A 57,671-nucleotide genomic window follows, 5' to 3' on the forward strand; every position below is an offset into this window, starting at 1 on the left:
ATTTGCTCCTGGTTGCGCGCGTAGGTTTCCCAGTCGATGTAGCCTGGCCAGCAATCCCGGCGCAGCACCGCCCACTGCTCCGGCGCACGGATGAAACGCCGTCCGCTGTGCGGCTTGTCGGGCACCTGGTACCTGCGCTCCATCCGACGCCGGCCGTAAACATAGGCTCCAGCATAGGCGGGATGGCGCAGCATGTCGCCGATTGTCGCCTGGTTCGGCCGGTTCCAGCGGACCTCCCCCTTGTCCGGTCCGGAGCGCACGCGGTCAGGGAGCTGGATGTCATGGTCAACCAGATACTGCAGCACCCCATGAACCGAGCGCCGGCGCTCGAACACATCGAATACCAGCTGCACCGTTGAGCGGACCTGCTCATCCGGATCCAGCGCGACCTCCCCCGAAGGGCGCAGCACGTAGCCACGTGGCAGGCCGATGATGAGTTCACCTCGCGCGGCCTTGGCACGGCGTCCCTCATGCATGCGCGCCTTGAGCTGGACATTCGCCATTTCAAGCGGCGTAGCAGGCCAAGTCTATCAAGGTGTTGAGTGTGGCTGCAGGAATTTTTGTCGGATCGAACATCTGCCGGGACCCTCGTAAATTGCCATGAGTCCATAGCTGCCGCCGCACGGCGGCAAGGGCGTCGCTGAAGGTTGGCAGTGATTTCCGGTACCAGCTCGCGAGCCGAACCGCAGGTGGGCGCGTGGCGTACAGGTTATTGGCCCACAGCGTGACCAGCGAAAACAAGCTGAGCAGGAACGGCGTGGTACGGGCGATCGCCAGGTCGGACCACTGCCGTTGGGTTTCGACGCCGAGGTGACGACGGACCTCGGAAAAAGTGACCTCGACCGACCAGCGGCGAACAAACCAACGGAGGATGTCGAGCGGATCAGCCTGGAGGTCGGTGCAGAGGAACGCTTGCGGCTCGAGTTTGCCCTTCGGGTCGCGCACCAGGACGTAGCGGATCGGAACGCGGTGGCCGGGCTTGTGCCATAGGGCGGTGCCGGAGACGATCTCGAGGGTTCTTTCGCCACGACCATACCATCCGGTCACCTGCAGAGGACACCAGCGTGTTCTCGGGTTGGCGAGGCGTTGCTTCAATGTGGGTTGGCGCTTGCCGACGAGGCGCGGGCGCCCGCGCTGGCCGGGCCTTCGCCGCGGTGGTGGGTGGTAAAGTCCGGCGTCGAGCCGCAGGCGGGTGATCATGGTGACCCAAGGGCGCACGTCGTTGAGCAGCTCGATGGCAGCGAAGCTGGCGTCGCCGACGCCGATGACGCGCCGGTCCGGGAGCCAGAGGGCCGCCTGGATCAGACCCTGCCGCGCCCAATCGGTGAGCTTTTTGTACTGGCGCTCTCCCGGCCTGTGCGTCTGCCAATACCGCAGCGAGGGGGCCAAGATGGTCAGGAATGGCAGCGCCCAGACGCGCCCGGCCCACGGGATCTCAGGCAGCACCATGAACGAAAGCCAGCGCAGGCCGCTCGCCTTGACGAAATGGCCGCGTGAGGAGCGTACCGGATCGCGGTAAATGCCACGTGCCTTGATTTTGATCCCCCATCGCCGCTCGATCGTGTCGTCGGGGCCGATCACGACCGGCTCGCCCTTCGGGACGAAGGTGTCGACGAGGAGGCGGAGCAGGCAGCCAGACAACCAGCGGTCGGACCATGTGTTGCGGCTCAGCACGCGGTGGTAGTTGCTGAAGCGTCGGACCTGGCCCAGTCCCATGACGCGCAGCACGGACGCGATCGTCCGCCGACCCGGGACGAGGATCGCGCCCGCCACCAGGACCAGCACGCGCTGCCAGGTCGGCGCGGTGAACGCCGCCTCGAATGGCTGCATCCAGGTTCCCAGCCTGCCTGCTGCGAACCCCCCGGCGTCAGTTGCCGACATCTGGTTCTCCCCGTACGACGCGCTGGCAAGCTTCGGCACAGACGGGCTGGCGGGGAATCCCGGCGTCTCTCAAAATCGGGTCACCGGCGTTGCGCCGTCCTGTCGCGCCGGTCGCGTTGCGTGAGCTTGTCGCCTCGGGAGGCAGGAATGACACGCCGGGAAATCCTCCATCGGTATCGCCGCCTGCGCGCGATCACTACCGACCATCACAGGGCCGCGCTGCGGTTCCTGGCCGCGGACACGATGCTCGACCAGGCGCGGCGCCTGGGAATGCGGGCCGGGCCATCGCTGGTTGTCGACGACGTCAAGGAGCTCTCGGTGCTCTACGAGTTTGCTCTTTACACTGCCAGGGCAGGTCGTTCGCGCGCCATCGACCGCTACGCGCGTGCCACCCCGCTGCCGGTCGGTTCCGATGAGGCACTCACGCTCGAGGCATTGCGTCTGGCCCGCTTCTCGCTTTGGCGTGTCGAGCGCCGCCACGACGTCACCGGCCTCATGGTGAGCGATCTTCGGAATGGATCCGCGCTGTGGCTGATCGACGAAGGCATGCAGGCGAGCGTTGCAAACGGCTGGGTATTCGCCGCCCGGATCTTGCAGCCAGACTGCTTCGCCATGACCAATGGCTTGATCGTGCCGGTGCAGCAGCAGACTATCGACAAGCTGGTCACCGGCGGGCAGGTCTCATGCCGGTCGGATCAGGCAGGCGCAGCCGACGAAAGCCGCTTCGCCGCCGAGGTCTACCGTGACGCTCTCGACAACCGGCTTCTGGATCGCGTCGCCTTCAAGTGACCCCATCCGTCAGCCGCAGCGAGCATCCCGAAAATGGCGAAAGTCGAGTTGAGGATGTGCAACTCCGCCTCCGACATCGTGCCCTTCAAGCCGAGCAGAAGCCGGTCATTGAAATTCGCCGCGTCGTAAGAGCGCACAGGCCGATACCCCTATTTGTCTGGTGCGTGATCAGCTGGAAAAAGTAACCGTTACAGATCCGACTCACCCGTTGTTTCGACAAGAGTTCGTTTTGGCAACCACAACGGGCTCGGCTGTGAGCGGCCACGCCCATGTCGTGTACCGCGGCGATGTGCTGCTGAAACTGCCGATCAGGGCAACCAATCTCTCTCCGGCATCACCATCCCTGCCAACCAGCAGGCTGTCATTGGAAGCCATTCGAGATTTGATTCGTCTCGCATTACAAAGAGAGACGAGTCCGCCTGCAATCATCGAAACTCCCGTTGCCAAGCAGGTCGAGAACGATGCCGAGCCGGCGTCGGAAACCTCGCTTCGTGCGACGGGAGAAAAGCCATGATGTCAGAGCTTGTAACGGTCGGGCACCTGAGTCGGAAGGCAGTGATCTACATTCGCCAGTCAACGCCCCAACAGGTGCTGAGCAACCAAGAAAGCCTGCGGCTGCAGTATGCATTGCGCCAGCGTGCGCAGGATCTTGGCTGGCACGAAGCCGACATCGAGGTGATTGACACCGATCTTGGCCGCAGTGGAGCGACCGCCACGCAACGTGAGGGGTTCAAAGATCTGATCGCACGTGTGACGCTCGGTGAGGTCGGCATTATCCTTTCCTACGAGGTCACCAGGCTTGCAAGAAACTGCTCAGATTGGTACCCGCTGCTGGACTTGTGTGGTTACCGGCGATGTTTGATCGGCGATCGCGATGGTGTGTACGACCCGGGCTCGGCGAATGGCCGGCTTCTCTTGGGATTAAAAGGGACGATCTCCGAAGTTGAGTTGCACACTCTACGCGGCCGCCTGACCGCTGGGCTTTTGAGCAAAGCCGAGCGTGGTGACTTGGCTCTGATCCTGCCCGTAGGTCTGGTGCGCGGCCCACATGGTGTAGTGACGAAGCACCCCGACCGCGAAGTCCAGGAACGGATCAGCTTGGTCTTCGCCACTTTCCTGGAATTGGGCTCAGTCGGTAAGCTGCTCCGCTCCTTTCGGCATCGCGGGCTTGCCGTGCCGCGGCTTGATCGATTCGGTGAGGTGGTCTGGCGGACACCGACAGATAGCATAATCAGCAGGATTCTGAAGAATCCTGCCTATGCAGGCGCATTTGTCTACGGCCGCACCCGGTCCTGCGGCGCCACCTACGCCAACGGCAAGACGATCACCACTCGCCGTCCCATGGAGGAGTGGAAAGTCATCGTGAAAGACCGTTATCCTGCCTACATCGGGTGGGCCGACTTTGAACGGATCCAGGCCATGCTGCGCGACAACCACGCGGAGTACGTCCGCAACAGAACCCGTGGCGTGCCGCGCGATGGTGCGGCCCTGCTGCAGGGCATTGTCTGGTGCGGCCGTTGCGGCCACAAGATGGCCGTGGAGTACAAGAACGCCAACCGCTACGTCTGTAACTTTCTCCAGCGGAGCCAGGGTGGGCCGTTGTGCCAGCACCTCCCTGCGGATCCGATCGACGCGCAGGTGGTGGCTGCGTTTTTCGCCACGGTCAGCCAGGAGGAACTTGAGGCCTGGCAACGGGCGCAGGACACCCGGCGGCAAACGGAGGACGCACTGGATCGCGCTGAGGCACAGCAAGTGGAGCGCCTGCGCTACCAAGCATTGCTCGCCGAGCGACAGTTCAACCGTGTTGATCCTGACAATCGCCTGGTCGCATCGGAACTGGAGCACCGCTGGGAGGCCGCATTGCGCGAGCTGCGAGAAGCCGAGGAGGCACTGACGCTGCACCGTGCATCGCGCACTCAGCCGGACGCGCTGACCTCCGAAGAGCGTGACAACTTCCTTGCCCTCGGCTCGCAGCTGCCTGCTATATGGCACCAAGCCGGTATGGATCGATCGCAAAAGAAGGCACTGCTACGCTGCCTGATCGAGAAAGTCATCCTGCATCGGACGTCCCCTGAACGCATTGACATCCGCATCGTCTGGCGTGGTGGTGAGGTCTCCGAAGCACAGGTCGAGCCGAAGGTGTATGCTCTGCATGCTCTCTCTCGCGCCGCTGACATGCAGGCCCGAATGCTTGAACTGGCTCGCCAAGGCCTGACTGATGCCGAAGTGGCTAACGTCCTGACCAGCGAAGGGTACCGCTCGCCTCGCTGCCATCATGTCCTGGCACGTACCGTGCAGGTCTTTCGACAGCGTCATCGGGTTTTGCGCGGCGCCAGCCGGACACATCCCCGGCACATTCCGGGATGGCTTACCATGTCTGAGCTGGCGAGGCGGCTGCAGGTGTCACGCGGTTGGATCGAGCACCATGTCCGCAACGGAACAATTGTCATTGTTCGTGATGTTGCAGCGAAGCGCTACCTATTTCCTGACACCAAAAAGACCATAGACGTCCTGAAGAAGCTGAGATTAGGCAAAATCGATCACATCAACTTCGTAACAAGCACGAGCAAATGAGGGCACCAACATGACCGATCGTACACGCCATCCGCATCCGCAATGAGCGTATCGAACAGGGCGCACATTTCCAGCAACTGATGCCAGTCACGGCAGGAACGAGCCAGACGAGAGACTTCAATGCCAAGCACCAAGCCAACATGGCCAAGTCCAACTTCGGCAACAAGGCGCTGAAAGCCAGGACGGTGCAACGTAGATGCCGCTGAGCGTCCAAGATCGTCATCAATGATGATGACTTGGTCCTGCCCCCACCCGAGTTGGCGGGCGCGGTTGGCCAGCGCGTATTGCAAGCGCGTGGACTCTTGGTGTTGCAGAACCTGACGCACCGTCGATTGCCGGACGTAGACGACCGCATGTCGCTCACGATGCCGACTCTTGATCTTGTCTGTCGGCAGTAAGGCGGGGCTCGACGTGCTCGTGCTCATGATCTGCCTCCGGATCCGCCAGACGTTGGCGAACCAACTTGCCGACCAGCACGGTCAGATGCCGCCGTCGCTCGCGCGGCAGGTCTTGCCACCGGATCCCTACCTGCTTCGGACCGCTCATTGCGGCTCGCCATCCATCTCGCTAATGCACGCAGAGCCTCGTGGCTCAGCCGCGGCGGGACTGTCTCATGATTGGGGGTCAGGCCGCGAGGGCTGCTGGCGGATGCTGACCGTTGGCGATCTGAAAGCGTTGCCCGAAGCTGGGACCGAAGGTGCCGTTGTAGACAGCGCAGCGAACCTGCAGCAGAAGATCTGCACCATGACGGGTCCAACGCATATGCTGCGACTTGTTCATCCGGCGGTTTACCAGGAAATTGGCGGTGCCTTCGGTGATGGCTGTCCCGACCCGCAGACCGGCACGATGGCGCTCGGCGTAGTTGACCATCCAGTTGGCCTGACCGACCAGATAGCCGTCCAGCGCCAACAATGCAGTCCACAGCTTACGCGATGACGGCACATGCGATGGGTGCCCTGCCACTTCCCCCTGGAACGCGTGCATGACTTTGCGGATGCGCTCGATGCTGACCTGAGCATCCTTGGCCTTGCCGTTCCACAGACGCCAGCGCAGCCGGTCGACTTCCGTCACGATCACTGCCTTCGCCTCTCGCCGCACCGGAGTGTCGGTTGACAAGGCGCCAGCGGTTTGCTCCAGGTGTTGCAGCCGCATCGCGATGTGAAACCAATCAAGAATGGGTGGCTCGGCGACGCCGCTGGCGACCAGGATCGAGCGCAGACCGGCGCAGCCGTCGGTAAAGCCGGTCAGTGTCGTGGCGTCAGTTCGACCGACGCTGTCCAGCCTTTGGCCGATCAGCGCCACGAGATCCGTCTTCACTCCAGCTACGGCTCCGAACACCTGTCGATTGCCTGCGTCGGTCTCAACGTTGCCGACCCTGACCTCCAGATGCCGCTCAGCCTCCTCGCAGCTGCGGATGAACGTCGAGTCCACGCTGATGGAAATCGCCGCCGCGGGCGTCACGGGCGTGGCCCCCGGGGGATGCCGCAACTGCTCGCCAAGCGTCATGGTATGGCGGCGCAGGGTCTCGTGAGTCTTGCCAGCCTCGAGTGGGAACAGCTGCTCCAACACGCCGGCCGCCACGCGGTAGGTCATCAGCGCCGAAAGATGGGCTTGCAGGCGATCGAGTTCAGGAGCCGATCGGCAATGCGATGGCCAGTCAACACCGCTCTCGACCCCGCCACAGCTGCCGCAGCAGAACCGCGGCAGCCGTACGATCACCTGGCCGAACAGGGTTGCAATCCGATGCTGACGGTAGTCCTTCATGTGACAGACGCCGCCGCAGGATCGGCAAGTCGGCCGCCGTACAGCATGTTCCCTGGCCTGGGCAGCGACCACCTCGCGCTGGATGGCGGCCAGCAGTTCTTTTGCCTCGGCCAGGTTCAGACCCAGATTGGCGATGTCGCGAAGATCAGCCGGCTTCGCGATCTCCATCACGTCCGTGCCCTGGCCATCGCTATCAGCACCGGTCCCCACCAGCCGTACAACCCATGCCACCCGCGCCATCCCATCGAGAGAATAGCGCCATAGATTATCACCTATTTGTTTCCACCCCCAATCATGAGACAGTCCCGCAAGGTGCGCGGCAAGGTCCGCGCCCTGTTGCGGCAACGCTGCCCCGACTTGGTGGTCCCCGACGTGATCTGGCACACCGACTGGATCGCCCACCTCACCGCCTGGGGGCAAGGCGAGCAGGCCGTGCTCGACTACCTCGCCCGCTATGTTTTCCGCGTCGCCATTACCAACGCCCGCATCACCGGCCTCGATGATGGCGGCGTCACCTTCACTTGGCGCGACCGCAAGAGCGGGCAGCGGCGCGCCTGCCGGCTTAGCAGCGAGGAGTTCATGCGCCGCTTCCTCCAACACGTGCTGCCGCGCGGTTTGCACAAGATCCGGTACTTCGGCTTGTGGCATCCCACCCACCGCGAGGATGCCGCCCGGATGCTGCAGCTGCAGGCGCCGCCGGCCGCGCCGTTGCCGGAAACCGTGATGCCGCCTGAGCCTGCCGACGCCGAGGTGACCACCACGCCGCCGATCGAGCCCAGGATCTGCCCGCACTGTCACCAGGGGCGGCTGATCTTCATCCGCACGCTGCCACGGAGACAGGCCATGGGAGCGTAACCCCCAGTCGACGCATCCGTCGTCATGCCGTCTCGCCCTTGCGCGCTCCGGTACGCCACACGCTACCTCTGTCCTCGCCGCCGCCAATGACCGTCATCGTGACCCAGACGCTGCCATCCCATTGCCCAAACCCGCCGCTCCGGACCGCTGCTCCGCGGCCGAATGCTTCAGATCGCCGCTGCCGAATGGCGATCAGCGCCCGCGCCATCCAACGGCCTGGGTGAAATCCCCATAGCCACCGGCCCGCCGCCCGTGCCCCGCGTCCGTCCAACCGAGCTTCCGCGGCGGCTTCGCGCCGCAGAAACTCTTAATTCGTTAACTCTTAATTCGTTCTCTGAGGTGGCCTGTTGCGAACACGAGCACCGGTTTCGCGGCCGCGAAGATGGAGCTGACGACGGTGCTGGCCGACCTGCCATGGGCAACACGGTTTTGGGGAGCATCCGCTACGCTGTCACCCGTTGGCCTGGGTGCGTGAGCCGAGCAGTTCGCGCTTCACGCGCGAGGTTGGTGGGTGAGGGCCAATAAACGTCGCCAGCATGACCGTGGCGAACCGCCGGTTTGCAATCCTGCCGAGAGGCCGTTGGTTCACGCTGATCTCTGCCCCACTGGGAGTGAAGAGGATGGTGAACCGGTCCCCCTTGCGCACGGCCGGCACGGCGGCGAGAAACCGCGCCACCTCGGCCGACGACAGGTCACAAGGGGAGTCGCAATTCCGGTCGAACCCCTCGCGCCATGCCGCCCGGGCCCTCTCCTGGTCCACGTCGCGGAGGAATCGTATGTCCAGCAGTTTCATGTCCGTGGAGCGAAGGATGCGCTCGGGATCGCTATCCGGGTGCACCAGATAGAGGCCGCCGACATAGATCGGGATCTGCAGGACGGAGTAGCTCCGGAGCGCTATGCCATTGAGCCGCAGCTCGGTGCGCCCAATCCATTGCTCGTCTGGCAGCGTGACGCCTTCCAGTTCGGCGGCTCGGGCAGAAGAAAGTAGGGCAAAACCAGCGACGACGGAGAGCAGCGCACGCCTCATAGGTCCTCCCACCCGGCATCTCGGGGACACGGTTGCCGTCCTGTGCCAGGAACACCGCGGCATCCACCCTGGCTTTCAGCGCCGCGAACAGCCGGTGCAGTTCAGCTTGAGATACGGATGTTATAACGCGCTCGCTTTTGCATGCGAGCCGATGCCGAACACTGAAAATTTCTGAGAATTCTTGGGCAGACATGAGAGGCGGTTCCGTTTGGAATGCCGCCAGCCTGATCCGTTTTGTGAAACCGCATGGGTCAGGTCGGCCAGTGCGGCTCCTCAAACGTAATCCCTGCCGCGTCGGCCGTCCCCTCCGCATTCCCCAATGGCCGACTTGTCCGTTTCACCCACATATGTGCATCGTGGCAGGATATTCATGGTTACCGCTGATGACACTGTCGCGATTCGGGAAGCCTACCAGCCCGTTGAAGAAGTCGACCTTCAGCTGAACGGGTATGGCTGAAGGCTGACGACGAGAACAGCAAGACCAGCGCGCCATTCGGTGTGACAACGGCGCCAAGCCAGACAGAAGCTCGGTCCCGGAGCCCCCGGGGTGTTTCTGCCCCGGTCAGGAGCCGCATGATCAATCCTAAGTTGTAGCCTGCGACGTGGATCAGGTAGCGCTTCTGGACCTTCTCCCGACCGCGTAGCCAGACCCGTCGCATCCCGCCGCGATCGAGGGTCAGGGCGAAACTTCGCTCGACCCATTCGGTCCGCAGCTTGAAGGCTTCCCGTGCCACCCCGGACAGCAGGCGGGCACGGTTGTTGTAGACCGCGCGGCGGGCCGCCTCGTCGCCATGCCAGCGCAGGCATTGCTTGCGCTTCGGCTCGGCAAATGCGGGTCTTCCACGGGCCATCGTCCAGGACCTTCAGTGTGGCGCGCGCATGATACCCTTTGTCGGCGACCAGTTCGGCCGGGTCCTCGGATGTAGGTGCCACATCCACCGCGGCCAGTTGCTTCTGAGCTGCACCCGGTTTCCCTGGACAGCGATTTGTCCGAGAGGAGGCGGGTATGGTGAAGTCCAGCATGAACGAGATCGTAGCCAGAGATGCGGATGGTGGGCCTGTGGACACCAGGGGCGGGGGCGTCCAGGAGCTATGCTGGAAATTGGGTGACGGCCCGATCAGGCGGCGGTCTGCACTGGGGCCTCGATGACCTCGAGGCCGTTGCGGAATCTGACACCTCGGACGACCTTCGGCAACTGGTTCTCACCCTTCAGGCGGCGCCATGTCTTGGCAGCCATCATCACCAGTTTGAAAACCATGAGGCGGGCAGTGTCCTGCGAGAGCGCGCCCTTGGTCCGCACCGTGCGCAGGCGAACGGTGGCGAACACGCTTTCAATCGGGTTCGATGTGCGCAGATGATCCCAGTGCTCGGCTGGGAAGTCGTAGAAGGTCAGCAGCGCGTCACGGTCCTTGAGCAGGCAGGCAACGGCCTTGGCGTATTTCGCCGCATATTTCTCGGCGAACGTATCCACGGCGTCCTCGGCCGTGGCACGGTCAGGCGCCTGCCAGATCTCGCGCAGGTCATGCTTGACCGCGGGCTGAACCGACTTGGGCAGCTTGTCGAGGATATTCGCGGTTTTATGCACCCAGCAGCGCTGATGCCGGGTGGTCGGGAACACCTCCCCCAGTGCTTTCCAGAAGCCGAGACTTCCATCTCCGGTGGCCAGCCGCGGCGCGACCGCCAGCCCGCGGGCCTTGAGGTCGACCAGCAGCTCGTGCCAGCTCTGTGCGCTCTCGCGCATCCCGACCTGAAAGCCCACGAGTTCCTTCTTGCCCTCCGGGGTGGCGCCGATCAGGACCAACATGCACTCGGCCTGCGGCTCCATGCGCGCCTGTAGATAGACGCCATCGGCCCAGAAATAGACGTAATGCCGGGCCGACAGGTCGCGGCGCTGCCAGCGGGTATAGTCGGACTGCCATTCGTCCCGCAGACGGCCAATGACCGCAGGCGACAGGTTCGGCGCCTCCGGGCCGAGCAGCGCCGTCAGCGCCTCCTGGAAATCGCCCATCGAGACCCCACGCAGGTAGAGGATCGGCAACAGCGCGTCCAGGCTGCGCGTCCGCCGCGCCCAGCGCGGCAGCAGCGCCGAGGTAAAACGGATCCGCTCCGCTTCCGACGCGGCGCCGCGATCGCGCAGCTTCACCCGCCGCACCGGAACCGGCCCAATGCCAGTCTGCACCAGGCGTTCGGGCCCATACCCGTGTCGCACCAGCCGCTCACGCCCGTCCGGCAGCCACAGACCACTCATTTCGGCCAGGAATGCCTCGGCTTCCGCTTCCACCGCCTGGGCCAGCAGACGCCGGGCGCCGCTCCTCAGCACCGCTGTCAGCGGGTCATCCACCTCATCGGGCTGACGGAGGGCAACAACCCTGGTATGGCTCGTCATGGCGTATCGCTCCTTCGGGAGGTTCTGGCAGGCTCGTCACCCGCCTCGATACGCCGCCTCACTCAGGCCGTCGTCACCCAGTTTCCCCCATAGCTCGCTCCAGCCCGAGAGGTTGACTACATCGGATACGGCCATGATTGCGTAGGCTCCTCGGACCGACCGGATTGCATCTTCATCCCATCAGATCAGAGACTTGGCCTTGGTGCTACCCCTCGACATTCACCACCCCGAAACCCGATAAGAGCCTCATCTGATCCGATTATTCGACGATGCCGGAATCTTGCGCGAGGGTTGCAGCCTGTCATGGTCAGCCGTGGCTTGCGACGGGTCAAACCGGAACGGAGGGGGGATGACCATGTCGCCGTGCAGCATGAACCGAGCCGCTCCACGGACAACCGCAGGCGTTCCGATGCCGGACGCCGCGGAACGGTCGCGCCACATGATGCCTGGCCACACCACGGCCGCAAGGAAGTTCAGGCAGCCCGGCATGGCCCGGCTGACGAAATTGACACCGCGATGTCCGGGGGCGACCTCCGTCATGTCCCAGGCGATCGGGTCCGGTTGCGGCTCCGTCCCGATTCCGGCAACTCGGATGGCGCCAGTGTCAGTAGCCGAAACCGCACGCCAGCGTGGACGCGGTGGGGCTCCCCATGGCGAAGGGCCACATCAACGTTCCCCTGACGGTGTTGGCCAAAGTTCTCCTGACGCGCGCCCGCGTTCGGGAACAGCCATCAGGCTGCTGGCCGTGATTGGCCCCGCCATCCGGTTTCTGGCCGACGCGTTCCCCGGTGGGCATCCGGTGCCTGGACGGCGACAGGAAAGCCGACTCCGTCAAACGCATTCTGACGGCCAGACGCGCCAAGGGGGTGCCGAACCCGTGAGGGGCGTTCGGCCATGCCTGGTTTCCCGCCGGAATTGTGTCCGCATGGGAACTCTGGAAACTGCAAGATCTTCTATATCCTGAGAATATCCATCTTCAGGATAATACAGATCGGCTTTCGGCTTATTGAAGAGGTCAACCGATTGAATTATTAGTGCAACAAACTTCTTTCCTGCGCCCTGGCGGCCAATGATGCCTCGATCATGTCGATGAGGTGGGCGGTGCTGACTGGCTTGCGGAGGAGGGAGAAGGCGCCGCACGGCGCTCCGTCGGCCGCAAGATTGGCAGCCTCACCCACGTAGCCGGTCAGCAGGATGGCCGGCAGGCCGGGACGCCGCAGATGCGCCTCGCGGATGAGCGTCAGCCCGCCCATGCCGGGCATGGACAAATCGGAAACCAGGACATCCACGGTTTCTCCCCTGTCCAGCATGGTTATGGCTTCCATTCCGCTCTCCGCGGCCAGCACGGCGATCCCGGCCTTGTCGAGTCCGGCGGCCAGGGCCCGGCGCACCGACGCCTCGTCGTCCACCAACAGGACCCGGTGCGCCCGCCCGGATGCGGGCGCTGGCCCGGTTTGCTCCGACGCCGCTTCCGTCCGCGCGTCGGCGGCGGGCAGCCAGAGCGTGACGATGGTGCCGCGCCCGGGCGCGCTTTCGATTTCCAGGGTGCCGCCGCTCTGTTCGGCGAAACCTTTGGCCATCGACAGGCCGAGGCCGGTGCCATGTTCCCGTGACTTCGTGGTGAAGAAGGGCTCCATGGCGCGCCCCAGTGTCTCCGGATCCATGCCAGTGCCGGTGTCGGCGATGGACAGGCGAACGTAGCGTCCGGGCCTGAGGCCCATCCCGTGAACCGCATCCGCCCGGACGTCCTCCGGCATGGCCCCCAGGGTGAGGGCGCCGCCGTCGGGCATGGCGTCGCGGGCGTTGGTGGCGAGATTGACCAGCACGGTCTCCAGTTGGCCACGGTCAGCCATGACCGCGGGCAGCCCCGGGGGAGTTTCGATGCGCACGGCGATGGGGCTGCCAAGTGTCTGGGCCAGGATATCGCGCATGCTGTCCAGCAGCCTGACAGGGTCGATTGGTTTGGCGCGCAGATCGCCGCGCCGGGAGAAAGCGAGCAGCCGACGGGTGATGGCCATGCCCCGCTGGGCCGAATCGAGTACAATCCGGTCGAACTCCTGCACGGTCTCCGGCTCCTCGCAGCACATTTCGATCATCTCCGCGCCGCTCTGCACCGCCTGGAGCACGTTGTTGAAGTCGTGCGCGATGCCGCCCGCGAGTTGGCCGAGCGCCTGCATCCGTTGGGCGTGGGCGGCGCGCGCCTGTGCCTCTTCTCGCGCCGCCACTTCCGTCCGCACCCGCTCCTCGAGCTGCCGGTTCAGCTCTCCGAGCGCGGTTTCCGCGCGGCGGCGGGCCGTCACGTCGATCAGAATGCCTGCGGCCCGGACCGGCCGCCCATCGGCGCCGCGTTCAATCCGCCCGTACGCGGCCAGCCAGCGTTCGCCATCCTCCGCAGCGGCGGCAGACCGGAACTCAATCTCGTAGGGTGCGCCATCCTCGGTGGCGCGCGCCCAGCAGGCTGCGAAGCGCGGCCGGTCTTCCAGGTGAACCACCTCCTCCAACCAGTTCCCGGACGTGAACTCCGAAGACTGCACGCCAAGCAAAGTCATCGTCTCGGGCGACCGGCGACCGCGCCCCGAGGCCAAATCCAGTTCCCAGGTGCCGACGCCCGCTCCTTCGGTCGCCAGCTTGAGGCGCGCCTCACTCCCGGCCAGAGCGCGCGTGCGTTCTTCAACGGTCTGCTCAAGCACCTGCCGTCCCCGCAACAGCAACCAGGCCGTTGTCCCAAGGAGCGCGGAGATGATGGACGTCAGCACGCCTTGGATGAGCGTCGCCTTGCGCCACGGTGCCATAACTTCCATCTCGTTCGCGCTGCTGGAAACCACGACATTCCAGTTCGGCAGGGTGTGCCAGGCGCCGATGCGCGGCCTGCCATCGACTACGGAATGGCCTCTGTTCGTGCCGTCAGGAGCGGTGAAGGCCGCGGCGACCCGGCGTTCGACCTCGGCATCCGCAAGGGGCACCAGCGGCGGCCACGACCGGGCGATCGTTGCTCCGTCTGGCCGGAACAGACTGATGCGTTGCGCAGTGGCCGGATCAAGTATTTTGTTCCAATATTCAATCAGATTGGCGAGGCTCGGCGCGGCGACAATGACGCCGTTGAATACCCCGTCTTTCCAGCGGGCCTTCGATATATTGAAGGTTGGCACCGGCGGGGTTATCGCCATGAAGGCGCGGGTTACATAATGATGACCTGGACCGGCATCCCGCGCCCCGCTGAAATATTCACGGAAGCTGCGATTGCGCTCGTCCACATATTTAGGCTCACTTACCATGCAGATGTATCCATCTGCATCGACGATCCATAGCGAGGTGCCGTCCGGAGATTCCTGGGCGGACAGACGCAACAGATCCTGAAATTGGGCATCCGAACGCAAGGCCGGGCAGTCACGGTTGCCCACCACGCGCTCAACGATGTCGATGAGCAGCCCCTGGGTGTCCAGCAGCTTCAGAACATGCTCGCTGACGACTTCGACACTGTAGCGTTGAACTGACAAGGCCGCGTGCAACTCGTTGGTCCGCGCACGAACGGCCATACACAGCCAGAGGGCCAGTGGAACCAGTGCAATGCAGATGGCCGCCGCCGCCAAGCGAACCCGACCTCGGACGCCTGTTTCGAAGAAGCCGCTCATGGCGGACACTCCCAAACTTGGTCGGCTCAATGAGTTTTTGAAAATATATTCACCATCCATTCATTTCCACCGTTATTTAATGCAATTAAAGTATGAACTAATCGCACGATTTAATTTTTCATTATTAGCCTTGTTGTTCTTATTTGGAATTTGCTGAGGCCGGCCAATTTGTCTCGCGGGAATTTCCACTCCGGAGGGGGCATCCTCTGCCGTCCGGCGGCAAGCTTGCTCGGCGCGGAGATGTGCCACCTCGCTGCGAGACGCCGTTCCGTAGTGGCATGGGTCCGGCAGGACTCACGGTGGAAAATTTCCGCCAATCCAACAGTTTGGCGTCCGTGCAACTCGCGAGGAGGTTGACGACCGCCCCGTTCAAAACAGATGGGGTGGACGGCCCCAGGCATCAGCGTGCCAAATTCCGGGTTCTGGGAAGCGGCGGTCCATGTCGGCGCCCAGTTTTTCGCCCGATCATGGACCACCTCGCCCGTCCATTCGGCTCGGCCGGACAGCGGCATGAACTCACACGCACCTCGGCTATTCCAAAACACAATCTCAACGTGCGTTGGGTCATCTGACGAGGAATCGGATCATAACTCCTGGCTGGCCAATGTCATTTCCAACATAGCGTCGACCACAAAAACGCAAACTTGCTTCCTTCTGCCGTCCACTGAGCAGACAACCTCTCGCCGCCGTGGCGCATTCATGCCAAGTTGATCTGCCTTGCAGAAATAACAACTTGATGGTTGGCAATAAATACACAGTCGGCATGCCGGACGACATCGGGCCAGACCTAGCTCCGCGTTGGGGCATCCTGCCGCGAGCGTCGTCTCCGAACGGCAACCTTCTGCTCGGGCACCTCCCGTGCGGCGACCACAACCGCTCCGCGCCGAACTTGGAGGAAGTGACGCTCCTGCGGGGACAGATGCTTTTCGAGCCTGGCCGGGTTCCCCCGCACGTCCACTTTCCCCATGCGGGCACCTTGGTGTCGCCGATCCTGTCGCTGCCGGAAGGCAGGCCGGGACGATGACGGTGGGCCGGGAGGGGGCGGTCGGCTTCGGCGTTGATCCCGCCGATCCCGCGGTCGAAGCCTCCGCCCGCGGCCTTGTCCAGGTCCCTGGCAAGGCGGAGCGGGTGCTGGTGTTGGTTCCGGTGCCGGCCGCCGCCGCTTCCGCCTCGCCCCCGCTGCGGCACCAGCTCGCCCGCCATGCCGAAGCGGCGATGTCGGCGGACCCGCAGTCCGTTGCCTGCATGGCCGCGCACCGGGGCCGGCCGCGCCTGGCCAGCTGGCTGTTGACCGCGCTCGACCGCGCCCCCGGCGGCAACCCGGCGCTGCCGCTGACGCAGGAGTTCCTGGCCGGGATGTTGGCCGTACGTCGGGTCACGGCTGGTGAGGCCCCGCTCTCCCTTCAGGCCGAGGAACTGACCCGCATCCGCCGCGGCCGCGTCCATGTCCTGGACCGCAGGGGTCTGGGTCTCGGGCGCGCCGCCTGCGATGCCACGCGGCCGTCCGACGCCGCTTCGTGCGGCTTCTGCGGGATGCCACTGGCGGGGACGCCGGTGCGTCCGGGACTGCCCGTCTGAGCTGCCCCACGGCGGAGGAACGGTGATGAACGAATCCGCGCCAGGCGCATTTTCAAGCAGCAGTGTCTCCGCACCCGGTTCCGCCGACAAGGGTCCGGATACGGCCGCCGCCGCCTGGCGGGGGCAGGCGGCGGCGGCATTGTTCGGCATTGCCTACTTTGCCGCGGTCCTGCTCGGCCACGCGCTCTCCCTCCGACCGTCAGCGGTCGCGACCTTCTGGCCGGGAGCAGGCTTGTATGTGGCGGCGCTGCTGCTGGCGCCGCCCCGCCGCTGGCCCGCGCTGATCGCCGCCGCAGGCGCGGCCAGCATCACCGCCCACGTGTGGCTCCTGGCCGAACCCCTCGCCTTGTCGCTTGGCACCGTGGCCGCCAGCGGCCTGGAGGCGGTGGCGGGGGCCGTCACCATCCGCCTGGTCCTGCGCGGAAGCGGCGGCGGCATCGAGCCAGCCTGCCGCCTGCGCGACACCCTGGCCATCGGCGCCGCCGCACTGGCCGCCCCAGTGGCGGGGGCGACGGTCAGCGCGGCCGCGGTTGCCGCCCTGGCCGGAGCCTCTTTTGCCGAGGTCTGGCCCGTCTGGTGGGTTGCCGACGCGGTCGGCATTGCCGTCGCGGCGCCGCTCACCCTGGCCGCTGTCCGGGCATGGAAGGAGAGGAGTGCCTTGGCAGCACAGCTGCCGAAAGGGCGGCTGCTGGAAGCTGTCGCCGCCCTTGCCGCAGTCGTGGCTTGCACGGCCGCGGTCTTCTGGCTGCCGCTCTCCCCGATGCGGCCGACCTTTTGGACGCTGCCGCCGCTGATGTGGGTGGCGCTGCGCCACGGACAGTTCGGAGCCACCGCCGCAGCGGCGCTCCTGGCTCTGACCGCGGCGGCCGGGATGGCAGCAGGGGCCGGGCCTTACCTCCAGCCGGGCCTGAACCCGGCGGGCCAGGCTCTGATCCTGCAGATGTTCCTGTTCGTCGCCGTCGCCATGACGCAGCTCATGGCCGCCGTGGTGACCGAGCGCGCGGCCGCCTCTTCCCGGCTCGCCGCGGTCAATGCCGGGCTGGGGGCGGCGGTGGCCGCGCGCACGGCGGAACTGACGGCGGCCAATGCCCGGGTCACCGAAAGCGAGGCGCGGCTGCGGCTGTTCGTGGACCGCGCCCCGGCCGCCATCGCGATGTTTGACACGGAGATGCGCTACCTCGCAGTGAGCCGCCGCTTCCTACGCGACTTCGCCCTGGACGGGGTCCTCGACCCGCAATCGGTGATCGGACGCAGCCACTACGATGTCGTCCCGGATATTCCCGAGCGCTGGCGAGAGATCAACCGCCGCGTGATCGGGGGGGAAACGCTGTCGGCCGGGGAAGACCAGTACCCGCACGCGGACGGCCGCATCGACTGGGTCCAATGGGAGATGACACCCTGGCGCCGCGCCGACGGCTCTGCCGGCGGCGCCCTGCTGGCCGCCGAGATGGTGACGACGCGCAAACAGGGCGAGGCGGCGCTGGCCGAAAACGAGGCGAGGCTGCACGATCTGGTGCAGACGCTCGACCTCGGGACGTTCATGACACGCGCCCCGGACGGCACCATCCACTTCTGGTCGAAGGGTGCGGAGCGTCTCTACGGCTGGACGGCCGCCGAGGCGGTCGGGCGGGTGTCGCACGATCTGCTGCGGACAGTCTTCCCGGTGGCGCTGGCCGAGGTCGAAGCGGCGCTGGAGCGTGACGGGGAATGGAGCGGCGACCTGCGGCACCGGACCAGGGACGGCCGGGAACTCATCGTTTCCGCCCGCAAGGCGCTGCGACGCGGCCCGGACGGGCAGCCCTTGTCAGTCATGGAAGCGCTGACCGACACCACCGCGCAGCGGCGGGCCGAGGCGGAGCTTGCCGAACTGAACCGACGCCTCGAGGAGCGGGTGCGCGAAGAGGTGGCGGCCCGCGAGGACGCGCAGGCGCGCGCCGCCCACGCCCAACGCATCCAGGCGCTCGGCCAGCTCGCGGGAGGCATCGCGCACGACTTCAACAACATCCTGCAGGCCGTCTCGGGCGCGGCGACGCTGATCGAACAGTGGCCGGAGGACCGCGACAAGACGCGCCGCCTCGCCCGCACCGCCATCGACGCCGCCGCCCGCGGCGCCTCGATCACCCAGCGCCTGCTCTCCTTCGGCCGCCGCGGCGAGATGCGCGCCGAAGCGGTTCCCGTGTCCGGGCTGCTGGAAGGCATGCGCGACGTGCTCGCCCACACCCTGGGCAGCCCGATCAGCGTCCGCAGCGAGGTGCCCGCCGACATCCCGCCGGTGATGGCCGACCGGGGCCAGCTCGAGACGGCGTTGGTCAACCTCGGCATCAACGCCCGGGACGCCATGCCGCAGGGCGGCACCCTGACGTTCTCGGCCCGGGCCGAGAACGTCAGTGAGGGCGGCGCGCACCCGGCCGGGCTGACACCCGGCGACTACGTGCGGATCAGCGCCGCCGACACCGGCACCGGCATGGACGAGGCGACTCTCACCCGGGTGACGGAGCCGTTCTTCACCACCAAGCCGCCGGGCCAGGGGACGGGGCTGGGTCTGCCGATGGTCAAGGGATTCGCCGAGCAGTCCGGCGGCGCATTCATGATCACCAGCGCCCCCGGCGCAGGCACCACGGTCACCCTCTGGCTGCCGCAGGCCGCGTCCCTCGCGGACCATGCCCAGGCCGGGGAAGAGGACTACCGCGGCGGGCCCGGCGGCGGCGCGCGAATCCTTCTGGTCGATGACGACGAGCTCGTGCGCGAAACGCTGGCGGCACAGCTTGAGGATGTCGGTTTTTCCACCCTTGTCGCGGCCAGCGGGGCCGAGGCGCTGGAACTGCTGCAGTCGGGGGAAGAGGCGGATGCGCTGGTGAGCGACCTGTCCATGTATGGCATGAATGGCGTCGAAACCATCCGGCAGGCGCGCCATCTGCGGCCCGGGCTCCCTTGCTTCCTGCTGACCGGCTACATGGGCGAGCGGGCGGCGCTCTCGTCAGGGGACTCCTTCGCCCTCGTCCGCAAGCCAGTGGCGGGCCGCGCCCTGGCCGCGCGCATCCGAGCCAGCCTCGAAGCCGCGCGGAACCCCGACAGCGGCCGGAAAGCCGCGTCCGGCGACGGTCAGGCCCCCGCTGCGCATCCCAGGGAAGACGTCACCGTGATGGTGGTCGAGGACGACGAATCCCTGCGGGAGTCCCTGGCGGACTTCCTGGACCTCGAGGGCATCCGCGCGGTCGGGGCGGCGGACGGCCGCGAAGCCCTGCAGCTGCTGGCGTCCGGGGTCCGGCCGGACGCCATCATCCTCGACCTGATGATGCCGGGGATGAACGGATGGGAGTTCAGGCGGGCCCAGATGAGCGCGCCGGAGCTGCGCAACATCCCGGTGTTCGTCGTCTCCGGCGTCAACGTGCCTTCGGCCGAGGTGGAAACCCTGAAAGCGTTGGAGTTCGTCCAGAAGCCTTTCGATCCCGTTCGCCTGGTTGCGGCGGTCGCCCAGGCCGCCGGGCGAAGGGACGGATAAGCGCATGCCGGATGGCGGGCGGTTCTGGCGCGGCGGCAGCCCTGCCGGGCAGGTTCCATCCGCCGCAGTGGTTCCCAGTGCTCCGAGTTCCTCAAAGAGAGGTCGCCGATGGTTTCGATGTCCAGGCCGGAGACAGCAACCGCCGCGTCGGCTCCGCCTGACGAGCGGGACCGGGACTGGCTCCGGCTCGCTCTCGATGCCGCTCAGCTCGGCACCTGGCAGTTCGACTTCGGGACAGGGACGCTCACGGTCTCCCCGCGGGCCGTCCAGGTGTTCGGCGTGCCGGGGCCGGAGGCGCTCGCCAGCCTGGAGCAATGGAAGGCGCTGCTGCACCCGGACGACCGTGACCGGGTGGTCGCCGCTTTCACCGAGGCCCATACCGGGGACGAGACCTACGCCGTCCAGTACCGTGTCATCCCGCCGGACGGCCCCGAGCGCTGGGTCAGCGCGCGGGGCCTGGTCACGGCCGGCCCCGGCGAGCACTCCAGGCGCATGATCGGGGTCGTCGAGGACATCACCGAGCGCAAAGTCGCCGAGGCGGCGCTCGTGAAGCGCACCGAGGAGCTGGCGGAGTCGGAAGCGCAGTACCGGACCATGGGGGAGGCGATCCCGTTCGGCGTCTGGCTCTGCGACGAAAAGGGCGGCGCCCGCTACGTCAGCCCGTCCTTCCTGGAACTCCTCAACATGACCGGCGAGGAGCAGCAGGACTTCGGCTGGACCAAGCGCCTGCCGCCGGAGGATGTCGGTCCGATGCTGGAGCATTGGATGCACTGCATCCGCACCGGGGAGTTGTGGGACTACGAGCACCGGATCATCGACCGGCACGGCGAGATCAACACCGTCCTGACCAGGGGCCGCCCGGTCCGTGACGCCGAAGGCCGGATCACCTCGTGGGTCGGCGTGAACCTCGACATCACCCAGCGCAAGCGCGCCGAGGCACAACTGGCGAAGAAGAACCTGGAGCTGGAGCAGGCGCTGGAGCAGATCCGCCAGATGGACGGGTTCCGGACCCGCTTTTTCGCCAATGTCAGCCATGAGCTGCGCACGCCGCTGACGCTGATCCTCGGCCCCGTCGACGAGTTGCTCGCCTCGGGCCGCCTTCCGCCGGAATGGGGCCGCGCGCTCGGCGTGGTGCGCCGGAACGCGCAGACCCTGCTCGCCTACGTCAACGACCTGCTCGACCTTTCCCGGCTGGATGCGGGGCGCACGCCCCTGGAATACAGCGAGACCGACCTGGCCGGCCTGGCACGCTTCGTCGCCGACCACTTCGTGGCAGCGTCATCGCAGCGGGGCATCGGATTGCGGGTCGCGGTTCCTGACGTCCTGACGGCGCAGGTCGACTCCGCCAAGATCAGCCGCGTGCTTTTCAACCTCCTTTCGAATGCCTTCAAGCATGTTCCCGACCGTGGCGGAGCTGTCGAGGTGACCCTGCAAGCCGACGGAGGCCGCTGCATCCTCGAGATCACCGACAACGGCCCCGGCGTCCCCCGGGAGATGCGGGAAAAAATCTTCCAGCGGTTCGTGCAGGGCGATGACGCCCGCCGGAGCGGCGGCAGCGGCCTCGGGCTGGCGATCGCCAGCGAGTTCGTCGCGCAGCACGGCGGCAATATCGCTGTGGGCGATGCCTCCGGCGGAACCGGGGCCGTGTTCCGGGTCGCGCTGCCCCTCGCGGCGCCTGAAGGAACGCCGGTCGCACGGCAGGAACCGCTCGGCCGCCTTGGCCTGCTTTCACTGCCGGATCACCAGACGGAAACGTTCCCGACCGGGGTGCAGATGCCCCAGGAGGCGCCTGCCGAGGCGACCTCGGACGAGGCGCTTCCGCTTGTCCTTGTCGTCGAGGACAACGTCGACCTCCGCGTCTTCGTCGCCGCCGCGCTGAAGTCCGTGGCGCGCACCGCTCTCGCGGGGGACGGGAAAGAGGGACTGTCCGCCGCGGAGCGCCTCAGGCCCGACCTGATCCTGACCGACATCATGATGCCGCGGATGAGCGGCGATGAGATGGTCGCCGAGCTGCGGGGCCGCGGCGACCTCGCCGACATCCCGGTCATGGTGCTGTCCGCCCGTGCCGACGAACCGCTCCGGATCCGCCTGCTGCAGGGACAGGTGCAGGACTACCTGGTCAAGCCCTTCGCCGCCGACGAACTGCGGGCGCGCGTTGCCAACCTGCTGCAGGTCAAGCGGGCCCGCGACCTCCTGCGGGCCGAACTGGACAGCCGCCAGGAGAACCTGGAGGAGCTCGCCCGCGAGGTCGCGTCGCTGAACCGCAGCCTCCGCGCCGCCGCCGACGACATGCGGGTGGCGAGGGACCGGGCGGAGCAGGCGTCGCGGGCCAAGTCCGCGTTCCTGAACATGGTGTCGCACGAGCTGCGGACGCCGCTGACCCAACTGGAGCTTCAGGTGGGGCTGCTCCGGCGCCTGTTCGGGGGGACACTCGACGAAAAGCAGCAGAAGGTCCTGTCGCGCACGGCGGCCGCCGTGCGGAGGCTGTCGCACCTCGTCGGCTCGCTCCTCGACTACAGCACCCTCCAAAGCGGACGCCTGACGGTCCGGCCGGAGCGCTTCGACCTTGCCGGGCTGATGGCGTCGGCCTGCGCGGACGCAGCGCTCGGGGCGGATGGGCGGGATCTGGATGTCGTCGACGAGACGGACGGCGATGTGCCGCCCGTCGTGAGCGACCCGGCCCTGGTCCGGATCATCGTACGCAATCTGCTGGACAATGCGGTCAAGTACACCGGGCGGGGCAAAGTCTCGGCGCGCGTCTCGGGAGCGGGCGGGCACGTGCGCATCGAGGTTGCCGACACGGGCCCCGGCATCCCGGCCGAAGTCCAGGAGCGGATTTTCGAGCCGTTCGAGCAGCTGGAGGAGGTCGACCGGAAGCATGCGCCAGGAGTCGGGCTCGGCCTCACCCTGGTCAGGGAAATTGCCGGGATCCTTGGCGGCCACGTGCGGCTGGTGTCCACGCCGGGCGAGGGCAGCGTCTTCGCCGTGGAGCTGCCGTCGATGGAAGGTGCGGACGCATGAGCATGGTACTGTTGGTTGAGGAGGGCGAGAACATCAGGGCCTCCGTCGAGGCATTCCTGGAGATGGAAGGCTACGGGGTTCAGGTGGCCGGAACGGCCAGGAAGCGCTGAACACGCTCAAACGGCCCCCTGTTCCCGCGCGCATGATCCTGAGCCGGAGCATGCGGTCGACCTCGACACGGAGGCGGTGGTCGCAGCCGAGGTGCATGCCGCCGACCAGGGCGACACCGCGACGCTGCCCGGCACGCTGGCCGCGGCGGCAAAGCAACTGGCCGCGGTGGAGGTGCCGCCGACACCCGAAAATCCCTCCGAGACGCCCCGGGACCTCCGGGATCGGGCGTCCCTCTCCGTCAGCGCCGCCTCGGCACGCCTGCGCGCGTCGATGTTCTCCACTACGGAAATGAACCGCTCGGGCCGGCCCGCGCCGTCGCGCATCAGCGCCACCGTGAGGTTGGCCCAGACCACGTTCCCGTGCTTGCAAAGATGCCGCTTTTCCATCTTCCAGGTTCAGATCGTCCGGATGGGTGATGTCCCGGAAGCGAAGGGCGCGCAACTCGGCCTCGGGATGGCCGAGAATCGCGCACAGCCGAGCATTGACCCGCAGTCAGGAGCTGTCCAGTCCGACATGCGCCATGCCCTGTTCGAACGTGGCGCGGAAGCGCTCCTCGCTCTCGAGCAGGGTGCATTCACTCGTCTCGTATCTCTCCGCCAGCTCATCCAACGTCCTTGCCAACGAGTTTCCAGCCGAAGGTCCGGTTTTCCGGACCCGAACGACAACAATCATGCCGCGCTCCGCGTCCCTGGCGCCGTCGTCATGTCATCGGTTTGGGAATGGCAATGGATGCCGCCGTGGCTCCGGCAACAGGGCGGCAGGCGGGGAGCCGTCCGGACACGGGAAAACTCCTCGGACCTTCAATCCCTCGCCCACCTGCCCGCGCTGACAGGACATTGCCTGTCGCGGCACGCCGGAACCGCCGCGAGCACGAAATCCTGGCTGTCCAGGCGCGGTCATTATTTCCATCCCAACAATTGACTGGTGATGGCAAATAAGTCCCCTGCCGTCGCATGATCCAGATTGAGGCGCACTCGCCAAAGTCACATCACATGTGTCAAGGTGACGAGGTAAGGCTGCGGTGCACAGCAATCTTATTGCGAATGCAATTTTGATTGTGGCGCCTTCCCGTTGGCGGAACATCCATTCGATCGAATCCGCCACGTCAATCCATGGTTGCGACTCCTCCTGACCGCAGCGGTGACGGCACATGTTCCAAATGATCGCCCAATCGTTGTTCGATGCGTCATCCTTCACACCGCACGGGTTCTGTCTGCTTTGGGAACCCTGGCTGATCTGGACGCAGTCCATCGCCAGCGCCGGGGTGGGGGCGGCCTACTTCTCGATTCCGTTGGCTCTCGCACACTTCGCCGCCCGCCGCCGTGACCTCGTCTATCGTCCCGTCCTTTGGCTGTTCGCCGCCTTCATCCTGCTCTGCGGCACGGGCCACTGGCTTGATCTGCTCACGCTGTGGGTGCCGGCCTATGGCCTGAAAGCCGTCATGGACGCGGCGACGGCCGTGGTGTCCGGCGTCACGGCAGTGGCGCTCTGGCCGCTGATGCGGAAGGCGTTGGCCCTGCCATCACCTTCCCAGTTCCAGGCCGCGAACGCGGCGCTGGAGCGCGACCGCGCGGTGCGGGCCGCGCTGGAAAGCACGGGAGAAAGCGTGTTCGCACTGTCCCGCGACTGGCGCTTCACCTTCCTCAACAGTCGCGCCGAGGCACTGATGTCCGACGGGCGGGACCTTGTCGGGCAGATGTTCTGGGAGGCGTTTCCCGGCATTGTCGGCACCGACCTGTTCGCGGCCTACCGGCGCTGCATGGCCGAACGGGTGCCCGTTGAAGTCGAGCAATTCTATGAGCCAAAGGGACGCCATTACATGGCGCGGGCGTTTCCCTTCGTTGACGGCGGCATCACCGTGTTCTTCCGCGACGTGACCGGGCAGCGCCAGGCGGAACAGGACCTGCGTGCCGCCGAGGCCAAGGCGTCCAGGACATACGGGGAACTGCTGGAGAGCCAGGCGAGGCTGGAGGCGGCGCTCGCGGCCATGGCGGACGCCGTGTCCATCTCCGACGCGGACGGCAATTTCATCCACCTCAACGACGCTTTTGCGTCGTTCCACAGGTTCCGGAGCAAGGACGAGTGCGCCAGGACCCTCTCCGAGTGCCCGGCCATCCTGGAGGTCTTCCTGGAGACGGGCGAGCCGGCGCGCCTGGACCAATGGGCGGGCGCGCGGGCGCTCCGCGGCGAGACGGCCGTGGGCGCGGTGTACCGCCTCCGGCGCAGGGACACGGGTGAAAGCTGGGTCGGAAGCTACAATCTGGCGCCCATCCGGGACGGGGATGGCAGGATCGTCGGCTCGGTCGTCACGGGACGCGACATCACGGAGCGGCTGCGCGCGGACGAGGCGCTGGCCGAGAGCGAGGCGCGGTTCCGCGCCGCCGTGCGGGCCGTGCGCGGCATCCTGTGGACCACCAGCGCCGACGGCCGGATGGTCGGCGAGCAGCCCGGATGGGCGGCGCTGACCGGGCAAAGCCGGGACGAATACCAGGACCGCGGGTGGGCGAACGCCGTGCATCCGGACGACGCGCAATCGACCGTCGACGCCTGGAACGCGGCAGTCGCCGGGCGCCGCGCGTTCGTCTTCGAGCACCGGCTGCGGTGCCACGATGGCTCCTGGCGGCACTTCGCCGTCCGGGCGATCCCGGTGCCGGATGACGGCGGCGGGGTCCGCGAATGGGTCGGCGTGCACACCGATATCACCGAGCAGCGTGAGGCCGAAACCGCCCTCGCCGAGCTGAACCGGCACCTGGAGGAACGGGTGCGCGAGGAGATCGCGGCGCGGGAGGCGGCACAGCAGGGCGCGAAGCATGCCCGGCACATGCAGGCGCTCGGACAGATCGCCGGCGGCGTCGCCCATGAGTTCAACAACATCCTCCAGGCGGTGCAAGGCGCCGCCAACCTGATCGAGAAGCGCGCCGCGGACCCGGTCAGTGTCCGCAAGTTCGCTCGCATCGTCATCGGTTCTTCCGAGCGGGGTTCCACCATCACTTACCGTCTGCTGGCTTTCGCCCGTCGGAGCAGAGTTCATCCCGAGCGGATCGATCCCGCCTCCATGCTGGACGCCCTGCGCGAAATCCTGACTCACACCCTCGGCGGACAGGTCATCGTGCGCGTCGAACTCGAGCCGATGCTGCCCGCCGTGATTGTTGACAGAAAGGAACTGGAGACGGCGCTGATAAACCTCGCGACCAATGCCCGTGACGCCATGCCGAAGGGCGGCACGCTCACCCTTTCGGCCGTCGCGGAGACAGTCGGAACCGCCGGGATCCATCCGGCGGCTCTCAGGCCGGGCCGTTACGCCCGGCTTGAGGTTCACGACGACGGCGCCGGCATGGAACCCGAAACATTGGCGCGCGCGGCCGAACCATTTTTCACGACCAAGCCGGTCGGCCAGGGCACCGGCCTCGGCCTGTCGATGGCCAAGGGGTTCGCCGAGCAGAGCGGTGGCGGTCTCGCCATCGACAGCGAACCGGGCTGCGGCACCACCGTCACGCTCTGGTTGCCGGTCGCGGAGGGCGACCAGCAGACGGCGGCGACGCGGCACGCCGTCCGCGAACCCGGGGCCATCGGAAAGCCGGCGATACGGATTCTCCTCGTCGACGACGAGGAGATGGTGCGCGAAACCCTCGCCGCGGGTCTTGGAGATGCCGGTCTCTCCGTGCTTGTGGCGCAAAGCGGCGGTGAGGCGCTCGCCCTGCTCGATGAGGGCGAGCCGGTGGACGCCCTGGTCACCGACCTGTCGATGCCGGGCATGGACGGGCTGAGTCTCATCGGGCATGCCCGGGAGCGACGGCGCGGGCTCCCGGCGCTCGTCCTGACGGGACACGTCGAGAGCGCGCGGAAGAGACCGGCCGACGGCGGACCTGGTGAACCTCTCGCGATCCTGCGCAAGCCGATCGACGCCGAGCGGCTTGCCGAAGAGGTGGAAGACATTCTTGCCGCAGGGGCGCGATACGGCGACGGCAGTTCCGGGCGTTCCTGAACGGGATGGCGTCTTCCGGGTTCTGTTGCAAACTCGGTGAACAGCTCGAGCGCTTCCTTGGGCGAACTGAGATTCAGGCGGCGATGTCGAACAAGCTGGCGATGAATGCAGCCTGGGCCTTCATGTCCCGACCGTCGATCCTGCGAACCTGCCCTTTCCTCATCATCGCCATCGGCATTGTCAAGTTCGCGGCCTCCGCCCGGAACGATACGGCTGGGGCATTCTGCCGAGATGACCTCCGAGCCCGTTACCTACCCGGGATACCGGTTCCCAGCCGAGATCATCAGCTACGCCGAGCTATGGGGGAAACTGGGTGATGGCGGCCTGAAGCAGGCGGCGTATCGAGGTGGGTGACGAGCCTGCCAGAACCTCCCGAAGGAGCGATACGCCGTGACGAACGATAGCAAGGTCATTCCCCTGCGTCAGCCCGAGGAGGTGGACGATCCGCTGACAGCGGTGCTGAGGAGCGGTGCTCGGCGATTGCTGGCCCAGGCAGTGGAGGCGGAAGCCGAGGCGTTCCTGGCCTCGATGCGGGGCCTGCGGCTGCCGGACGGTCGCGAGCGGCTGGTGCGGCACGGGCACGGCCCGGAGCGCCAGGTGCAGACCGGGATCGGGCCGGTGCGGCGGGTGAAGCTGCGGGATCGGGGTGCGGCCTCGGCGGCGGAGCGGATCCGCTTCACCTCGGCGCTGCTGCCGCCCTGGGCACGGCGGACGCGCAGCCTCGATGCGGTGCTGCCGATCCTCTACCTGCGCGGGGTGTCGATGGGCGACTTCCAGGAGGCGCTCACGGCCTTGCTCGGCCCGGACGCGCCGAACCTGTCGCCGGCGGTGATCGCGCGGCTGCGCGACGCGTGGCAGGCGGACTACGCGGGCTGGCAGCGGCGCGACCTGTCGGCGCGGCAGTACGTGTATCTCTGGGCCGACGGCATCTACCTGCAGGCGCGCATGGAGCCGCAGGCGGAATGCATGCTGGTGGTGATCGGCGCGACGCCAGAAGGCAAGAAGGAACTCGTGGGCTTTCAGGTGGGGGTGCGCGAGAGCGCGCAGAGCTGGCACGAGCTGTTGGTGGACCTCAAGGCCAGGGGCCTGGCGATCGCCCCGAAGCTGGCCACCGGCGATGGCAGTCTGGGCTTCTGGAAGGCGCTCGCGGAGGTGTTCCCGAGCACCCGGCATCAGCGCTGCTGGGTGCACAAGATCGCCAACGTGCTCGACAAGATGCCGAAATCCGTCCAGCCCGCGGTGAAGCGGGATCTGCGCGAGATCTGGCAAGCCCCGGACCGCGCCACCGCCGAGGCGGCGGTGGACACGTTCGCGGAGAAGTATGCGCCGAAATACCCGAAGGCGGTCGCCTGCCTGCTCAAGGACCGTGATCCGCTCCTGAGCTTCTACGACTTCCCTGCCGAGCACTGGGACCATCTGCGGACATCGAAGGGACTGTCTCATGATTGGGGGTGGGAACAAATAGGTGATAATCTATGGCACTATTCTCTCGGTGGGATGGCGCGGGTGGCATGGATTGTACGGCTGGTGGAGACCGGTGCTGATAGCGATGGCCAGGGCACGGACGTGATGGAGATTGCGAAGCCGGCTGATCTTCGCGACATCGCCAATCTGGGTCTGAACTTGGCTGAGGCAAAGGAACTGCTGACCGCCATCCAGCGCGCGGTGGTCGCTGCCCAGACCAGGGAACATGCTGTACGGCGGCCGACTTGCCGATCCTGCGGCGGCGCTTGTCACATGAAGGACTACCGCCAGCATCGGATTGCAACCCTGTTCGGCCAGGTGATCGTACGGCTGCCGCGGTTCCGCTGCGGCGGCTGTGGCGGGGTCGAGCGACTGTCTTGCGTGTCAAGCGGCTTGCCACGGTTTCTGGTCCCGGATGATGGCATTGAGGATGGTGAGAAGTTTGCGCATGGAAGCGACGAGGGCGACCATGCGAGGCTTGCCTGAGGCGATCAGGCGCTCGTAGAACGGCTTGATGACTGGGTTGCAGCGTGTGGCGACCCAGGTCGCCATGAAGAGAGCCGACCTCACGACGGTGCGTCCGCCACGGATGCTTCGTTTGCCGCGGTGGGTTCCGCTATCGTGATTGAATGGCGCGAGACCGGCGAGAGCAGAGATTTGCCGCCGGTCGAGGGTCCCCAGTTCCGGCAACTCGGCCAGCAGGGTACGGGCGACGGTCTTGCCCACCCCTGGCACCGCATCGAGCAACGCCTCATGGTGCGACCAAACGGCACTCTCCTGAATGGCGTTATCGAGATCCGTGTCGATGTCGGTGAGTTCCTGCTGCAACCAGGCAAGGTGGGCGTTGATTCTGCGCTGAACCTTGCGCGCGGCGGCCTGCTTGAGGCGCATGCTTTCGGCGGAGATCATGTCGATGATCTGGCGGCGCCGCGCGGCGATCTCGCCCAACATCTGGGTTGCGGCGTCGGGGAGCGGCCGCAGCTCCGGACGGATGCGTTCGGCGAAACGGGCAATCACGGCGGCATCGAGCTGATCAGTCTTGGCCAACTGACCGCAGGCGCGGGCGAAGTCACGGATCTGGCGAGGATTGACCGCGAGCACGGGCAGGCCAGCGCCAGCCAAAGTGGCAAGCACAACCGTTTCGTATCCCCCGGTCGCTTCCAGGACGATCAGAACAGGCGACAGGCCCTGCAGCCGATCACGCAAATCATCGAGGCCAGCGCCATCCCGGCCCACACGAAAACTGGTCGCTGCCGGTAGCACATGCACATCAAGATGCTTCTTGGCGACATCGATACCAACAAACGCCGATTGCTCTTGAGCCGTCTGGTCCATCACCCGTCCTTGCGTATGCGGGATCGACTTGCGCCGTCCCTGGCGACTGTTCGGGCTTACGGACATAGCCGCGGAAGGGGCACCATGCTCGACCACGGGCTCGATCACCCCAGGGCAAGGCGGGCTCCCTTCCGCTCCCGAGCGCGTTACCTTACGCGCTCGGGTGCCTGTCGAGATACAAGGGCGGTGTTGACTGGCCGTCGCATTGCCGATCGGCTCCTGAACTCGATCGCCTGCAGGCCCATCTTTCGGCGCTGATGACCTACCGCGTGGCGACCGGCGTGTTGGAGCAGATGTTCCCGATTGAGGCTGGCAAGACTCACGAGACCCTGCGTCGCCATACGATGATGCTTGGCGAGCAGTTGCGGCATCGCCCGGTGGCCCCGTCCGTAACGCCAGCGACGGCGATTTCCATCAGCGTGGACTCGACGTTCATCCGCAGCTGCGAGAAGACCGAGCGGCATCTGGAAGTCAGGGTCGGCAACGTTGAGACCGACGCGGGCAATCGACAGGTGTTCGGATCCGTAGCCGGAGCGGAGACGGATCTTGTGACGCTGATCGGCCAAAGGCTGGACAGCGTCGGTCGAACCGACGCCACGACACTGACCGGCTTCACCGACGGCTGTGCCAGTCTGCGCTCGATCCTGGTCGCCAGCGGCGTCGCCGAGCTCCCCATCCTCGATTGGTTTCACATCGCGATGCGGCTGCAACACCTGGAGCAAACCGCTGGCGCTTTGTCGACCGACACACCGGCACGGCGAGAGGCAAAGGCCGTGATCGTGACGGAGGTCGACCGGCTGCGTTGGCGTCTGTGGAACGGCAAGGCCAAGGATGCCCAGGTCAGCATCGGGCGCATCCGCAAGGTCATGCACGCTTTCCAGAGTGAGGCGACGGAACGGACGTCACGCGTGCCGTCATCGCGCAAGCTGTGGGCAGCGTTATTGGCGCTGGACGGCTATCTGGTCAGCCAAGCTGAGTGGATGGTCAATTACGCCGAACGTCACCGTGCCGGCTTGCGGGTTGGGACGGCCATTACCGAAGGGACCGCCGATTTCCTGGTGAATCGCCGAATGAACAAATCGCAGCAGATGCGCTGGAGCCGACGCGGTGCCGATCTTCTGCTGCAAATTCGCTGCGCTGTCTACAACGGTGCCTTCGGTCCCGGCTTCGGGAACCGCTTCCAGATCGCCAACGATCAGCATCCGCCAGCAGCCCTCGCGGCCTGACCCCCAATCATGAGACAGTCCCGCTGAACCTGGTGATCGCCGCCATCGTGTACTGGAACTCAACCTACATCGCCGACGCGGTTGCGCACCTGCGTGCCCGGGGCCATTCAGTGCCGGACGAACTCCTGGCGCACACCTCGCCGCTGACCTGGGAGCACATCGGCTTCTCTGGTGACTTCCTCTCGGACCGCGCCGCGGCCACCGCGGGACGTCGCCGGCCTCTCCGCCAAGGTCGCGGCAGGATGGCCGCATGACCGCGTTCCCGCCCCGTTCACCCTTCGCGTTGTTTATCTGACAACCGACGCTCTGCCCTCTGAATCCAGCTCCCGTCCTATGGCGCGGCCCTTTTTCGTGCCGCCGGGGGAGGCGACAAATCCCGGGGGAGAGGGGTGTCGCTCCGACAACCCCAGGCTCCTGATCCGGCGGTACAACGTAGCGATGCCGATCCCGAGTTCGGCAGCGGCGCGTCGCTTTCCCTCCAGGCTCCAGCCATGGCGCGCGAGCACCGCCCCGATCCGTTCTGCCTCGCCGACCTGGACCTTGACCCGGGTTTCCACCTTGGTGTCCTCCGTGGCGGAGACGGGGAACGCAGGCGATGGCGGCCGGCGCCGCAACGCTGGCGGAAGATGGCTGACGTTCATGCTTCCGGCCTCTCCCCGCATGACGTCGATGTACTCCACGGCGTTGCGCAGCTCCCGCACATTGCCGGGCCAATCATGGAAATACAACGCGTTGCTGACATCGTCAGGGATCTTCTCCCGTGGCCGGCCGGCCTGCCCTGCGATCTCGTCGGCGAAATGCTGGGCTAGTTCCGCAATGTCCTCGCGCCGGTCCCGCAGCGGCGGGATCACGATCGGGACGACGTTGAGGCGGTAGAACAGATCCAGCCGGAACAGTCCCCGGCGGACGAGTTCCTCGATATCCGTGTTGGTGGCAGCGATGATCCGCACATCGATGTCGATCACCTGGTTGGAGCCCACGCGAGTGATGGTGTGCTCCTGCAGCACCCGCAGGAGTTTCGACTGAAGATAGAGTGGCATGTCGCCGATCTCGTCGAGGAGGATGCTGCCGCCATGGGCCAGCTCGAACTTGCCGATGCGGCCCTTCGGATCGGCGCCACTGAAGGCGCCTCTGACATAGCCGAACAGCTCGCTTTCCAGTAGCTGGTCGGGAATGGCCGCGCAGTTGATGGTCACGAAGGGCGAGTTGCGGCGTGCGCTGGTGTGATGGATGGCGTGGGCTACGTTTTCCTTGCCGGTGCCACTTTCGCCGGTGATCAGTACGCAGACACTGCTGCGGGCCACCCGCTCGATGGCGCTGCGCAGGTCGCGCATGGCCGGCGAGTGGCCGAGCAGCCTGGCGGGGCTGCGCGTCTCCAAAGCCGCAGCGATGGGCTGGGGCAGGAAGTCGCGCGCTTCGCGGAAGGTGATGACGGTCACGTCGCGCCGGTCGGAGTGGGGCAGCACGATGCGTCGGCAGAGGGCGTGCAGGCGCGAGCCGCCCTCCAGCGTCATGCGTGCCTCCTCGCAGTCGTAGAGAACGTCGCCAGTTGGATCTATATCGATACGAAATCCTGCGAGATCACGCTCGTGCCCGAACATGCGGGCGGCAGTCATGTTGCCCTGCTGGATTATCCCGTCGCTGCTGACGACCACAACGCCGCGGTCGATGACCTCGATCAGCCGGCACAGCACCTCGGCCATCTGTCGGTCGCGCCGGCGCTCGATGGTCGCGAAGGCCTTCTCGGCGATCAGGTCAGCAATCTGCTCGATGAAGATTATGAACCGGTCGATGTTCTCGAGCAACACGCCGCGCTGCTCCACCGTGGAGCAGATGATGCCGATGACGCCGAGCACGTGACCGTCGAGCACGATGGGGGTGGAGAGATCCAGCAACTCGCGGCAGGAATGGCGTTTCGCGCAATGGCTGCAGACCGCGTTCTCTCCCGGGTTCTCGACGAGGATGGTCTGCTTGGTGTGCAGGGTCTGTCTGTAGATATATCCGTTATCGGCCATGTTCTCGTTGAGCATGTGCCGGTAGATGCCGGAGCCGGCGACGCGGACCATGAACTCGTCGACGATTTCCACGTCGGTCCCGGTCACGCCGCTGATGGCGTCGGCATACTTGCAGATGGCCTCCTGGATGTCCGCCAGGATGGAAGGGGCTGTCATGACGTTCTTGACCCGATGCCGGTCCGTACCAGAGCGTGATAATTAATTATCATCTTATGATAAGGCAAATGATAAGGAAAAGGCGGGAATGCACCGGCCAGACGCCTGCCCGGCGCCGTTGATCTGGTTCAGACCGTTGTTCCAAAGGGTTTTTTTTAATGCATACGCCGGTGGCGCGGAGGCTGGCACGGCGTTTGCGGTGCCTCGGCTCGCCTGAGAACCGAGCGAGCGAAGCGCAGGCGCCTTCGCTGCCCGCCGCGGTTCGGGAAAGCACAGGATCGGACGGAAGAACAACGATGCCCAGCCAGATCGAGGTATTTCTCAACAGAACCCGGTTTTACGATGACCCGACGGCTTGCGTCGCCGATTTCTCCCGCGCACAGCTGTCCAAGGCGCTGCGGTTCCATCGCACCATGCCGGGATATGCACCGACCTCACTGGTTTCCTTGGAGAATCTCGCCGCGGCGCTCGGCGTGAGAAGCCTGCACGTCAAGGACGAGTCGGCACGCTTCGGCCTGAAGGCGTTCAAGGTGTTGGGCGGCGCCTATGCGATGGCGCGCCACATCGCCGATCTGCTCGGCCGCGACATCGACGATCTCCCCTTCGTCGAACTCGCGAGCGAGCGCATTCGCGGCGAGATAGGAACGATCGTGTTTGCCACCACCACCGACGGCAACCACGGTCGCGGCGTGGCCTGGACGGCGCGCCAGTTTCGCCAGAAGGCGGTGGTCTATATGCCGCGTGGCACCACCCCACAGCGGCTGGAGGCGATCCGGGCCGAGGGAGCGCAGGCGGAGATCGTTGACCTGAACTACGACGAGGCCGTGCGCATGACGGCACGGGAGGCCGAGGCGCATGGCTGGCTGGTGGTACAGGACACTGCCTGGCCAGGCTACGAGAAGATCCCACTGTGGATCATGCAGGGCTACGGTACGCTGATGCTAGAGGCCATGCAGCAGCTGCATGAGGTTCCCCCCACCCATGTGCTCATCCAGGCCGGGGTTGGCTCGCTGGCCGGCATGGTGCAGGGGATGGTCACCGCAGCGTGGGGCAAGGACCGTCCCAGAGTGATCGTCGTCGAGGCTGCAGCGGCGGATTGCCTGTACCGCTCGGCGGTCACCGCCGGCTGCCGGCCGGTGACGGTTGGCGGGGATCTCGCCACTGTCATGGCTGGCCTGGCCTGCGGCGAGGCCAACACCATCGGCTGGAACATCCTGCGCGATTACGCCGAAGCCTTCGTCTCGTGCCCCGATTTCGTCACCACGCGCGGCATGCGCGTGCTGGGCAATCCGCTGCCCGGGGACCCCGCCGTCGTTTCCGGGGAATCGGGTGCGGTGACTACCGGTCTGCTGTCGATCCTCCTGCAGTCCGGGTGCTGGGCGGAGACGCGCGAGGCGCTGGGGCTGGACGCGCAGTCGCGCGTCCTGGTGGTCAGCACCGAGGGCGACACCGACCCGCAGCGCTACCGCTCCATCGTCTGGGACGGTCAGATTCCCAGCTACCAGCAATTCTGAATCGAAACACGCCAGAGATATCCAACATGCTGACCGACTTGCGCCAATCGGAAATCATCGAAAACTGCCGGATTTTAGTTCGTGAAAAGAGCTATTCCGGCAAGGAGGCCTCTGTTGCCGAAGCCATCAAAGCAATGATGGCGCGCTACGGCTTCGACGAGATCGCCGTCGATCGCTACGGCAACGTGGTGGGCGGCATCGTCGGCCGTCTCCCAGGCAGGACGATTCTCTTCGACGGTCACATCGACACCGTGCCCGTCGACGAGGCGAGCTGGACACGCCAGCCCTGGGGCGCCGAGGTCGCGGACGGCAGGATCTACGGGCGCGGCACCTCCGACATGAAGGGCGCGGTCGCGGCGATGATCTCCGCCTGCGGCTTCTTCGCCCAGGACCACAAGCGGGACTTCGCCGGGAAGATCTACATTTCCTGCGTCGTCCACGAGGAGTGCTTCGAAGGCGTCGCCGCCCGCCTGGTCAGCGCGAAATACCGCCCCGACTATGTGGTCATCGGCGAGGCGTCCGAGCTCAATCTTAAGATCGGCCAGCGAGGACGCGCGGAAATCGTCGTCGAAACCTTCGGCAAGCCGGCGCACTCCGCGAATCCCGATGCCGGCATCAATGCCGTCTACAAGATGGCCCGGCTGATCGATGCCATTCATGCCCTGAAGCCGCCGTGCGATCGGGTCCTGGGCAGGGGAATCCTGGAACTCACCGACATCAAGTCGGCGCCCTATCCCGGCGCCTCGGTCGTGCCCGAGTACTGTCGCGCCACTTACGACCGGCGCCTGTTGGTCGGCGAGAGCCCGGCCTCCGTTCTGGAGCCGCTGCAGCGCATCATCGAAGATCTCGCAAAAACCGATCCCGACTTTAAGGCCGCGGTCTCCTTCGCCCATGGCCGCGAGACCTGCTACACAGGCACCCTCATCGAGAGCGACAGGTTTTTCCCGGGCTGGGCCTACGACGAAGGCGACGAATTCGTGCGCCTCGCCCTGGCGGGCCTGCGCAGTGCGGGCATCGATCCGGCCATCACCCAGTATTCGTTCTGTACCAATGCCAGCCACTATGCGGGTGAGGCCGGCATTCGCACCGTGGGCTTCGGCCCTTCGCGCGAGACCCTCGCCCACGTCATCGACGAATACATCGAGATCCCCCAGCTCGTCGGCGCCGCGCAGGGCTACTACGGCATGATGCGAAGCGTCTGCTCCGGGCTCTAACGGGACCGGCAGGAGAGGAAGATGAAGACAGTTTTCAGGAACGGCACCCTCATCGACGGAACCGGACGGCAGGGCTATGCCGCCGATCTGATGGTCGAGGACGGGCGCATCGCCGGGATCGGCACCATTGCACCGGCCGAGGGCATGCAGGTCTACGACGCGACCGGCCGCATCGTCTGTCCCGGCTTCATCGACACGCACACCCATTCCGATCTGGCCGCGATCGTCGATCCCGCACTTTCGGCCAAGATCCGCCAGGGTATCACGACGGAGCTTCTCGGGCAGGACGGGGTTGCACTGGCGCCGCTGCCTGAACAGTACATCACGGCCTGGCGCAAGAACATCGCCGGCCTTGACGGAGACACGGACCAGATCGACTGGAAATACAGGGACACCGCCGGCTACCTGAAACTGCTGGCGGAGCATCGCCCGGCGACCAATCTTGCCTATCTGGTGCCGCACGGCAATGTGCGCATGGAGGCCATGGGGCTCGACGGCCGCAAGGCCGGGCGCGAGGAGATCGCGGCCATGTGCCGGATTCTCGAGCGCGAGCTCGAGGCCGGCGCCTTCGGCCTGTCCACGGGCCTCATCTACATGCCCTGCGCCTTCGCTGACACCCACGAGATGATCGAGCTCTGCAAAGTGACGGCGAAGCATGACGGCATCTTCGTGGTGCATCAGCGCAGCGAGGCCGACGACATCATCGCCTCCACCCGGGAGCTGATCGACATCGCGCGCGAATCGGGCGTGTGGCTGCACATTTCCCACATGAAGGTCTGCGGCCGGAAGAACTGGCACCTCATCGACGGGATGCTCGGCATGCTCGAGGAAGCGCAGAGGAGCGGCATCCGGATCTCCTTCGACCAGTATCCCTACGTGGCGGGCAGCACCATGCTCGGCGTGATCCTGCCACCATGGGTGCACGCGGGCGGCACCGACAAGCTGGTCGAGCGCCTGGCCTCTCCGGAACTGCGCACGCGAATGATCGAGGATATCCGCAACGGCATTCCCGGATGGGACAACTTCATCGACTTCGCCGGACTCGACCAGATCTACGTCACCAGCGTCAAGACCCCGAAGAACCTTGATACCATTGGCAAGAATCTCATCGAGCTCAGCGAGATGCGCGGCAAGGATCCTTTCAACGCCACGTTCGACCTGCTCTACGAGGAGGAGAACGCGGTCGGTATGTTCGACTTCTACGGAACCGAGGAGCATGTCGAGACATTCCTGTGCCGTCCGGAGCAGAACGTGTGCACCGACGGGCTGATGGGCAAGGGCAAGCCGCATCCGCGCGTCTATGGCGCGTTCCCGCGCGTTCTGGGCCGTTACGTGCGCGAGAAAAAATGCCTGACCTGGGAAGAGGCCATCCGCAAGATGACCGGCAAGCCGGCCGAGGTCATGGGCCTGCGTGACCGTGGGCTGCTCAAGGCCGGCTTCGCTGCCGACATCGTCGTGCTGAACCCGGAGACCGTCATCGACAAGGGGACCTTCATCGAGCCCAACCAGTATCCCGAGGGAATCGATGCCGTGATGGTCAACGGGGCCTTCGCCCTGCTGGGAGGGATGGAAAGCCGGGCGCTCAGCGGCCAGGTTCTCACCGCGACCGGGCGCTAGAGCATGATCGCGCGAGGCGGAACGCCAGAGCGCGTGAATCATGCTCTGAAAACGAAGACCTGGAGCATTTGCCGTGAGCCAATGCGAACGGAAAATGCTCCAGGGCACGCGGCTAAAGCCGCAGGAAACAAAAAGGCACGGGCTGGTCTTTGTCCGGTCCGTCCGCATGGACAGACAGTGGTGGAACATGCAGATCGATAACATCCCGGCCGCTGCGCCTCCGCTCGCGGCAGGCAGAACCTGGAAGGTACGCTACGGCGTGCTGACGCTCATCTGGCTGGGCTGGATGATGTCGTTCCTTGACCGCATGGTGATGAGCGTCTCGCTGCCCTTCATCGGGGCCGACCTCAAGATCGACACGACAAGCCAGGGACTGATCATCAGCGCGTTCTTCGTCGGCTATGCCGCGTTCCAGATTCCCGGCGGCCTCCTGGCCGACAGGTTTGGTCCGCGCAAGGTGATGGCGGTGGCCATCACCTGGTGGTCGGTGTTCACCAGCCTGACGGGCATGGCGCTGACCATGCCGATCCTGCTGGCAGTGCGCTTCCTGTTCGGCGTCGGGGAAGGGAGTTTTCCGGGGGCTTCCTGGAAGGCGATTGCGACCTATTTCCCCTCCGGGCAGCGAGGACGTGCCACGGCCATCCAGTCCTCGGTCAACACGCTGGGACCGGCACTCGCGGTAGTGGTTGCCGCCAGCATCATCGGTGCCTTCGGCTGGCGGACGGTCTTCGTGGCGCTCGGTGTGCCCGGCCTGCTGGTGGCAGCCGGCATGTACTGGTATTACCGCGATCGGCCCAAGGACCATCCGGCCATCAGCCGCGAGGAGCTGGACGAACTCGAGGCGGACAGGGCCGTACAGCCCGGGGCCGGGGCGGTTGATGCGCCAGTTCCACTGGCGAATGTGCTGAAGCAGCCGGTGCTGTGGCAGATGGCGTTTATCTGGTTCTTCTTCGACATCACATTCTGGGGATTTTCGTCCTGGCTGCCGAGCTACCTGATGAAAATCCGGGGCTTCTCCCTTGCCCAGACCGGCGTGCTGGCGGCCGTCCCGTTCCTGTGCGGCACGGTCGGCACACTGCTGGGTGGCTACTGTTCAGACAAATTCAAGAGCAATCGTAAATGGTGGTACGTGCTGACGGCAGCGGTCAGCGCGGGCTTCCTTTATCTGACCTTTTCGGTTGAGAGCGCCAACGCGGCCGTAATCTATCAGTGTGTCTCGTCATTCTTCATGTTCTTCGCCATGGCGATGTTCTGGGGCATGCTGATGGACAAGATTCCCTCGCGGATCATGGGAGTGGCCTCCGGGGTGGTAAACTTCGGCGGCCAGCTCGCGGGGGTGGTATCGCCGCCGATCATCGGCTTTCTCATCAAGACGGGGGGTGGCAGCTATTCCAGCGCGTTCATGTTCATGATCCTGGCGCTGGTTCTGTCAGGGGTGGTGACGATGACGCTCCGCAGTACCGAGGCCGGCTCCTGAGGAGAGGCCATGGCGACGCGGTCTCCCTGCGGATACGCAACAGGGCCAGTGCAGCGTCGCCAATGCGAGTGCCGGGCCGGCCAGAGCACCTCCTGGTCATGCCCGGCAGCCTGTGGCGGTGAGGTGGACCCCGGATCCCGGACAGTTTGGCGGCTTGGATAAGCTTGGCCCGGGTTGCTGCTACGCCGCCAGTCTGCTGCCGACCGGGAGCCCCGCGTGGGCTTCGGCCGGGGTCCGTCCGCCGAGGGCCGAGTGGGGCCGTTCTGTGTTGTAGTAGTCGATCCACCTTCCCAAGCCGGACCGTGCCTCGCTGCCGGTCTCGAAGGCGTTCATGTAGACGCACTCGTATTTCAGCGACCGCCACAGCCGCTCAATGAAGACGTTGTCCATCCAGCGACCACGGCCGGGCATTGTCAAGTTGTCGGCCTATGGCCGCGCTTGGTCGCGCCGCACGACTTTCCTCGTGTTCACGCTGCGATCTGGACGCACGTCTCCTGTCGCCACACCCGGAAGGCCTCGGCGCGCGCACGCCGGTATTGAGCGGCGGTCATCAGATGGCGCCGCGGCCGGAAGTGACCGTAGATCATGGCGTGCGATGACAGGAAGCGCTGAGCCTGCTTCGATGACTTGAACCGCTGCATCTGCCGCTCTCGACGTCGCGTCGGCCGGTGTGAGTTCTCCGCTCTGTTGTTCAGATACCGGCTGCTCCGGTGTTTCACCTCGGGTAGGATCTCGCGGTGCGCGACGCCATAGCTGCGCAGGCCATCGGTGATGAGGCGCTTCGGTTTGTACCTCAGCCCAGCGAGCAGGCGCTTGAAGAAGTGCTTCGCCGCGGCCGCATTCCGGCGGCCCTGCACCAGGATGTCGAGTACGACACCGTGCTGGTCCACCGCGCGCCAGAGATAGTGCAGCTCGCCGTTGATCCGCAGGAAAACCTCATCAAGGTGCCAGATGTCGCCCGGCTTTGGCCATCGTCTCCGGAGCTTGCGGGCGAAGTCGGCGCCGAACTTGTGGCACCACTGCCGAATGCTCTCGTGGCTGACCGTGACGCCCCGCTCGGCCAGGATCAATTCCACCTCTCGGAAGCTCAGGCCAAAGACATGGTAGAGCCAGACCGCGTAGCTGATGATCTCGGCTGGGAAGCGGTATCCCGGGTAGGTAGCGGGCTGCGGAGGTCATCTCGGCAGAATGCCCCAGCCGCATCGTTCCGGCCAGAGGCTGCGAACTTGACAATGCACGCCGAAGGCATCCTGCTTCTTGTCGTGGGCGATGATCAGCGCATCGCCGACACGGGCAAAGAGACGGATCTTGTCGTTGATGGCCCGGGCATCGGACTGGAAGGCGCGGGTCTGCCGTCCCTCGGCTTTGCGAAAGAGAGCTCCGATCAGGCGGTCGAACACATCGATGGCCTGGTCGGTCAGGCTGGCGGTGAGGTCGAGACTTATGGCGACCAGCGTCGCGTGCCGACGCTGCCGTTCGTGGTGAGCGATGTGTTGCACCGTGCTTCGGCGGAGCTATGGGGGAAACTGGGTGACGACGGCCTGAGTGAGGCGGCGTATCGAGGCTGGTGACGAGCCTGCCCGAACCTCCCGAAGGAGCGATACGCCATGACGAGCGATACCAGAGTTGTTGCCCTCCGTCAGCCTGATGAGGTGGATGACCCGCTGACAGCGGTGCTGAGGAACGGTGCCCGGCGCCTGCTGGCTCAGGCGGTGGAAGCGGAAGCCGAGGCGTTCCTGGCGGAAATGCGCGGCTTGCGCCTGCCGGACGGACGCGAGCGGCTGGTGCGGCACGGGTATGGGCCCGAACGCCTGGTGCAGACCGGCATCGGGCCGGTTCCGGTGCAGCGGGTGAAGCTGCGCGATCGCGGCGCCCCGTCGGAAGCGGAGCGGATCCGCTTTACCTCGGCGCTGCTGCCGCGCTGGGCGCGGCGGACACGCAGCCTGGATGCGTTGTTGCCGATCCTCTACCTGCGTGGGGTCTCGATGGGCGATTTCCAGGAAGCGCTGACGGCGCTGCTCGGCCCGGAGGCGCCGAACCTGTCGCCTTCGGTCATTGGCCGCCTGCGGGACGAATGGCAGGCCGACTATACGCGCTGGCAGCACCGTGACCTGTCGGCCCGGCATTACGTCTATTTCTGGGCCGATGGCGTCTATCTACAGGCGCGCATGGAGCCGCAGGCCGAGTGCATGTTGGTCCTGATCGGCGCCACCCCGGAGGGCAAGAAGGAACTCGTGGGCTTTCAGGTCGGGATGCGCGAGAGCGCACAGAGCTGGCACGAGCTGCTGGTCGACCTCAAGGCCCGCGGGCTGGCGGTCGCGCCGCGGCTGGCCACCGGAGATGGAAGTCTCGGCTTCTGGAAAGCACTGGGGGAGGTGTTCCCGACCACCCGGCATCAGCGCTGCTGGGTGCATAAAACCGCGAATATCCTCGACAAGCTGCCCAAGTCGGTTCAGCCCGCGGTCAAGCATGACCTGCGCGAGATCTGGCAGGCGCCTGACCGTGCCACGGCCGAGGACGCCGTGGATACGTTCGCCGAGAAATATGCGGCGAAATACGCCAAGGCCGTTGCCTGCCTGCTCAAGGACCGTGACGCGCTGCTGATCTTCTACGACTTCCCAGCCGAGCACTGGGATCATCTGCGCACATCGAACCCGATTGAAAGCGTGTTCGCCACCGTTCGCCTACGCACGGTGCGGACCAAGGGCGCGCTCTCGCAGGACACTGCCCGCCTCATGGTTTTCAAACTGGTGATGATGGCTGCCAAGACATGGCGCCGCCTGAAGGGTGAGAACCAGTTGCCGAAGGTCGTCCGAGGTGTCAGATTCCGCAACGGCCTCGAGGTCATCGAGGCCCCAGTGCAGACCGCCGCCTGATCGGGCCGTCACCCAATTTCCAGCATAGCTCGTGCCAACTCCTTGGTGCGTCGCCACAGCTCGTCGCCTCCCTTCATCTCGGCAACGGCCTTCGGATAGGCAGCATTCTTATCAACGGTGATCGTCCGCGGGTTCACCGTGTGCGGCTGGCCGAGCGCCTTGCGGAAGAACCGCTTCGCCGCCGCCGCATCCCGTCGCGCGCTGAGCAGGAAGTCGATGGTCTGACCCGGGCTGTCGACCGCCCGATACAGATAGGTCCAGCGGCCCTTCACCTTGTTATATGTCTCATCGACCCGCCAGGAACCGGTGCAAGGGCGTAGATAGGGCCGAAGCCGCTTCTCCAGGTCGGCAGCATAGGCCTGGATCCAACGAAAGGGGGTGGTGTGGTCGACCTCCACGCCGCGATCGGCCAGCATCAGCTCGAGATCCCGGTAGCTAATCGGGAACATCAGATACCAACGCACCGCTCAGAGGATCACCTCGCCGCTGAAATGCCGCCCCTTGAAGCTCGTCACCGTCAGGCCCTACCACCGCTCATCCTACGCGATCATACCCGATCTCCGATCCACGTCGAATTTCGCAACAGAGCCACAGGAGACGTGCGTCCAGATCGCAGCATGAACACGAGGAACCTCGTCCGGTGCCACCAAGCGTAGCCATAGGCCGTCAACTTGACAACGCCGGCCGGCAGCCTTCAATTTGCCGTCATTGCTGCGAGGGCGTATACAGGTGGCGCTGAAATCGTGGCGCCATCACGGGTACACAACCGGGCAGCCACGACAGGAGTTCTGCACGTGGATCGCTTCTGTCTCCGGGATGCCGCATCGCGCGCGGTCCGCGAGAATGTCGGAACATCAGCCACACGGCCTTGGCACGCTGCGCCTCGCATGTGGTTGTCAGCGTCAGCACAGACACGCCGCGACGCGCTCCGCGCCCGCCAGCGGCTTCTAACAACGGACTAATCCCACCCGCGGCCAGTTGCGCTGCGCGCGGGCCGCTTTGCAGCCGATCCGACTCCGACCCTGAGGAGAATTCCGCATGGGAAATCCCAATCCGCGTGACCCGCGCGCGGTGCTGACGCGGCGCAGCTTCGTCGCGGGCTCGGCGCTCGCTGCCGTACCCTTCGTCGCCGGCACGTACGTCTCCGACGCAAGCGCCCAGGCGACCACCCCGCCACTGCCTGCCGGCGGAGAACGCGTCGTACAGACCTGCAGCACCTTCGACTGCGGCGGCAAGTGCGACATCCGCGCCCATGTGAAGGACGGCGTAGTCACTCGCATCAGCACGCGGCCCGACGCCGATCTCGACGAACACATGCCGATCATGCGCGCCTGCGTGCGCGGCCGTGGCTATCGGCGCTTCGTCTACAACGCCGATCGGCTGAAATATCCGATGAAGCGGGTCGGCCGGCGCGGCGAAGGCCGCTTCGAGCGCATCACCTGGGACGAGGCGACCACGCTGATCGCCGCGCAGATGAAGCGCATCGGCGAGACCTACGGGCCAGGTGCACGCTTCGTGCACAACAACACTGCGGTCAGCGGGGGAGCTTTCTCGGGCCATACCATGGTCAAGCGCCTGCTGAACCTGACCGGAGGGCATCTGGAGTACTATCACTCCGTCAGCATGGGCAACACGGCGGCGATCACACCCTACACCTATGGCACGGCGGCCACCGGCAACTCGCTCGACACACTGCTGGACTCGAAGCTGATCATCCTTTGGGGCCACAACCCCACGGAGACGATCTTCGGCCACCTGAACCACTATCTGCAGAGAGCGAAGGACAAGGGCATTCGCATCGTGGTGGTCGATCCGCGCTATTCGGACACGGTCGCCGCCTATGCCGACGAGTGGGTGCCGCTGCTGCCCACCACCGACAACGCGCTGATGGACGCGATGGCCTACGTCATCGTCAGCGAAGGCCTGCAGGACCAGAAGTTCCTCGATACCTACTGCATCGGATTCGACGAAGTGCATATGCCGGAAGGCGTGCCGCCAGGCGAGTCCTGGAAGTCCTACCTGCTCGGCGAGAAGGACGGCACGCCCAAGACGCCGGATTGGGCCGAGCGCATCACCAGGGTGCCTGCCGCCACGATCCGCCACCTCGCTCGCGAATATGCCGTTGCCAAGCCGGCGGCACTGATCCAGGGCTGGGGCCCGCAGCGGCATGTCTGCGGCGAGCGCACCGCCCGTGGAGGCTCGGTACTGCCCGCGCTGACCGGCAATGTCGGGATCCGCGGCGGCTGGGCCTGCGGCTATGGTGGCATCGGCAACCGCAAGTTCCCAGCCTCGCCCGACATGCTGGCTAATCCGGTTAAGGGCAAGATCAACATCACCACCTGGACCGAGGCGGTAGAGGACGCTTCGCAGATTACCCCAACGACCGGGCTGCGCGGCGCCGAGAAGCTCGATGCCGATATCAGAATGATTTTCTGCCTGGCCGGTAACTACATGGCCAACCAGAACCCGGACATCAACGCGACGGTGAAGCTTCTGGAGGACGAGAGGAAGGTCGAGTTTATCGTCTGTAGCGACCTCTACTTCACTCCGAGCGCACGCTACGCCGATGTATTGTTGCCGGAAACCAGCTTCATGGAACGGTGGAACCTCGGTGCGACCTGGGGGTCGGGCAATTACTTCGTGCTTTCCGAGAAACTGGTCGAGCCGCCCTTCGAATGCCGCTCCGATTACGAGTGGCTGGCCGAGGTGGCGCGCAAGCTCGGCGTGGAGCAGGCTTTCACCCTCGGCCGCAGCGAGAAGGACTGGATCGCAGCACTGGTGGAGGACACCCGCAAGGCGATGCCGAGCGAGGGCGTCCCGACCTTCGAGGAACTCCTGGTCAGGAGAGTCCACAAGTTCGCCGGCAGCGAATCCTATGTCGCCTTCGAGAAGCAGATCCGCGACCCGGAAAACAACAAATTTTCCACGCCCTCTGGCAAGATCGAGATCTTCTCGAAGCGCCTCTACGACATGAAGAACCCCGCGATCCCGGCGGTGCCGCGCTACGTGCCGTCGCCGGAGGGACCATCCGATCCGCTCGCCGCCCGCTACCCGCTGCAGTTCATCACCTGGAAAGGCAAGAACCGGGCAAATTCCACGATGTTCGTCAGCCCCTGGATGAAGCAGGTGCAGCAGCAGAGGCTGTGGATCAACCCGCTCGACGCCGAGCCGCGCGGCATCCACCAGGGCGACCCGGTGCGCGTGTTCAACGACCGCGGCATCACCGTGGTGCCCGCCGAGGTCACGCCGCGCATCATCCCCGGGGTGGTAGCGCTGCAATCGGCGGCGTGGTGGGCGCCCGACCGTGACGGCATCGACCGAGGCGGCTGCGCCAACGTCCTGACCTCGCGCAGGCGCACGCCACTCAACGGCAATTCGCACCAGACCAACCTGGTCGAGGTCAGGAAGGCCTGAGGGAGCACGCCGACATGGGCAATCAACTCGGCTTCTTCATTGACTCCGCCCGCTGCTCCGGCTGCAAGGCCTGCCAAGTGGCGTGCAAGGACAAGAATGAGCTCGACGACACGCGCCTGTTCCGGCGCGTGACCGAGGTGCACGGCGGCGGCTTCGTGCCGACCGGCACGGGCGGCTACACGCAGGACGTCTTCGCCTATACGCTGTCGATCTCCTGCAACCACTGCGCGGATCCGATCTGTGTGAGGAACTGCCCTACAGGCGCGATGTACAAGCGCGCCGAGGACGGGGTGGTGGCGGTGGACACGAAGCGCTGCATCGGCTGCGGCTACTGCGCCTGGTCCTGTCCCTACGGCGCGCCGCAGATGAACAAGGCGACCGGGCAGATGTCGAAATGCGACTTCTGCTCCGACCTCCTCGCCCGCGGCGAGCCGCCGGTCTGCGTCGGCGCCTGCCCGCTCGGCGCGATTGAATACGGGCCAATCGAGGAGTTGCGCGCGCGCCACAGCACGCTGGCCCAGGTGAATGGCCTGCCAAATCCGGCCGTCACCCGCCCGAACCTGGTGGTTCGGGCGCATGCCGGCAGCAAGAAGGAGGGACGCCCCCATGCATGACTGGCCGCTGGTGATCTTCACCCTCTGCCTGCAGGCCTCGGCTGGCTTGGCGGTGCTCGGACTTGCCGACTGCGCGCTGCTGCGCGGTGAAGCGCGGGCCGCAAGGCTGCCAGTGCTGCTGCCGATGCTAGGCGGCGCCGGCCTGCTCGCGATCGCGGGGCTGGCCGCCTCCTTCGGCCATCTCGGCTATCCGCTGAACGCGCCGAACGCGATCCGCAACCTCGGCAGCTCCTGGCTGAGCCGCGAGATCCTGGCCACCTCCGCCTATATCGGGGTCGTCTGCCTCGCCTTCCTCGCAACGTGGCGAGCCGGACGGGTACGGCTGCCCTGGCTGACCGTAGCAGCGGTGGCCGGGCTGGCGGCGACCTGGTGCATGGGCGAGGTCTACCGCAGCACGAGCGTCGCCGCCTGGACCACGCCGGCCACCCATCTCGGCTTCTTCGGCTGCCTCGTGGTGCTGGGCGCGGTGCTCGGCCTCTGGCTTGGCGCGCACCGCGCTGCAGCGGCGGCCGGGGTGCAGGCCAGCCAGCGGCTACTGGCTCTGGCCGTGGTGGCGGTGGCAGTCAGCCTGCTGGTGCAACTGGTGGCTTGGCCCGACTACTTGCTGGCGGTCCATGCGCCGGCGGTGGAGGTCGGCCGCACCTTCCCCATTGCCTCGGCGGCGGCGCTGGACGCGCATGCGGATCTGCGGCTGGTGCGCTGGAGCGTAGCGGGGGTGGGCTGCCTGGGCCTTGCCTGGGCGGCCTGGGGCGCGCTGCGCCCGGCGACGCGCATCGGCCTGCTCGCGGTGGCATCGGCGCTGCTGCTCGTGGGCGAGCTTGCCGGACGCTATCTTTTCTTCGCCATCCACGGCTGACCGGGCCGCCTGCGACGGCGGGGCGGAAGATGAGGACCTTCTGCCCCGCTCGCTTTCATAGGTAGAGTTGCCGCTCCCGCATGGCGATGCCGTGGTGTGCGCGCAGCGCCTCCAGGGTCAGTGCGGTCAGGCGGGCGAGACCGCGATAGAAGGGCGCGTCCGCTGCCTCAGCCAGGCGCTCGCAAAAGCGTGGCCCCCAGGGCAGCAGATGCACGCCGAGCAACACGTCGGCTTCGGCTATGCGCCCTTCGGCCAGCAGCCAGGCGGCTATCCAGAGCAGCAGCCCGGCGTGGTCCTCGGGCCCCTTGTCGTGGCTCTGTACCTGCACCGCTGCCGTGCGCAGGAAGTCGCGCAGTTCCAGCAGGGACTCGCCACAGAGCGCGTTCTCCGGGTCGAGATAGACCGAGCCCCAAGGCGGCGCGGGCAGCGCCTCCGGCCCGACGAAGAGCCGCCGGTAGGCTTCGGCCAGCCCCGCCTCTTCCGCCGCCGCGACGAGATCCGCGACCGCGGCAGCGAAGCCGGGCGCATCGCTGCCAGGCCAGCCTTCCGACCATCCATCCTCGTGCAGGGCCGCACGCGCGGCGCGGTGGGCAGGATCGCCGGGGGGCAGCGCTATCAACGTGCCGAGCAGGTTCAACGCGGCCGCGGCCGTCGGAAGCGATTCAAGCATGGGCCTGTCTTTCGTGTCAGCTGCGCCGGGCAGCGAGCGAGGGTTCGCAGCAGATGGTTGTGTTGCAAAGTCTGTGAACGGGTCGAGCGCTGTTCTGGATGCAGCGTGGTTCAGGCGACAATATCGAACAATCTGGCAATGAAGTCAGCCTGGGCCTTCATGTTTCGACCGTCGATCCTGTGAACCTGCCCTTTCCTCATCATCGCCATCGCCTCGTAGCCTGCAAGCGTTCGTCGTGCTGTTCGGAAACTGCTGAAGCCAAGCGCAGGAGGCTCTGTTGCAAACTCGGTGAACAGGTCGAGCGCTTCCTTGGACGAACTGAGATTCAGGCGGCGATGTCGAACAAGCTGGCGATGAAGGCAGCCTGGGCCTTCATGTCCCGACCGTCGATCCTGCGAACCTGCCCTTTCCTTATCATCGCCATCGCCTCGTAGCCCGCCAATGTTCGTCGTGCCGTCCAGAAGCTGCCGAAGCCAAGCCCAGGCTCCGTCAGCCGTTTGATCCGCCGATGATCCTGTTCGACGATGTTGTTGAGGTATTTGCACTGCCGCAGTCGGGTTCGCCGCCACAGCTCGGCATCGCTCTTCATCTCGGTGACGGCCTTCGGATAGGCGGCGTTCCTGTCGACGGTGATCGTGCGCGGGTTCACCGTGTGCGGCTGGCCGAGCGCCTTGCGGAAGAATCGCTTCGCCGCCGCCGCGTCCCGTCTCACGCTGAGCAGGAAATCGATGGTCTGGCCCCGGCTGTCAACCGCCCGATACAGGTAGTTCCAGCGGCCTTTCACCTTGATGTACGTCTCGTCGACCCGCCACGAACCGGTGCAGGGCAGCAGATAGGGGCGAAGCCGCTTCTCCAACTCGGCCGCGTAGGCCTGGATCCAACGAAACGGGGTGGTATGGTCAACCTTCACGCCACGATCAGCCAGCATCAATTCGAAATCCCGGTAGCTGATCGGGAATATCAAATACCATCGCACCGCCCAGAGGATCACATCGCCGCTGAAATGCCGCCCCTTGAAGCTTGCCACCGTCAGGCCCTTCCGCCGCTCATCCCTGGCGACCATACCCGATCTTCAGCCCACGTCGAATTTCGCAACAGAGCCGGTGGCGGGCTCGGAGGTCATCTCGGCAGAATGCCCCAGCCGCATCGTTCCGGCCAGAGACCGCGAACCTGACAATGCCTGGGCTTGGCTTCGGCAGTTTCCGAACAGCATGACGAACGTTGGCGGGCTACGAGGCGATGGCGATGATGAAGAAAGGGCAGGTTCGCAGGATCGACGGTCGGGACATAAAGGCACAGGTGGCCTTCATTGCCAGGCTGTTCGACATCGCCGCCTGAACTCCGCTGCATCCACAACCACCCTCGACCCGTTCACCAACTTTGCAACACAACCTCCGAAGGCTGGGTGCCGCCACCAGCAGGTGCCTCTGTTGAAATCCTTCAGCGGCCCGGAACATCCTTCGCCAGCGGAACCAGCGAGCCGACAACAAGCAGGATTTCCTCTGGCTTGGCTGGCAGCTTGTCCGCGGTCACGACCATACTGCTGAGGAAACGGCCGCCTTGGGTGTAGAGCGAGAGCTCCAGGCCGTCCGCGATGATCTCCGGGCGGCAGACGACTTCCTCATCCGGCGCCTCGCGCCGGGCCGCCGCAACGAACGCGCGGATCTCCTCCAGGCCACCGACCTGCTGCCCGGCGTCCGCCAGGAAATCGGTGATTTCGCCGGGCACCTCGGACAGGCGGACGAGGTCCAGCACCACGCAACCCGCCGCGTCGAAGACGGCTGACCGCCAACGGTCGAATGCGGCCGCCTGGGCCGCGTCCTCCGGCGTCGCCTCGTCCTCCTCGGGTTCCTGGGGCGGTCCGTTAACGGCCACTTCGTCCCACAGCGGGATCGACCAGTCGACCTGCAGACCGAGCAGGAAGCCGAAGCCCATTCCCGCCAGCTTGTCCGCGTCGGCGGGAGGCAGATCGTTCGGCTCGGCACCCGCGACCATGTCGATCAGCACGCGCCGCACCGCGGCGGGGTCGAGGCTGTCGAGCGCCTCGGGGGACCGCCACCCGGGAAGGAAGCGGACGTCGTCGGTGGCGGGCAGGACGCCCGCCTCGAGCAAGCTGTCGCGCAGCGCAGCTGCGTCCGGCACGTTGGATGCTGGGAGCGCCACGGGCAGGGCTACCAGCTCCGCCCATCCCGACGGACCCATCTCGGCCCCCTCCGCCACCGCCAGGAGTTCCCCGAGCAGATCCTCGGCGGCCTCCTCGCCGAGGCGGTCCCCCGTCTTGCGCACCGCAAGGTCCAGGACGTTGCTCCGCCCGGCTGCCAGAAGGTCGTGCACGAGATCGTCGAACTCGGAGCTGTCCTCGTCCGCGAAGGCGTCCAGAAGGCGGTCGGCCAGCGAGCCGGGCGCAGCGCTGAGCTTAGGGCGGGAACCCGCCAGGGTCGGGTCGGCGCTGAGCGCCTTCAGGGCGGCCGCGCCGTGCAGCAGGTGGCGGCGGTCGCGCCACGCCCAGCGGTTCTCCTGCGTGTCAGGCCGCCCGGACATCCACCGGCGGAAGGCGGCGCGGTCGGCAAGCTGGACGAACACCCGCACCCCGGCCGCGGCCAACTCGGTGGCGACGGCCTTGTTCACCGCGGCGACCGTGCCGAGGTCGGTTTCGCCCGGCCGGAACGTGTCCAGGGTCTCAATGTCCGGGTAATGGGTGATGAGGATCGAGGTCAAATTAGGGGCGGCGTCCCTCGCCAGGGCAACGGCCTGTTCGATGATGTGGTCCTGACGACCCTTGGTCTGCATAGCGAACCTCCGGATGCGGCCGCACGGCGGCCAGACGTTCCGCAGGTCTATCCCAATGGAAGGAGACGGCCGAGGCCGCCCCGCCCATGACGGCGCCCATGTCGGCATCCGGAGCATCCTGGCCGACCTCGGCCTGTCGCAGCGGCAGGCCGCCGCCGCGGTCGGGGTGTTCCTGCGGTCGATGGCGGGGAGCGCAACGGCTCGCTGGCAACGCCACCACGTCGCTGCTGCTCCGGCTGCTGCGGCGACACCCGGATCTGCTGGCGGACAGGGGAACGCTTCCAGGCCGAGGCTCCACCATCAAGATGTTCGGGCCACCAGCCGTGTTCGTTGACGCTCGCGGTTGGCGAGATAGGACTGAGCAACCTGCCGGAGCAGCGCGCGTGAGACCTCGCCATAGGTCATGGTCCCCGGCGGGTGGTTCGGCACCGGTCGCACGTCCGGACCCGGTCAGATGAAGGCGTTGCCCTCGGTGGTGACGATCCAGGATGGCAGATCGTCCAGGCCGAGGCGGCGCTTTTCCGTCGCCGGAAAGGTGACGGCATCGGCCGGATCGGTGGGCGGCGTGTGGGTGACGGCCAGGACCAAGATCTGGGTGTGCGCCGCGCTGATCTGCACTGCGAGCGCCAGCACCAGGGCGGGCCGATCCTTGCGCCCTTCCTCCCGCCCAGCGGCGTTCTCATCGGCCCAGAGATAGGCGTAGCGAATGACGCTCCCCGGCGGTGGCGCATTGCTGGTCATGCGCCGTCGCGCGCCAGCCTTTCGATCTCAGGCAGGAACTGCTCGGGCGTGTCGGCGGCGCGGAATGCCAGCTGGTCGCGCTGCTTGAGCCGCTCGTATTCCTCCACAGACAGGAGCACCGTACGCGGGCGGCCGTTCTTGGTCACCATCACCGGGCGCGCGAGGGCAATGTCGCTGTAGTGGGAGAACTGGCGAACCAGTTCGCCTGCTGTGGTCACGACGGGATCGCCTGTCGACAGAGCTATGGGGGAAACTGGGTGACGACGGCCTGAGTGAGGCGGCGTATCGAGGCTGGTGACGAGCCTGCCCGAACCTCCCGAAGGAGCGATACGCCATGACGAGCGATACCAGAGTTGTTGCCCTCCGTCAGCCTGATGAGGTGGATGACCCGCTGACAGCGGTGCTGAGGAACGGTGCCCGGCGCCTGCTGGCTCAGGCGGTGGAAGCGGAAGCCGAGGCGTTCCTGGCGGAAATGCGCGGCTTGCGCCTGCCGGACGGACGCGAGCGGCTGGTGCGGCACGGGTATGGGCCCGAACGCCTGGTGCAGACCGGCATCGGGCCGGTTCCGGTGCAGCGGGTGAAGCTGCGCGATCGCGGCGCCCCGTCGGAAGCGGAGCGGATCCGCTTTACCTCGGCGCTGCTGCCGCGCTGGGCGCGGCGGACACGCAGCCTGGATGCGTTGTTGCCGATCCTCTACCTGCGTGGGGTCTCGATGGGCGATTTCCAGGAAGCGCTGACGGCGCTGCTCGGCCCGGAGGCGCCGAACCTGTCGCCTTCGGTCATTGGCCGCCTGCGGGACGAATGGCAGGCCGACTATACGCGCTGGCAGCACCGTGACCTGTCGGCCCGGCATTACGTCTATTTCTGGGCCGATGGCGTCTATCTACAGGCGCGCATGGAGCCGCAGGCCGAGTGCATGTTGGTCCTGATCGGCGCCACCCCGGAGGGCAAGAAGGAACTCGTGGGCTTTCAGGTCGGGATGCGCGAGAGCGCACAGAGCTGGCACGAGCTGCTGGTCGACCTCAAGGCCCGCGGGCTGGCGGTCGCGCCGCGGCTGGCCACCGGAGATGGAAGTCTCGGCTTCTGGAAAGCACTGGGGGAGGTGTTCCCGACCACCCGGCATCAGCGCTGCTGGGTGCATAAAACCGCGAATATCCTCGACAAGCTGCCCAAGTCGGTTCAGCCCGCGGTGAAGCATGACCTGCGCGAGATCTGGCAGGCGCCTGACCGTGCCACGGCCGAGGACGCCGTGGATACGTTCGCCGAGAAATATGCGGCGAAATACGCCAAGGCCGTTGCCTGCCTGCTCAAGGACCGTGACGCGCTGCTGACCTTCTACGACTTCCCAGCCGAGCACTGGGATCATCTGCGCACATCGAACCCGATTGAAAGCGTGTTCGCCACCGTTCGCCTACGCACGGTGCGGACCAAGGGCGCGCTCTCGCAGGACACTGCCCGCCTCATGGTTTTCAAACTGGTGATGATGGCTGCCAAGACATGGCGCCGCCTGAAGGGTGAGAACCAGTTGCCGAAGGTCGTCCGAGGTGTCAGATTCCGCAACGGCCTCGAGGTCATCGAGGCCCCAGTGCAGACCGCCGCCTGATCGGGCCGTCACCCAATTTCCAGCATAGCTCCTGTCGACATCCGTAGCCTCCAAACCCACTGATCTCACGCAAAATACATGAAATGCATGTTTTGCGCAAGGCAGCCTTCAGGCGTGATAACCATTCATTATCGCGATTTTATAACGAATGCCTTTTCTGGGGATTCCACGCGCTTAACAACAGTTTATTGCTAATTCTCAATAAATTAGAGAGCGGAGATTGGAGCGTAGGCCTGCTCAATTAGTTTTATCTCAATTTTATAACTTATCAATAACATTCTTGTTTTTCTCTCTAACGTAAACCGGTCTTCGTGCCTTCGTGGCACCCCGTCATGATCCGCTTGGCGACGACACGATCTCGTCCAACCTCGGCTCCGGAGCGGGCTCGGAGTCTTCTTGCGACTCGTCCGGGAAATCGTCCTGGGGGCCATCCTCCCGGAGGTTCTTGGCGACGAGTGCGCACCGGTCTACGATCTCTCCGGCGAAGCGCTTCAGCATCGGGTGGCTGCCCGCAGGCATGCTCTCGACCTCTTCCATGGCTGGCACCACCTCGGCGGCCACCTTCTCGGCTAGCGCAGCGACGTTATGCAGGACAGCCGTCCCGCTCAGGCCGCAGGTCTCCGCCATGCGGCGCCAGTGCCGTGCGTAGATGTAGCGACCCCGGTTCTTGTCGCCGATGTCCTGCGCCATGTTTTGGGTGACGTTCGCCCATGCGGCGCCGCACATCAGGTCGTATAGCGGAGCCAGTCGGGCACCACGCGCGGAGAGCAGGATCGAGTAGTTCTTCGCGTGCGAATCTACGTTCGTCAGCAACACGTTGAGAATGACGGCGCGCAAGAGCGCGATGACGTCACCGGCCTCCATGTGCTGCCGCGCGAGCGCGAAGAAATCCTTCAGGGATGGCCCCTTGATGCCCGTCCGGTTGTGCTCGTATTTCGCCCCCGGCGACTTGCCCAGTGCCTGGCAGAAGTCCTCCTGATGCAGCCGGAGCCACCTGCCGTTGCGGAAAAGGCGGTCGTAGCGCGTCACCAGCAGATACGAGCGCTCACCGGCGACGCCGGTGGTCACCGTTGAGGCGCTCAGTCCAACGCGGCGCGCCAGGACCAAGCAGAGCGCTTCATTTTGGACGCTGCCATACAATCTACTGTTGTCGGGCTTCAGGATGTGGGTCGACGGCGCCCCGTCGATCGGGATGGCGAACCTACCGTTGGCGAAGGCCAAGGGCAGCTTCTGCTGGGCGCCCGCCAAGCTCATCGAGACGCCCTCATCGCCCACAAGGAACGGCTTCGCGGGGAGCTCCGCGATGATCCGTTCGAGTGCTGCCTCGTCCGGCACCGGGCGGTAGCGCGGTGCCTTCCCGCGCCGAGGACGGCTAACGCTTAGGGCACCTGCGGTGTCCCGGCCGATCTTCTCGACCATGCCGACAACGTCCTGCGGGGAGATGCCGAGCGCCTGTCCGACTGTCAGTAGCGGCACGCCTTCCGGGAGCAGGTTCTGGAGCCACGGCACCAGGACTGCAGGAGGCGCCTCGCTCCCCAGGGGGATGCGCAGGGAGACGGGAAAGGCACCGCGCACATCGGCCCAGCGGGGATCATAGGCGAACGATGGCCCTTCCTCGGCGACCGTGATTGTGCCGACGAGCGCCGTCTCATAGAAGACGGGGATCCCGCTCATGGCGTCCACCCTTCGATGTCGGGGACGTCCACGTCCGGGATATCAGCTTTCTCCAGCTGCTGCCCGGCACGCATCTTGGAGTCGGTGAGCTCAATGCCTAGTGCTGCCGCGACCGCTAGGGACTTGCCGAGTTGGCAGGTTGGCTTCCCACCCTCGAGTTCGATCACGAACCGTTCCCCTACCCCGGCCACCAGAGCGAGGTCACGCTGGGTGAGCTTTTTCTGGCGTCGGCATCGACGCACGAGCTCCCCGAAATCCGCTGCATTCCTAATCATCGGTGCCTAAAACTTCCCGATCGGGAAGAATAAGCGTTGCCGAGGCATGGCGCAACCTCGTTCTTCCCGATCGGGAAGATCCAAATCGACGCCCATCCCCTCGCCGCCGACGGTGTGTGTCGGCTTGCCGCGATGATGCGACTCCCGACCAGGAGCACATTGCGGTCGGGCGCTGTTCATCCGTGGTGATGGCACAAGCCTAGCGGGGCATTGTAACATCATTTGATGCAGCTGCTTCTTCAAGGGAAGCAGCTAACTTTCATCGATGAAAGTTTTTGATGCCGTGGCGGAGGGCTCAATGAAACTTTCATCGATGAAAGTTAGCTGCGTGAATGCCACACTACTGAATTTTTGCCACACCTTTGGACATACCAAGGGATCATCTGTGAGGCATCTCTTTCGCGACAGTCTTTATGGGGCTAGGGTTACGCACCCATAACAGGAGCGTGTGGTGTCAGACGAGATCACCATAGAAAGACCTGCCAGCGTGGGTGCAGGCTCACATCGACCAAAGATTTTAATGATTTTTGCCCCCAAGGGAGGTGTCGGAAAAACGATGATCTCTCTGAATATGCTTGCTGCCGGTGCGCGCGCGGGCCATTTAGTTGCTGGCCTTGATTTCGACGGCCAGCGGTCTCTTTGGGACTGGGCGAAGCTGCGCGACAAGCACCCAATCATCGAGGAAAAGCACAAGATCACGGTCCGGGCCGGTGCGATTAAGTATTGGCGCGCCGAAGTCGAGGCTGTTCGCGACCGAGATATTATTGTCGTTGATACACCCCCGGGTATTGAGGAAGCGAATCAGGCGTATTTACGAGAACTTGGGATTGTGGCGGACGTCGTTCTGATACCTACGGAGCCATATGGTCAATCCGTCAGATACGTCCGCGACTTCATGACGTGGTGGGAGGCGACGCCCGGTCGTGCCATGTTCGTCATCAATAAGACGACGACCGGCCGGTCTATCACCCGGGAAGCCCGTGACATGCTCAAAGAGCGCGGGGCTGTCTGGGCAGACACTATTCCACAGCGCGATGACCTTGCGCGCGCCGTGGATAATGGTCTTGCTGCAGTAGATGACGACGCTATCCCTGCCCACGGGAATTTTATGGGCTTATGGGCCTGGTGTGCCGCAAAACTGGGAGTAACGCCGTGAGTCTTCCAAAGCGACTTTTGATCAAACCGGGGCAAGGAAGCAAAACGGACAAATCTGCGCCCCCATCGTTCACCGATCCCGTCAAGGAGGGAGACAGGGAGGAAAATCCGGGCAGTCTCGAACAGCAAAACTCTGCCGGGAACACGCCTGTTGTTGCTGCGGAAGTTGTAGCTACTGATGTACAGGTCGTGGGTGTAGTCGGGCTTCCAGATATTTCGGATTACCGAGCGCGGCGTGGCCTCCAGAGCCAGATGGAAGCTAATCAACTCCTTCGACGCACGCGCGAGATTCTTCGTCCACATATTGGTGACCTTGGCGAAGAGGGGTTGCAAGCCCTTGTCTCGGATATTGATGCGGCTAACCGAGACTATGAGAGTGCGTTCGATACCCTGCTGGACATTGGGCGGAAGCTGAATTCCATTCGGAGGATCACAGGGCACGGAGGCTACCGAGCCCTCCTTGCTGAGGGCATAGTTCGAATCCACGAAACCACGGCTAGCAAGCTGCGTCTGATCGCCGGGGCTTGGGATGAAGGGAAAATCCCGCCTTCACTCCAGCCCGCTGTGCCAAAGAACCTGAGTGGTGCTTACCTCATTGCAACCCTGCCGGCCGACAAGATCGAGCCCACGATGCGCGCTCTAGTGCAGGAAGGCATGCTTCCCAACGGCCCGGTCCGGGAAATTCAGGCCGCTGTTAAGCGATACCGAGACGAGGAAGGGCGAAGGCATTTCGGTATCCGAAATGAGATCGCCCGAAAGAAGGCACAGATCGCAAAACTTACAGCGGAGATTACGGCATTGGAAACCGCGCTCGCGCAACTACAGGTGGTGTCGGAAGAAAAAGAAGGTAACGTTGCTGATAAATAGAAAAGCGGAAGCGGTTACAGCACGGATGCAGGAGCCTCTTCCTTAGGCCCTATAGACGGAATCCCTGACATACGATTTTGGCCGATTCTCTGATTGGGCATTCTTCGAATCACTGCGTCACCGGCGTTGGAGGGCCGGGCATGACGGAAGAGGACTAGGCGGTCGTGCTGGAGGTTTTCGACGCGGCTCAATCGAGCCGTGGCTAACCCGAGCACGACGACCGGAAATTTCTGGAAGCGGTGCATTATTTCACCGTTCACATATCACGTGGCGAGCCTTGCCGGCGGAGTTCGGCAAATAGAACAGCGTCTGGAAGCGGTTCTGGCGGCTGAGCCGCTCTGGTGTGTTCGAGGCGTTCTTCCAATTGCTTGCTGAACGCAGCCAAAGCGCACATCTGGCGCAATTCTTCGACAGCACGACTGCCCATGCCCACGTCTCGGCCGCCCGCGCAAAAGGGGGCAACAGGGGCAGGCGCTCGGCCGTTCGTGCGGCGGCTTCTCGACGAAAATCCATCTAAGACCCATCTTGACGGCCGACTGCTCGACTTCCACCGGACCGGCGGCCAGGCGAGCGACATTACTCAGTTCAAGATTTCGCTCGACATCGGTCCCGACATCCGCCCGCGCATCGTCGTCCCCGACAAGGGGTATGACAGCGCCACCGCTTCTTTTCGAAAGCCCTTTATCGCCTGAGCGTGCGCATCGAGCAGGCCATCGGCAAGCTGAAGCGCTTCAAGCGCGTCGCCATGCGCTGCGACAAGACTACCACCAGCTACGCAGCCTTCGTCAGCTTCGCCTGTGCTGTGATACGGGTCAAAATTCGTCCAAAGGCCTAGAAACTGCTCTTTTCTTGACGCCTTACAAGGCATTGTTCAGTTCAGAGAAGCCCCACTATGCGATCCCACACGGCAAGACCAAAGCAGTTCAAGCGCTATTTAGTAGTACTTGATAGGTGTGTTTTGCAATGGGGGGAGGCGAGGGCCGCAAGACGATTCCTTTCTCGTCTAGGTCGA

Annotated in this window: 44 protein-coding genes and 5 pseudogenes (1 of these 49 running past the window's edge); 25 read left to right on the forward strand and 24 right to left on the reverse strand. The window is 65.2% G+C overall.

Annotated features, from left to right (window positions below; translation table 11 throughout):
- The coding region (locus NBY65_RS30020) for a recombinase family protein (RefSeq protein ID WP_250265962.1) at positions 1-503 on the reverse strand (503 nt) is incomplete at its 3' end.
- 1 nt (position 504) lies between these two features.
- A complete protein-coding gene (locus tag NBY65_RS30025) occupies positions 505-1,881 on the reverse strand; it encodes an IS701 family transposase (RefSeq protein ID WP_150045838.1) in 1,377 nt (458 codons plus the stop codon).
- A gap of 147 nt (positions 1,882-2,028) precedes the next feature.
- Between NBY65_RS30025 and NBY65_RS30030 the strand changes: the two genes are divergently transcribed.
- The 3 genes from NBY65_RS30030 (at position 2,029) to NBY65_RS30040 (ending at position 5,244) form a co-directional block, all read left to right on the forward strand.
- Positions 2,029-2,670 carry a hypothetical protein gene (locus NBY65_RS30030; RefSeq protein ID WP_150045837.1) on the forward strand — a complete coding sequence of 214 codons (642 nt, stop codon included), beginning with the start codon at positions 2,029-2,031 and terminating at the stop codon, positions 2,668-2,670.
- 160 nt (positions 2,671-2,830) lie between these two features.
- Entirely contained in the window at positions 2,831-3,184 is a 354-nt protein-coding gene (locus tag NBY65_RS30035; protein WP_250265963.1) for a hypothetical protein, read from the forward strand.
- Entirely contained in the window at positions 3,181-5,244 is a 2,064-nt protein-coding gene (locus tag NBY65_RS30040; protein ID WP_250265964.1) for a recombinase family protein, read from the forward strand. Before NBY65_RS30035 ends, NBY65_RS30040 begins: the two co-directional genes overlap by 4 nt.
- On the opposite strand, the gene NBY65_RS30045 is transcribed toward NBY65_RS30040, so the two are convergent.
- Together NBY65_RS30045 and NBY65_RS30050 are read right to left on the reverse strand one after the other, a co-directional pair.
- Entirely contained in the window at positions 5,211-5,669 is a 459-nt protein-coding gene (locus tag NBY65_RS30045; protein WP_150045798.1) for a recombinase family protein, read from the reverse strand. The genes NBY65_RS30040 and NBY65_RS30045 overlap by 34 nt on opposite strands.
- Positions 5,670-5,868: 199 nt before the next feature.
- On the reverse strand, positions 5,869-7,176 hold the full coding sequence (locus tag NBY65_RS30050) for an ISKra4 family transposase (RefSeq protein WP_203330778.1): 1,308 nt from the start codon (positions 7,174-7,176) through the stop codon (positions 5,869-5,871).
- A 144-nt stretch (positions 7,177-7,320) separates the two neighbouring features.
- Between NBY65_RS30050 and NBY65_RS30055 the strand changes: the two genes are divergently transcribed.
- Entirely contained in the window at positions 7,321-7,863 is a 543-nt protein-coding gene (locus NBY65_RS30055; RefSeq protein ID WP_162530932.1) for a transposase, read from the forward strand.
- Between the two features lie 451 nt (positions 7,864-8,314).
- On the opposite strand, the gene NBY65_RS30060 is transcribed toward NBY65_RS30055, so the two are convergent.
- The 5 genes from NBY65_RS30060 to NBY65_RS30080 form a co-directional block, all read right to left on the reverse strand.
- A complete protein-coding gene (locus NBY65_RS30060) occupies positions 8,315-8,890 on the reverse strand; it encodes a chalcone isomerase family protein (protein WP_162530933.1) in 576 nt (191 codons plus the stop codon).
- Positions 8,891-9,264: 374 nt separating this feature from the next.
- Positions 9,265-9,741 carry a transposase gene (locus tag NBY65_RS30065; RefSeq protein ID WP_203330777.1) on the reverse strand — a complete coding sequence of 159 codons (477 nt, stop codon included), beginning with the start codon at positions 9,739-9,741 and terminating at the stop codon, positions 9,265-9,267.
- A gap of 267 nt (positions 9,742-10,008) precedes the next feature.
- Positions 10,009-11,277: an IS256 family transposase gene (locus tag NBY65_RS30070; RefSeq protein ID WP_250265966.1), complete on the reverse strand. Its 1,269-nt coding sequence runs from the start codon at positions 11,275-11,277 to the stop codon at positions 10,009-10,011.
- Between the two features lie 246 nt (positions 11,278-11,523).
- Positions 11,524-11,817, reverse strand: coding sequence for a hypothetical protein (locus NBY65_RS30075; protein ID WP_150045424.1), 294 nt, complete (start codon positions 11,815-11,817; stop codon positions 11,524-11,526).
- 491 nt (positions 11,818-12,308) lie between these two features.
- Positions 12,309-14,909 carry an ATP-binding protein gene (locus tag NBY65_RS30080; protein ID WP_162530879.1) on the reverse strand — a complete coding sequence of 867 codons (2,601 nt, stop codon included), beginning with the start codon at positions 14,907-14,909 and terminating at the stop codon, positions 12,309-12,311.
- A 1,020-nt stretch (positions 14,910-15,929) separates the two neighbouring features.
- Here NBY65_RS30080 and NBY65_RS30085 point away from each other — a divergent pair.
- The 3 genes from NBY65_RS30085 to NBY65_RS30095 all read left to right on the forward strand — a co-directional run bounded on the left by NBY65_RS30085 (position 15,930) and on the right by NBY65_RS30095 (position 23,010).
- On the forward strand, positions 15,930-16,487 hold the full coding sequence (locus NBY65_RS30085) for a Crp/Fnr family transcriptional regulator (RefSeq protein ID WP_150045426.1): 558 nt from the start codon (positions 15,930-15,932) through the stop codon (positions 16,485-16,487).
- Between the two features lie 25 nt (positions 16,488-16,512).
- Positions 16,513-19,989, forward strand: a complete 3,477-nt coding sequence (locus tag NBY65_RS30090; protein WP_250265967.1) for a response regulator — start codon at positions 16,513-16,515, stop codon at positions 19,987-19,989.
- A gap of 108 nt (positions 19,990-20,097) precedes the next feature.
- Positions 20,098-23,010 carry an ATP-binding protein gene (locus tag NBY65_RS30095; RefSeq protein ID WP_150045428.1) on the forward strand — a complete coding sequence of 971 codons (2,913 nt, stop codon included), beginning with the start codon at positions 20,098-20,100 and terminating at the stop codon, positions 23,008-23,010.
- A 116-nt stretch (positions 23,011-23,126) separates the two neighbouring features.
- Here the strand turns inward: NBY65_RS30095 and NBY65_RS34180 are convergent, their stop codons facing one another.
- Both NBY65_RS34180 and NBY65_RS34185 read right to left on the reverse strand, forming a co-directional pair.
- A complete protein-coding gene (locus tag NBY65_RS34180) occupies positions 23,127-23,507 on the reverse strand; it encodes a PAS domain S-box protein (protein ID WP_150045429.1) in 381 nt (126 codons plus the stop codon).
- A gap of 106 nt (positions 23,508-23,613) precedes the next feature.
- Positions 23,614-23,742 (reverse strand): hypothetical protein, encoded by a 129-nt coding sequence (locus NBY65_RS34185; protein WP_408895484.1) that lies wholly within the window; start codon positions 23,740-23,742, stop codon positions 23,614-23,616.
- A 538-nt stretch (positions 23,743-24,280) separates the two neighbouring features.
- Between NBY65_RS34185 and NBY65_RS30105 the strand changes: the two genes are divergently transcribed.
- On the forward strand, positions 24,281-27,106 hold the full coding sequence (locus tag NBY65_RS30105) for a PAS domain-containing protein (protein ID WP_456313406.1): 2,826 nt from the start codon (positions 24,281-24,283) through the stop codon (positions 27,104-27,106).
- 390 nt (positions 27,107-27,496) lie between these two features.
- Positions 27,497-28,534: pseudogene (locus tag NBY65_RS30110) on the forward strand (IS256 family transposase); the annotation flags it as partial.
- Positions 28,535-28,954: 420 nt separating this feature from the next.
- Here the strand turns inward: NBY65_RS30110 and NBY65_RS30115 are convergent.
- Positions 28,955-29,905, reverse strand: a complete 951-nt coding sequence (locus tag NBY65_RS30115) for an IS110 family RNA-guided transposase (RefSeq protein WP_150045431.1) — start codon at positions 29,903-29,905, stop codon at positions 28,955-28,957.
- 257 nt (positions 29,906-30,162) lie between these two features.
- Between NBY65_RS30115 and NBY65_RS30120 the strand changes: the two genes are divergently transcribed.
- Together NBY65_RS30120 and NBY65_RS30125 are read left to right on the forward strand one after the other, a co-directional pair.
- Complete coding sequence (locus NBY65_RS30120; RefSeq protein WP_250266001.1) at positions 30,163-31,131, forward strand: hypothetical protein; 969 nt, start codon at positions 30,163-30,165, stop codon at positions 31,129-31,131.
- A 23-nt stretch (positions 31,132-31,154) separates the two neighbouring features.
- Positions 31,155-31,385: pseudogene (locus NBY65_RS30125) on the forward strand (Tn3 family transposase); the annotation flags it as partial.
- Between the two features lie 33 nt (positions 31,386-31,418).
- Here the strand turns inward: NBY65_RS30125 and NBY65_RS30130 are convergent.
- Positions 31,419-33,233 (reverse strand): sigma 54-interacting transcriptional regulator, encoded by a 1,815-nt coding sequence (locus NBY65_RS30130; protein WP_250265969.1) that lies wholly within the window; start codon positions 33,231-33,233, stop codon positions 31,419-31,421.
- 365 nt (positions 33,234-33,598) lie between these two features.
- Between NBY65_RS30130 and dpaL the strand changes: the two genes are divergently transcribed.
- From dpaL to NBY65_RS30150, 4 genes are all read left to right on the forward strand, one after another.
- On the forward strand, positions 33,599-34,816 hold the full coding sequence (gene dpaL / locus NBY65_RS30135; RefSeq protein WP_150045750.1) for a diaminopropionate ammonia-lyase: 1,218 nt from the start codon (positions 33,599-33,601) through the stop codon (positions 34,814-34,816).
- Between the two features lie 26 nt (positions 34,817-34,842).
- On the forward strand, positions 34,843-36,030 hold the full coding sequence (locus NBY65_RS30140) for a YgeY family selenium metabolism-linked hydrolase (protein ID WP_150045751.1): 1,188 nt from the start codon (positions 34,843-34,845) through the stop codon (positions 36,028-36,030).
- Between the two features lie 21 nt (positions 36,031-36,051).
- Positions 36,052-37,647: an N-acyl-D-amino-acid deacylase family protein gene (locus NBY65_RS30145; protein ID WP_150045752.1), complete on the forward strand. Its 1,596-nt coding sequence runs from the start codon at positions 36,052-36,054 to the stop codon at positions 37,645-37,647.
- 73 nt (positions 37,648-37,720) lie between these two features.
- Positions 37,721-39,124, forward strand: coding sequence for an MFS transporter (locus NBY65_RS30150; RefSeq protein ID WP_203330773.1), 1,404 nt, complete (start codon positions 37,721-37,723; stop codon positions 39,122-39,124).
- A 180-nt stretch (positions 39,125-39,304) separates the two neighbouring features.
- On the opposite strand, the pseudogene NBY65_RS30155 reads toward NBY65_RS30150, so the two are convergent.
- Together NBY65_RS30155 and NBY65_RS30160 are read right to left on the reverse strand one after the other, a co-directional pair.
- Positions 39,305-39,541, reverse strand: a pseudogene (locus tag NBY65_RS30155) (integrase core domain-containing protein); the annotation flags it as partial.
- Between the two features lie 50 nt (positions 39,542-39,591).
- Positions 39,592-40,287 (reverse strand): annotated as a pseudogene (locus tag NBY65_RS30160) (IS6 family transposase); the annotation flags it as partial.
- A gap of 69 nt (positions 40,288-40,356) precedes the next feature.
- On the opposite strand from NBY65_RS30160, the gene NBY65_RS30165 reads away from it, so the two are divergent.
- Together NBY65_RS30165 and NBY65_RS30170 are read left to right on the forward strand one after the other, a co-directional pair.
- Positions 40,357-40,695, forward strand: a complete 339-nt coding sequence (locus NBY65_RS30165) for a hypothetical protein (protein ID WP_150045893.1) — start codon at positions 40,357-40,359, stop codon at positions 40,693-40,695.
- A gap of 36 nt (positions 40,696-40,731) precedes the next feature.
- A complete protein-coding gene (locus NBY65_RS30170) occupies positions 40,732-42,000 on the forward strand; it encodes an IS256 family transposase (RefSeq protein WP_250265970.1) in 1,269 nt (422 codons plus the stop codon).
- A gap of 56 nt (positions 42,001-42,056) precedes the next feature.
- On the opposite strand, the pseudogene NBY65_RS30175 reads toward NBY65_RS30170, so the two are convergent.
- Positions 42,057-42,464, reverse strand: a pseudogene (locus NBY65_RS30175) (IS6 family transposase); the annotation flags it as partial.
- 574 nt (positions 42,465-43,038) lie between these two features.
- Between NBY65_RS30175 and NBY65_RS30180 the strand changes: the two are divergent.
- The 3 genes from NBY65_RS30180 to NBY65_RS30190 are packed head-to-tail and all read left to right on the forward strand — an operon-like array spanning position 43,039 to position 46,884.
- Entirely contained in the window at positions 43,039-45,414 is a 2,376-nt protein-coding gene (locus tag NBY65_RS30180) for a DMSO/selenate family reductase complex A subunit (protein ID WP_150045710.1), read from the forward strand.
- A gap of 14 nt (positions 45,415-45,428) precedes the next feature.
- The gene (locus tag NBY65_RS30185; protein ID WP_150045709.1) at positions 45,429-46,028 is read left to right on the forward strand and encodes a DMSO/selenate family reductase complex B subunit; all 600 of its coding nucleotides are present in this window, start codon (positions 45,429-45,431) and stop codon (positions 46,026-46,028) included.
- Positions 46,021-46,884, forward strand: coding sequence for a dimethyl sulfoxide reductase anchor subunit family protein (locus tag NBY65_RS30190; RefSeq protein ID WP_162530917.1), 864 nt, complete (start codon positions 46,021-46,023; stop codon positions 46,882-46,884). Before NBY65_RS30185 ends, NBY65_RS30190 begins: the two co-directional genes overlap by 8 nt.
- A 55-nt stretch (positions 46,885-46,939) precedes the next feature.
- Here NBY65_RS30190 and dmsD read toward each other — a convergent pair whose 3' ends face one another.
- The 5 genes from dmsD to NBY65_RS30215 all read right to left on the reverse strand — a co-directional run bounded on the left by dmsD (position 46,940) and on the right by NBY65_RS30215 (position 51,303).
- Entirely contained in the window at positions 46,940-47,554 is a 615-nt protein-coding gene (dmsD, locus tag NBY65_RS30195) for a Tat proofreading chaperone DmsD (protein WP_150045707.1), read from the reverse strand.
- 325 nt (positions 47,555-47,879) lie between these two features.
- Complete coding sequence (locus NBY65_RS30200) at positions 47,880-48,617, reverse strand: IS6 family transposase (RefSeq protein WP_150045706.1); 738 nt, start codon at positions 48,615-48,617, stop codon at positions 47,880-47,882.
- A gap of 377 nt (positions 48,618-48,994) precedes the next feature.
- Positions 48,995-50,344, reverse strand: coding sequence for a hypothetical protein (locus NBY65_RS30205; protein WP_150045705.1), 1,350 nt, complete (start codon positions 50,342-50,344; stop codon positions 48,995-48,997).
- Positions 50,345-50,794: 450 nt separating this feature from the next.
- Positions 50,795-51,085, reverse strand: coding sequence for a hypothetical protein (locus NBY65_RS30210; RefSeq protein WP_150045704.1), 291 nt, complete (start codon positions 51,083-51,085; stop codon positions 50,795-50,797).
- Positions 51,082-51,303 (reverse strand): type II toxin-antitoxin system prevent-host-death family antitoxin, encoded by a 222-nt coding sequence (locus NBY65_RS30215; protein ID WP_203330765.1) that lies wholly within the window; start codon positions 51,301-51,303, stop codon positions 51,082-51,084. The genes NBY65_RS30210 and NBY65_RS30215 overlap by 4 nt, the downstream gene beginning before the upstream one ends.
- Positions 51,304-51,419: 116 nt before the next feature.
- Between NBY65_RS30215 and NBY65_RS30220 the strand changes: the two genes are divergently transcribed.
- Complete coding sequence (locus NBY65_RS30220; protein WP_250265971.1) at positions 51,420-52,688, forward strand: IS256 family transposase; 1,269 nt, start codon at positions 51,420-51,422, stop codon at positions 52,686-52,688.
- 330 nt (positions 52,689-53,018) lie between these two features.
- Here NBY65_RS30220 and NBY65_RS30225 read toward each other — a convergent pair whose 3' ends face one another.
- Together NBY65_RS30225 and NBY65_RS30230 are read right to left on the reverse strand one after the other, a co-directional pair.
- Positions 53,019-54,362, reverse strand: a complete 1,344-nt coding sequence (locus NBY65_RS30225) for a type II toxin-antitoxin system HipA family toxin (RefSeq protein ID WP_150045521.1) — start codon at positions 54,360-54,362, stop codon at positions 53,019-53,021.
- Positions 54,359-54,637, reverse strand: coding sequence for a helix-turn-helix domain-containing protein (locus tag NBY65_RS30230; RefSeq protein ID WP_150045522.1), 279 nt, complete (start codon positions 54,635-54,637; stop codon positions 54,359-54,361). The genes NBY65_RS30225 and NBY65_RS30230 overlap by 4 nt, the downstream gene beginning before the upstream one ends.
- Positions 54,638-55,088: 451 nt before the next feature.
- On the opposite strand from NBY65_RS30230, the gene NBY65_RS30235 reads away from it, so the two are divergent.
- The 4 genes from NBY65_RS30235 (at position 55,089) to NBY65_RS30250 (ending at position 57,494) form a co-directional block, all read left to right on the forward strand.
- Positions 55,089-55,793 (forward strand): ParA family protein, encoded by a 705-nt coding sequence (locus tag NBY65_RS30235; RefSeq protein WP_150045523.1) that lies wholly within the window; start codon positions 55,089-55,091, stop codon positions 55,791-55,793.
- Entirely contained in the window at positions 55,790-56,659 is an 870-nt protein-coding gene (locus NBY65_RS30240) for a hypothetical protein (RefSeq protein WP_150045524.1), read from the forward strand. Before NBY65_RS30235 ends, NBY65_RS30240 begins: the two co-directional genes overlap by 4 nt.
- Positions 56,660-57,144: 485 nt before the next feature.
- The gene (locus NBY65_RS30245; RefSeq protein ID WP_162530893.1) at positions 57,145-57,351 is read left to right on the forward strand and encodes a hypothetical protein; all 207 of its coding nucleotides are present in this window, start codon (positions 57,145-57,147) and stop codon (positions 57,349-57,351) included.
- Positions 57,352-57,353: 2 nt separating this feature from the next.
- On the forward strand, positions 57,354-57,494 hold the full coding sequence (locus NBY65_RS30250; protein ID WP_162530894.1) for a hypothetical protein: 141 nt from the start codon (positions 57,354-57,356) through the stop codon (positions 57,492-57,494).
- An 88-nt stretch (positions 57,495-57,582) separates the two neighbouring features.
- On the opposite strand, the gene NBY65_RS30255 is transcribed toward NBY65_RS30250, so the two are convergent.
- A protein-coding gene (locus NBY65_RS30255) for a replication protein RepA (RefSeq protein WP_150045525.1) crosses the window boundary here: on the reverse strand, positions 57,583-57,671 show its 3' portion. The gene runs 850 nt beyond the window's last position; only the last 89 of its 939 coding nucleotides appear in the window; its start codon lies beyond the right edge, outside the window — the gene reads right to left on this strand; it ends in the stop codon at positions 57,583-57,585.

It is taken from the genome of Rhodovastum atsumiense, assembly GCF_937425535.1.
GTDB lineage: Bacteria > Pseudomonadota > Alphaproteobacteria > Acetobacterales > Acetobacteraceae > Rhodovastum > Rhodovastum atsumiense.

Bases quoted from the DNA above. Each gene is read 5' to 3' on its own strand.
- NBY65_RS30185 (WP_150045709.1), top strand. From the start codon at position 45,429: ATGGGCAATCAACTCGGCTTCTTCATTGACTCCGCCCGCTGCTCCGGC.
- NBY65_RS30025 (WP_150045838.1), bottom strand. From the start codon at position 1,881: ATGTCGGCAACTGACGCCGGGGGGTTCGCAGCAGGCAGGCTGGGAACC.
- NBY65_RS30115 (WP_150045431.1), bottom strand. From the start codon at position 29,905: ATGGACCAGACGGCTCAAGAGCAATCGGCGTTTGTTGGTATCGATGTC.
- dpaL (WP_150045750.1), top strand. From the start codon at position 33,599: ATGCCCAGCCAGATCGAGGTATTTCTCAACAGAACCCGGTTTTACGAT.
- NBY65_RS30165 (WP_150045893.1), top strand. From the start codon at position 40,357: ATGCACGCCGAAGGCATCCTGCTTCTTGTCGTGGGCGATGATCAGCGC.
- NBY65_RS30190 (WP_162530917.1), top strand. From the start codon at position 46,021: ATGCATGACTGGCCGCTGGTGATCTTCACCCTCTGCCTGCAGGCCTCG.
- NBY65_RS30040 (WP_250265964.1), top strand. From the start codon at position 3,181: ATGATGTCAGAGCTTGTAACGGTCGGGCACCTGAGTCGGAAGGCAGTG.
- NBY65_RS30050 (WP_203330778.1), bottom strand. From the start codon at position 7,176: ATGGAGATCGCGAAGCCGGCTGATCTTCGCGACATCGCCAATCTGGGT.
- NBY65_RS30120 (WP_250266001.1), top strand. From the start codon at position 30,163: ATGACCTACCGCGTGGCGACCGGCGTGTTGGAGCAGATGTTCCCGATT.
- NBY65_RS30225 (WP_150045521.1), bottom strand. From the start codon at position 54,362: ATGAGCGGGATCCCCGTCTTCTATGAGACGGCGCTCGTCGGCACAATC.
- NBY65_RS34180 (WP_150045429.1), bottom strand. From the start codon at position 23,507: ATGGAAAAGCGGCATCTTTGCAAGCACGGGAACGTGGTCTGGGCCAAC.
- NBY65_RS30145 (WP_150045752.1), top strand. From the start codon at position 36,052: ATGAAGACAGTTTTCAGGAACGGCACCCTCATCGACGGAACCGGACGG.
- NBY65_RS30180 (WP_150045710.1), top strand. From the start codon at position 43,039: ATGGGAAATCCCAATCCGCGTGACCCGCGCGCGGTGCTGACGCGGCGC.
- NBY65_RS30085 (WP_150045426.1), top strand. From the start codon at position 15,930: ATGACGGTGGGCCGGGAGGGGGCGGTCGGCTTCGGCGTTGATCCCGCC.
- NBY65_RS30065 (WP_203330777.1), bottom strand. From the start codon at position 9,741: ATGGCCCGTGGAAGACCCGCATTTGCCGAGCCGAAGCGCAAGCAATGC.
- NBY65_RS30170 (WP_250265970.1), top strand. From the start codon at position 40,732: ATGACGAGCGATACCAGAGTTGTTGCCCTCCGTCAGCCTGATGAGGTG.
- NBY65_RS30220 (WP_250265971.1), top strand. From the start codon at position 51,420: ATGACGAGCGATACCAGAGTTGTTGCCCTCCGTCAGCCTGATGAGGTG.
- NBY65_RS30090 (WP_250265967.1), top strand. From the start codon at position 16,513: ATGAACGAATCCGCGCCAGGCGCATTTTCAAGCAGCAGTGTCTCCGCA.
- NBY65_RS30080 (WP_162530879.1), bottom strand. From the start codon at position 14,909: ATGAGCGGCTTCTTCGAAACAGGCGTCCGAGGTCGGGTTCGCTTGGCG.
- NBY65_RS30210 (WP_150045704.1), bottom strand. From the start codon at position 51,085: ATGACCAGCAATGCGCCACCGCCGGGGAGCGTCATTCGCTACGCCTAT.
- NBY65_RS30205 (WP_150045705.1), bottom strand. From the start codon at position 50,344: ATGCAGACCAAGGGTCGTCAGGACCACATCATCGAACAGGCCGTTGCC.
- NBY65_RS30060 (WP_162530933.1), bottom strand. From the start codon at position 8,890: ATGAGGCGTGCGCTGCTCTCCGTCGTCGCTGGTTTTGCCCTACTTTCT.
- NBY65_RS30030 (WP_150045837.1), top strand. From the start codon at position 2,029: ATGACACGCCGGGAAATCCTCCATCGGTATCGCCGCCTGCGCGCGATC.
- NBY65_RS30200 (WP_150045706.1), bottom strand. From the start codon at position 48,617: ATGGTCGCCAGGGATGAGCGGCGGAAGGGCCTGACGGTGGCAAGCTTC.
- NBY65_RS30075 (WP_150045424.1), bottom strand. From the start codon at position 11,817: ATGACGGAGGTCGCCCCCGGACATCGCGGTGTCAATTTCGTCAGCCGG.
- NBY65_RS30140 (WP_150045751.1), top strand. From the start codon at position 34,843: ATGCTGACCGACTTGCGCCAATCGGAAATCATCGAAAACTGCCGGATT.
- NBY65_RS30045 (WP_150045798.1), bottom strand. From the start codon at position 5,669: ATGAGCACGAGCACGTCGAGCCCCGCCTTACTGCCGACAGACAAGATC.
- NBY65_RS30095 (WP_150045428.1), top strand. From the start codon at position 20,098: ATGGTTTCGATGTCCAGGCCGGAGACAGCAACCGCCGCGTCGGCTCCG.
- NBY65_RS30070 (WP_250265966.1), bottom strand. From the start codon at position 11,277: ATGACGAGCCATACCAGGGTTGTTGCCCTCCGTCAGCCCGATGAGGTG.
- NBY65_RS30230 (WP_150045522.1), bottom strand. From the start codon at position 54,637: ATGATTAGGAATGCAGCGGATTTCGGGGAGCTCGTGCGTCGATGCCGA.
- dmsD (WP_150045707.1), bottom strand. From the start codon at position 47,554: ATGCTTGAATCGCTTCCGACGGCCGCGGCCGCGTTGAACCTGCTCGGC.
- NBY65_RS30105 (WP_456313406.1), top strand. From the start codon at position 24,281: ATGATCGCCCAATCGTTGTTCGATGCGTCATCCTTCACACCGCACGGG.